General features: G+C 53.9%; 58 protein-coding genes and 1 pseudogene (1 of these 59 cut by a window edge). 28 read left to right on the top strand and 31 right to left on the bottom strand.

All coding sequences use genetic code 11. The features are described 5' to 3' along the window. From LEP6406_RS0212155 to LEP6406_RS0212140, 4 genes are all read right to left on the bottom strand, one after another. Positions 1-805: the 5' portion of an ABC transporter ATP-binding protein gene (locus tag LEP6406_RS0212155; RefSeq protein WP_008309907.1), read on the bottom strand. Its footprint begins 32 nt before the window's first position; 805 of the gene's 837 nt are visible here — the first part of the coding sequence; the start codon lies at positions 803-805; its stop codon lies off the left edge, out of view. A 3-nt stretch (positions 806-808) separates the two neighbouring features. Then, positions 809-1,534, bottom strand: a complete 726-nt coding sequence (locus tag LEP6406_RS0212150; RefSeq protein WP_162160870.1) for an ABC transporter permease — start codon at positions 1,532-1,534, stop codon at positions 809-811. Between the two features lie 88 nt (positions 1,535-1,622). Next, the gene (locus LEP6406_RS0212145; protein WP_008309910.1) at positions 1,623-2,669 is read right to left on the bottom strand and encodes an ABC transporter substrate-binding protein; all 1,047 of its coding nucleotides are present in this window, start codon (positions 2,667-2,669) and stop codon (positions 1,623-1,625) included. Between the two features lie 301 nt (positions 2,670-2,970). Next, the gene (locus LEP6406_RS0212140; protein ID WP_008309912.1) at positions 2,971-3,645 is read right to left on the bottom strand and encodes a cysteine hydrolase family protein; all 675 of its coding nucleotides are present in this window, start codon (positions 3,643-3,645) and stop codon (positions 2,971-2,973) included. Positions 3,646-3,923: 278 nt separating this feature from the next. Between LEP6406_RS0212140 and nthA the strand changes: the two genes are divergently transcribed. The 6 genes from nthA to LEP6406_RS0212115 all read left to right on the top strand — a co-directional run bounded on the left by nthA (position 3,924) and on the right by LEP6406_RS0212115 (position 8,440). Further along, positions 3,924-4,541 (top strand): nitrile hydratase subunit alpha, encoded by a 618-nt coding sequence (gene nthA / locus LEP6406_RS0212135; protein WP_008309915.1) that lies wholly within the window; start codon positions 3,924-3,926, stop codon positions 4,539-4,541. An 11-nt stretch (positions 4,542-4,552) separates the two neighbouring features. Beyond that, entirely contained in the window at positions 4,553-4,858 is a 306-nt protein-coding gene (locus LEP6406_RS34785; RefSeq protein WP_008309917.1) for an SH3-like domain-containing protein, read from the top strand. 5 nt (positions 4,859-4,863) lie between these two features. Then, positions 4,864-5,232: an SH3-like domain-containing protein gene (locus LEP6406_RS34780; RefSeq protein ID WP_008309920.1), complete on the top strand. Its 369-nt coding sequence runs from the start codon at positions 4,864-4,866 to the stop codon at positions 5,230-5,232. Positions 5,233-5,267: 35 nt separating this feature from the next. Next, entirely contained in the window at positions 5,268-5,576 is a 309-nt protein-coding gene (locus LEP6406_RS27780) for a nitrile hydratase accessory protein (RefSeq protein ID WP_225886514.1), read from the top strand. Between the two features lie 103 nt (positions 5,577-5,679). Further along, entirely contained in the window at positions 5,680-7,290 is a 1,611-nt protein-coding gene (locus LEP6406_RS0212120) for an IS1634 family transposase (RefSeq protein WP_027269082.1), read from the top strand. Positions 7,291-7,534: 244 nt separating this feature from the next. Beyond that, positions 7,535-8,440 carry a transposase family protein gene (locus LEP6406_RS0212115; protein WP_027268700.1) on the top strand — a complete coding sequence of 302 codons (906 nt, stop codon included), beginning with the start codon at positions 7,535-7,537 and terminating at the stop codon, positions 8,438-8,440. Between the two features lie 130 nt (positions 8,441-8,570). Here the strand turns inward: LEP6406_RS0212115 and LEP6406_RS0212110 are convergent, their stop codons facing one another. Both LEP6406_RS0212110 and LEP6406_RS0212105 read right to left on the bottom strand, forming a co-directional pair. Next, entirely contained in the window at positions 8,571-9,074 is a 504-nt protein-coding gene (locus tag LEP6406_RS0212110) for a DM13 domain-containing protein (protein WP_008310514.1), read from the bottom strand. Positions 9,075-9,185: 111 nt separating this feature from the next. Then, positions 9,186-9,962, bottom strand: coding sequence for a proteasome-type protease (locus tag LEP6406_RS0212105; protein ID WP_008310515.1), 777 nt, complete (start codon positions 9,960-9,962; stop codon positions 9,186-9,188). Positions 9,963-10,642: 680 nt separating this feature from the next. On the opposite strand from LEP6406_RS0212105, the gene LEP6406_RS30270 reads away from it, so the two are divergent. Both LEP6406_RS30270 and LEP6406_RS0212090 read left to right on the top strand, forming a co-directional pair. Continuing rightward, positions 10,643-12,550: an alpha/beta hydrolase gene (locus tag LEP6406_RS30270; RefSeq protein WP_008310519.1), complete on the top strand. Its 1,908-nt coding sequence runs from the start codon at positions 10,643-10,645 to the stop codon at positions 12,548-12,550. Between the two features lie 16 nt (positions 12,551-12,566). Continuing rightward, positions 12,567-14,051, top strand: coding sequence for a cobyrinic acid a,c-diamide synthase CobB (locus tag LEP6406_RS0212090; protein WP_008310521.1), 1,485 nt, complete (start codon positions 12,567-12,569; stop codon positions 14,049-14,051). Between the two features lie 257 nt (positions 14,052-14,308). Here LEP6406_RS0212090 and LEP6406_RS0212085 read toward each other — a convergent pair whose 3' ends face one another. Beyond that, on the bottom strand, positions 14,309-14,944 hold the full coding sequence (locus LEP6406_RS0212085) for a peroxiredoxin (protein WP_008310523.1): 636 nt from the start codon (positions 14,942-14,944) through the stop codon (positions 14,309-14,311). Positions 14,945-15,210: 266 nt separating this feature from the next. On the opposite strand from LEP6406_RS0212085, the gene LEP6406_RS0212080 reads away from it, so the two are divergent. From LEP6406_RS0212080 to LEP6406_RS0212070, 3 genes are all read left to right on the top strand, one after another. Further along, positions 15,211-17,487 (top strand): heavy metal translocating P-type ATPase, encoded by a 2,277-nt coding sequence (locus LEP6406_RS0212080; RefSeq protein WP_008310524.1) that lies wholly within the window; start codon positions 15,211-15,213, stop codon positions 17,485-17,487. A 140-nt stretch (positions 17,488-17,627) separates the two neighbouring features. Beyond that, on the top strand, positions 17,628-19,283 hold the full coding sequence (locus tag LEP6406_RS0212075; protein ID WP_008310525.1) for a GmrSD restriction endonuclease domain-containing protein: 1,656 nt from the start codon (positions 17,628-17,630) through the stop codon (positions 19,281-19,283). A gap of 129 nt (positions 19,284-19,412) precedes the next feature. Then, positions 19,413-20,657 (top strand): type II toxin-antitoxin system HipA family toxin, encoded by a 1,245-nt coding sequence (locus LEP6406_RS0212070; RefSeq protein ID WP_008310526.1) that lies wholly within the window; start codon positions 19,413-19,415, stop codon positions 20,655-20,657. 155 nt (positions 20,658-20,812) lie between these two features. On the opposite strand, the gene LEP6406_RS35625 is transcribed toward LEP6406_RS0212070, so the two are convergent. Together LEP6406_RS35625 and LEP6406_RS27770 are read right to left on the bottom strand one after the other, a co-directional pair. Next, a complete protein-coding gene (locus tag LEP6406_RS35625) occupies positions 20,813-20,932 on the bottom strand; it encodes a hypothetical protein (protein WP_409978142.1) in 120 nt (39 codons plus the stop codon). 272 nt (positions 20,933-21,204) lie between these two features. Continuing rightward, complete coding sequence (locus LEP6406_RS27770) at positions 21,205-22,836, bottom strand: NAD(P)H-quinone oxidoreductase subunit 4 (protein WP_008310528.1); 1,632 nt, start codon at positions 22,834-22,836, stop codon at positions 21,205-21,207. Positions 22,837-23,414: 578 nt separating this feature from the next. Between LEP6406_RS27770 and LEP6406_RS0212050 the strand changes: the two genes are divergently transcribed. The 6 genes from LEP6406_RS0212050 (at position 23,415) to LEP6406_RS0212020 (ending at position 28,188) form a co-directional block, all read left to right on the top strand. Continuing rightward, complete coding sequence (locus LEP6406_RS0212050) at positions 23,415-24,272, top strand: hypothetical protein (protein ID WP_008310530.1); 858 nt, start codon at positions 23,415-23,417, stop codon at positions 24,270-24,272. Between the two features lie 3 nt (positions 24,273-24,275). Continuing rightward, complete coding sequence (locus LEP6406_RS0212045) at positions 24,276-24,821, top strand: carboxypeptidase-like regulatory domain-containing protein (protein WP_008310532.1); 546 nt, start codon at positions 24,276-24,278, stop codon at positions 24,819-24,821. Beyond that, complete coding sequence (gene cbiM, locus LEP6406_RS0212040) at positions 24,821-25,471, top strand: cobalt transporter CbiM (RefSeq protein ID WP_008310534.1); 651 nt, start codon at positions 24,821-24,823, stop codon at positions 25,469-25,471. Before LEP6406_RS0212045 ends, cbiM begins: the two co-directional genes overlap by 1 nt. A gap of 3 nt (positions 25,472-25,474) precedes the next feature. Continuing rightward, the gene (gene cbiQ, locus LEP6406_RS0212035; protein ID WP_008310536.1) at positions 25,475-26,269 is read left to right on the top strand and encodes a cobalt ECF transporter T component CbiQ; all 795 of its coding nucleotides are present in this window, start codon (positions 25,475-25,477) and stop codon (positions 26,267-26,269) included. Positions 26,270-26,608: 339 nt separating this feature from the next. Beyond that, a complete protein-coding gene (locus LEP6406_RS0212025) occupies positions 26,609-27,421 on the top strand; it encodes an energy-coupling factor ABC transporter ATP-binding protein (protein ID WP_193364924.1) in 813 nt (270 codons plus the stop codon). An 8-nt stretch (positions 27,422-27,429) separates the two neighbouring features. After that, positions 27,430-28,188: a class I SAM-dependent methyltransferase gene (locus tag LEP6406_RS0212020; RefSeq protein ID WP_008313123.1), complete on the top strand. Its 759-nt coding sequence runs from the start codon at positions 27,430-27,432 to the stop codon at positions 28,186-28,188. Between the two features lie 64 nt (positions 28,189-28,252). Here LEP6406_RS0212020 and LEP6406_RS0212015 read toward each other — a convergent pair whose 3' ends face one another. From LEP6406_RS0212015 to ndhC, 17 genes are all read right to left on the bottom strand, one after another. Further along, the gene (locus LEP6406_RS0212015) at positions 28,253-31,255 is read right to left on the bottom strand and encodes a type I restriction endonuclease subunit R (RefSeq protein WP_008313121.1); all 3,003 of its coding nucleotides are present in this window, start codon (positions 31,253-31,255) and stop codon (positions 28,253-28,255) included. Between the two features lie 14 nt (positions 31,256-31,269). Continuing rightward, positions 31,270-31,821, bottom strand: coding sequence for a Uma2 family endonuclease (locus LEP6406_RS0212010; protein ID WP_008313119.1), 552 nt, complete (start codon positions 31,819-31,821; stop codon positions 31,270-31,272). A 35-nt stretch (positions 31,822-31,856) separates the two neighbouring features. After that, positions 31,857-32,462, bottom strand: coding sequence for a Uma2 family endonuclease (locus LEP6406_RS0212005; protein WP_008313118.1), 606 nt, complete (start codon positions 32,460-32,462; stop codon positions 31,857-31,859). 100 nt (positions 32,463-32,562) lie between these two features. Continuing rightward, on the bottom strand, positions 32,563-32,880 hold the full coding sequence (locus LEP6406_RS0212000) for a nucleotidyltransferase family protein (protein WP_008313116.1): 318 nt from the start codon (positions 32,878-32,880) through the stop codon (positions 32,563-32,565). A gap of 7 nt (positions 32,881-32,887) precedes the next feature. After that, positions 32,888-33,223, bottom strand: coding sequence for a type II toxin-antitoxin system RelE family toxin (locus LEP6406_RS0211995; RefSeq protein WP_008313114.1), 336 nt, complete (start codon positions 33,221-33,223; stop codon positions 32,888-32,890). Beyond that, on the bottom strand, positions 33,220-33,480 hold the full coding sequence (locus tag LEP6406_RS0211990; RefSeq protein WP_008313112.1) for a hypothetical protein: 261 nt from the start codon (positions 33,478-33,480) through the stop codon (positions 33,220-33,222). The genes LEP6406_RS0211995 and LEP6406_RS0211990 overlap by 4 nt, the downstream gene beginning before the upstream one ends. Positions 33,481-33,556: 76 nt before the next feature. Continuing rightward, entirely contained in the window at positions 33,557-34,864 is a 1,308-nt protein-coding gene (locus tag LEP6406_RS0211985; protein ID WP_008313111.1) for a restriction endonuclease subunit S, read from the bottom strand. After that, entirely contained in the window at positions 34,864-35,136 is a 273-nt protein-coding gene (locus LEP6406_RS0211980) for a DUF2442 domain-containing protein (protein WP_008313109.1), read from the bottom strand. The genes LEP6406_RS0211985 and LEP6406_RS0211980 overlap by 1 nt, the downstream gene beginning before the upstream one ends. Further along, entirely contained in the window at positions 35,108-35,353 is a 246-nt protein-coding gene (locus tag LEP6406_RS31195) for a DUF4160 domain-containing protein (RefSeq protein WP_008313107.1), read from the bottom strand. The genes LEP6406_RS0211980 and LEP6406_RS31195 overlap by 29 nt, the downstream gene beginning before the upstream one ends. Positions 35,354-35,356: 3 nt before the next feature. Beyond that, a complete protein-coding gene (locus LEP6406_RS27765) occupies positions 35,357-35,680 on the bottom strand; it encodes a DUF2283 domain-containing protein (protein ID WP_008313105.1) in 324 nt (107 codons plus the stop codon). A gap of 51 nt (positions 35,681-35,731) precedes the next feature. Beyond that, positions 35,732-35,872 carry a hypothetical protein gene (locus tag LEP6406_RS32855; protein ID WP_155834683.1) on the bottom strand — a complete coding sequence of 47 codons (141 nt, stop codon included), beginning with the start codon at positions 35,870-35,872 and terminating at the stop codon, positions 35,732-35,734. Between the two features lie 85 nt (positions 35,873-35,957). Then, entirely contained in the window at positions 35,958-36,293 is a 336-nt protein-coding gene (locus tag LEP6406_RS0211965; RefSeq protein ID WP_008313103.1) for a XisI protein, read from the bottom strand. 80 nt (positions 36,294-36,373) lie between these two features. After that, positions 36,374-36,694 (bottom strand): XisH family protein, encoded by a 321-nt coding sequence (locus tag LEP6406_RS27760; RefSeq protein ID WP_008313101.1) that lies wholly within the window; start codon positions 36,692-36,694, stop codon positions 36,374-36,376. Further along, complete coding sequence (locus LEP6406_RS0211955) at positions 36,687-39,140, bottom strand: type I restriction-modification system subunit M (protein WP_008313099.1); 2,454 nt, start codon at positions 39,138-39,140, stop codon at positions 36,687-36,689. Before LEP6406_RS0211955 ends, LEP6406_RS27760 begins: the two co-directional genes overlap by 8 nt. Before the next feature lie 192 nt (positions 39,141-39,332). After that, entirely contained in the window at positions 39,333-39,875 is a 543-nt protein-coding gene (locus tag LEP6406_RS0211950) for an NAD(P)H-quinone oxidoreductase subunit J (RefSeq protein ID WP_008313096.1), read from the bottom strand. Further along, entirely contained in the window at positions 39,868-40,554 is a 687-nt protein-coding gene (locus LEP6406_RS0211945; RefSeq protein WP_225886688.1) for an NADH dehydrogenase subunit K, read from the bottom strand. The genes LEP6406_RS0211950 and LEP6406_RS0211945 overlap by 8 nt, the downstream gene beginning before the upstream one ends. A gap of 41 nt (positions 40,555-40,595) precedes the next feature. Then, a complete protein-coding gene (gene ndhC / locus LEP6406_RS0211940) occupies positions 40,596-40,958 on the bottom strand; it encodes a photosynthetic/respiratory NAD(P)H-quinone oxidoreductase subunit C (RefSeq protein WP_008313092.1) in 363 nt (120 codons plus the stop codon). A 605-nt stretch (positions 40,959-41,563) separates the two neighbouring features. Here ndhC and LEP6406_RS0211935 point away from each other — a divergent pair. The 6 genes from LEP6406_RS0211935 (at position 41,564) to LEP6406_RS31180 (ending at position 44,230) form a co-directional block, all read left to right on the top strand. Further along, entirely contained in the window at positions 41,564-41,947 is a 384-nt protein-coding gene (locus LEP6406_RS0211935) for a rubredoxin (protein ID WP_008313089.1), read from the top strand. Between the two features lie 281 nt (positions 41,948-42,228). Then, positions 42,229-43,263, top strand: coding sequence for a photosynthesis system II assembly factor Ycf48 (locus LEP6406_RS0211930; protein ID WP_008313087.1), 1,035 nt, complete (start codon positions 42,229-42,231; stop codon positions 43,261-43,263). Between the two features lie 202 nt (positions 43,264-43,465). Next, a complete protein-coding gene (gene psbE / locus LEP6406_RS0211925) occupies positions 43,466-43,714 on the top strand; it encodes a cytochrome b559 subunit alpha (RefSeq protein WP_008313085.1) in 249 nt (82 codons plus the stop codon). Positions 43,715-43,766: 52 nt separating this feature from the next. Next, positions 43,767-43,901 (top strand): cytochrome b559 subunit beta, encoded by a 135-nt coding sequence (gene psbF, locus LEP6406_RS31190; RefSeq protein WP_071992228.1) that lies wholly within the window; start codon positions 43,767-43,769, stop codon positions 43,899-43,901. 9 nt (positions 43,902-43,910) lie between these two features. After that, positions 43,911-44,030 carry a photosystem II reaction center protein PsbL gene (locus LEP6406_RS31185; protein ID WP_263971170.1) on the top strand — a complete coding sequence of 40 codons (120 nt, stop codon included), beginning with the start codon at positions 43,911-43,913 and terminating at the stop codon, positions 44,028-44,030. Positions 44,031-44,110: 80 nt separating this feature from the next. Next, entirely contained in the window at positions 44,111-44,230 is a 120-nt protein-coding gene (locus LEP6406_RS31180; protein WP_008313083.1) for a photosystem II reaction center protein J, read from the top strand. Positions 44,231-44,657: 427 nt separating this feature from the next. Here LEP6406_RS31180 and LEP6406_RS0211915 read toward each other — a convergent pair whose 3' ends face one another. From LEP6406_RS0211915 to tsaA, 3 genes are all read right to left on the bottom strand, one after another. Next, complete coding sequence (locus LEP6406_RS0211915; protein ID WP_008313081.1) at positions 44,658-46,190, bottom strand: AAA family ATPase; 1,533 nt, start codon at positions 46,188-46,190, stop codon at positions 44,658-44,660. A 213-nt stretch (positions 46,191-46,403) separates the two neighbouring features. Then, positions 46,404-46,688: a hypothetical protein gene (locus LEP6406_RS0211910; RefSeq protein ID WP_008313079.1), complete on the bottom strand. Its 285-nt coding sequence runs from the start codon at positions 46,686-46,688 to the stop codon at positions 46,404-46,406. A gap of 170 nt (positions 46,689-46,858) precedes the next feature. Further along, positions 46,859-47,485 carry a tRNA (N6-threonylcarbamoyladenosine(37)-N6)-methyltransferase TrmO gene (gene tsaA, locus LEP6406_RS27755; RefSeq protein ID WP_008313077.1) on the bottom strand — a complete coding sequence of 209 codons (627 nt, stop codon included), beginning with the start codon at positions 47,483-47,485 and terminating at the stop codon, positions 46,859-46,861. 234 nt (positions 47,486-47,719) lie between these two features. Between tsaA and LEP6406_RS0211900 the strand changes: the two genes are divergently transcribed. After that, positions 47,720-48,991, top strand: coding sequence for an efflux RND transporter periplasmic adaptor subunit (locus LEP6406_RS0211900; RefSeq protein ID WP_008313075.1), 1,272 nt, complete (start codon positions 47,720-47,722; stop codon positions 48,989-48,991). Between the two features lie 353 nt (positions 48,992-49,344). Next, a complete protein-coding gene (locus tag LEP6406_RS0211895) occupies positions 49,345-52,620 on the top strand; it encodes an efflux RND transporter permease subunit (protein ID WP_008313073.1) in 3,276 nt (1,091 codons plus the stop codon). Here LEP6406_RS0211895 and LEP6406_RS0211890 read toward each other — a convergent pair. After that, positions 52,569-53,945 (bottom strand): permuted SH3 domain-containing protein, encoded by a 1,377-nt coding sequence (locus LEP6406_RS0211890; RefSeq protein WP_008313071.1) that lies wholly within the window; start codon positions 53,943-53,945, stop codon positions 52,569-52,571. The genes LEP6406_RS0211895 and LEP6406_RS0211890 overlap by 52 nt on opposite strands. Positions 53,946-53,962: 17 nt before the next feature. Here LEP6406_RS0211890 and LEP6406_RS27750 point away from each other — a divergent pair, with 17 nt between their 5' ends. The 3 genes from LEP6406_RS27750 (at position 53,963) to LEP6406_RS27745 (ending at position 55,917) form a co-directional block, all read left to right on the top strand. Next, on the top strand, positions 53,963-54,298 hold the full coding sequence (locus LEP6406_RS27750) for a Uma2 family endonuclease (RefSeq protein ID WP_008313069.1): 336 nt from the start codon (positions 53,963-53,965) through the stop codon (positions 54,296-54,298). A 114-nt stretch (positions 54,299-54,412) separates the two neighbouring features. Further along, a complete protein-coding gene (locus LEP6406_RS0211880) occupies positions 54,413-55,618 on the top strand; it encodes an AAA family ATPase (protein WP_008313066.1) in 1,206 nt (401 codons plus the stop codon). A gap of 23 nt (positions 55,619-55,641) precedes the next feature. Beyond that, positions 55,642-55,917 (top strand): hypothetical protein, encoded by a 276-nt coding sequence (locus tag LEP6406_RS27745; protein ID WP_008313064.1) that lies wholly within the window; start codon positions 55,642-55,644, stop codon positions 55,915-55,917. A gap of 8 nt (positions 55,918-55,925) precedes the next feature. On the opposite strand, the pseudogene LEP6406_RS32850 reads toward LEP6406_RS27745, so the two are convergent. After that, positions 55,926-56,064: pseudogene (locus LEP6406_RS32850) on the bottom strand (IS4 family transposase); the annotation flags it as partial.

The following is a 56,064-nucleotide window of genomic DNA, read 5'->3' as shown; positions in this document are numbered from 1 at the left end:
ACTTTTCCATCATGTCAGGTTCTTCGCCAATCACCCCCTCTAGATGTTGCTGAAGTTCTAAAAATTGCCGGTCGTACCGATCTCTAAAGGCCGAGGCAGAGATATCCACCTCTGCAATGATGTGTCCCGGTTGGCCACCAACTACGATGAGTTTTTGCCCTAGCAATATCGCCTCTTCTACATCATGGGTTACCAGCACCATAGTGGCTTCAGTCTCCTGCCAGATATTCAGCAGAAATTTTTGCAGTCGTCTTCGCAATTGAATATCCAGAGCCGAAAAGGGTTCATCCAGCAGTAGCACATCGGGCTGGATGGCCAGGGATCGGGCAATGGAAACCCGCTGTTTCATTCCCCCTGAAAGTTGATGAGGATAAAGGTTTCCGGACTGGGTCAGGCCAACATGTTCCATCACCTCTTGAACGCGCAAGCCATAGTGGCGCTTTTGTTTTCCCCGCACTTTGAAACCAAAACCAATGTTTTGCTCGACAGTTAACCAGGGATATAGGGTGTTTTCCTGAAACACCATACCGATTTTGGGCGTTATTCCCTGTAATGGCACCCCATGAAATAAAATCTGTCCAGACGTGGGAGGTATAAAACCGCCCAACAACTTGAGCAGGGTTGACTTTCCTCCACCTGAACGACCCAAAATGGTAACAAAATCTCCCTTTGCGACTTTTAGATCAATTTTTTGTAGAGCGATAAATGGAGATTTTCGAGTAACTTGGAAGGTTTTTGCCACATTCTGACAAGCTAGAATGGGCTGTTGGTGGAATTCATTCAGAGCTGATAAATGACTGCTCATTGCTTAGATTCTCCACCAGAAAAACCTTCTTTGAATTACCAGTAGTAGTCGGTCAATTGCAAATCCAGTAATGCCGATAATACAAATACCCAGCAAAATCAGGTTGCTGTTGAACAGGTTTCGTCCGGTCATGACAACGGTGCCAAGGCCATCTCTTAACCCAGTCATCTCAGCCGCTAGTACAGCCATCCAGGCGGCGATAAAGTTTAGTCTGAGCAGGGTAAATACCCCAGGTAAGATAGCAGGAATAACAACAAACTTCCATCGGGCAAAATTTCCTCCCCCTAGGTTTTCTGCCGTGATTAGTAAGTTGTCGGGAATTCTTTTGATTTCGGCTACGGTGGCAATGGTCAGGGTAAAAAAGACTCCCATAAAGACAATGAACACCGCAGTCAAATTACTGACTCCAAAGATGACTAATGCCAGCGGCACCCAAGCAATTGGAGCGATGGGAGCGATCAGACCTAAAATCGGCAGAATAAACAACTCTGACCACTTTGACAGGCTAATCAGCAGACCAAAAACAATTGAGCCCACAAAGGCAATCGTCATCCCCAAAAGGACTCGAACCAGGGTGACGGTTACAGACTGGTAAATGGATGCGGATTGAGATCCCAGACCAATCTTAAAGTCATTCTCAAACAGAACTGGTAGAAACTTTGATGGGGGCGGTAGCACCTGAGAAATAGGATTTTCAGGATTCGCACCAATAACTTCCCAAGCTCCCACAAAAATAGCGCAAGAGATTAACCCACAAGTAAGGGGCAACAGCGATCGCGAAATAGAACTTTCCCAGCCAGCGGTGCCCTTTACCATGCTACTGCTCTAGCTCTTTCACAATAGAGACATCAAAGATATCCTTTGCTGGCACATCGGCCTGAATGTATTGCAACTGCACCATCTTATCGACCACAGTTTGGACAGCATCTAAGTCAGGGGTAAACGTGATGGGAGAGGGTTGGGTTTTGAAGGCAGTCAGCAACACATCATCCTCAACCCGGTAGTAGTTGCCACTGACCAATAGTTCAATGGCCTGATCGGGGTCGGTATTAATGATTTCTGCCGCACATTGCAATCCCTGGATGTAGGCTTTCACCACTTCAGGTCGCTCATTGAGGGTTTTCTCTAAGACGCTAACCACAGTATTCGGCGTGGTCGGCGACCAGACCTCAGCATTATCGGTGATCACGTTGGCATCACCAGTGACTACAAACTGTGTGGTGTAGGGCTTAATGTGGCTGAGGATGTTGACTTCTCCTAGACGAAAGGCATCGACCATTGCTAGTAGATCGTCAAAGTAAACCATTTCAAACGCATCTGGGTCGATGCCTGCCTGCTCAAGCCCGTCCACCAAAATTAACTCCAGTGTGTCTCCCCGTAGGGTGGCAATTTTTAATTTCTGGTCAGGGTTGTCGGCCACAAAGGTCGCTAAATCAGCGATGGATTCGACCCCGTATTCGCTGTCAATAATCACCTGCATCACCCCCCATCCCCCGGCTGCGGCCACCGTCTTAATGGGTACACCGCTATTGGCGGCAAAAAACGGCAGCGTAAAGGGATTGGTGCTGAAGTCGATCTGCCCCCCAGCCAGGGCTGCATTGTTATCGCCAGGATTGCTGAAGAATACCGTTTCCACGGCCAACCCATTCTGCTCAAAACAGCCCGATTCCACACCCACGAACAATGGAGCCATATCCAGCGCCACTAAGTGACCCGCTTTAATCGCTACCAATTCATCTGAAGGTGCTGTTTCTGCACTGCTTGACAAGGGGGGGGCGGTCGTCTCGGCGGGGGGTGATACTCCACAGCCCCCCACAAACAAAGTGCTCAGTACGAAAAAAATGAAAGTCTGCTTCGGCAACATGGGAACACACCTCGACATCTCAAAGCTCGACGAGACCAATAAACCTGACTATGAGTCGCTGTTTCAACGTTTCAACTGAACGCCCTGATACCAGAAGAAGTGGTGGGGCAAACGACCTGCTTGGTTTTGACAGTAAAGGCATCGGCGCGTATTTTTTGTAGCCAGAGGCACAACTTTCGCAAAAAATGCTGCCATTATTTGCTTATAGAACAACCAAGTCCTTTTTTGTCTGCGCATTTCGCAATATTCATGGTTTTCCATCATGATTTGGCTTGGGGAGGGTACGGTCTAGAGTCGGGATTTAATGGGCAAGCGAGTCATGGTAAAGCATTGAGGAATGCGCAACCCACCCCAAAACGCCCCCTTCAGATTGCAGGATGCGGATGGTGGCATCGTGATCTGCACGGTCGAAGGTGGCGCAGCAGTCATCCAGCAGCAGGCAGTAATAGCCCAGATCGCTGGCATGGCGGTAGGTTGCCAGAACACAGCATTGAGTTGTTACACCCACAATGATTAAGTGAGTGATATTTTGGTTCTGGAGTTTATGGTCGAGTTGGGTGTTGACAAAGCAAGAATGGGCCGGTTTATCTAGCTGTATTTCATGGGGCAAAGGGCGCAATTCATCAATGATTTCAACACCCTTTTCTCCTTGAACTAGAAATCGGCCCATCTTTCCGAGTTCGCCAATGGGGGAACCGGCGTTGGTATATCGTTGTTGTTTGCTAGAGGTCAAATCAGACAAATTAGGAGGATGGCTTTCACGGGTAAAAATAACCATCAGCCCCAATTTTCGAGACCAGTCCAGAAGAGTCTGAATTGATGGAATAATAGCTCTGATTGAGGTTAAATCCAGGTTGAGTTCACTTCCATTGAAGCCATCAGGATGACAGAAATCGTTTTGCATGTCGATAATCAGCAGCGCCGTATCCTCCAAAGGAAGTTCGAACAGATGAGTGTAGGTTTCAACTTTTGCCATAGAAACTCTCCAGGAATTTGATTCTTTCAGTCTGAAATTGCACTCTAATCCTTATAATCTTTCGTATACCATTTGTCTATATAGCGGTTTTTCCTCGGGTTAAGGACAGACAAGGGGCTTAAGCCCCTTGTTCGCTGAAGTGTCATTAAGTTGAGGTGTCTCTCATACGTTAGGGAACCGCTATAGATTGTCCATGTATACCTTGTCTTCTACTGCAATCTCCTGAATATGATTGCTGAATAACTTCTCAGTTGATGTCCGTTACTTGTTCTTGGATCATGGCCCATTCTTCTCATTCAGAAGCCGATATTGCCCTTCGTGTCAAGGCAATTGAGTCCCTTCTCATCGAAAAAGGTATTGTTGATCCAGCTACCCTGGACACCATCATCGATGCCTATGAAAGCCGAATTGGACCTCACAATGGGGCGCGCATTGTGGCTAAAGCCTGGGTGGACACCGAATACAAGCAGCGATTGCTGGTGGATGGGACGAGTGCGATCGCAGAACTGGGTCTCACTGGATTTTCTAGCGAACACATGGTAGTGGTCGAAAACACCCCCCAGGTCCACAACCTAATTGTTTGCACCCTCTGTTCTTGCTATCCCTGGGGGATTTTGGGCCTGCCGCCTACCTGGTACAAATCCTTTGCCTATCGGTCTCGGGCTGTGATCGAACCGCGTCAAGTGCTGAAAGAGTTTGGGCTAGAAATTGCCGATGACGTTGAAATTCGAGTCTGGGACAGCAATGCTGATTTGCGGTATCTGGTACTGCCAGAACGGCCAGAAGGTACCGAGGGCATGTCTGAAGAGTCCCTGGCGGGTTTAGTGACCCGCAACGCCATGGTTGGCACCGCGAAAGTTCAGCCCCCTGAATCACCTTCACCCCTTGCAGCTTAGGAGGATTGATCATGAATGGCCCCCACGACATGGGCGGCATGCACGGCATGGGGTCGATTCCCATGGAACCGGATGAGCCCGTCTTCCATTCTGCCTGGGAAGCTAAGGTCTTTGCCATGAGCTTTGCCACCTTCTGCAACTTTTTCCCAGTTGATGAAACTCGCCATGCCTGTGAACGGATGCCACCGGGTGCCTATCTCAGTTCTTCTTACTACGAACGGTGGCTCTATGCCCTGGAGCTCTTGATTACTGAGCACAACCTGGTCACGCCCGAAGAAATTGAGCAACGTATGGCCGAGTTGGCACAAGGAGAGTAACCACAATGGCCATCGAAACCAGCAATGAGTGCATGGGTGTAGACCAGGCTAAAGCCCTGCTCCAGTCTGGCGTTGACTGCCGTGGCGTGAGCAATCATCCGCCCCGGTTTCAGGTGGAGGATATCATTCGAGCGAAGGTTATGCACCCGGCCACCTACACTCGCCTGCCCCGTTATGTGCGGGGGAAAATAGGCACCATTACCAAGGTGCACGGAGTTTATGTCTTTCCAGACACCCTAGGCCAGCGCTTGGAGACCAAACCCCAATATGTCTACAGTGTGCGCTTTGCCGCCCAAGAACTCTGGGGGCCAGATGCCTCTGCCAAAGATTTTCTCTACATTGATCTGTTTGACGACCATTTAGACGCACCCTGAAGCTGATGCAATCACCCCAAGAGTCTGCTGCCCTAATGCCCAATTCTGGAATGCGCGATCAAGATCAGGAACCCGTGTTCAACGCGCCCTGGGAGGCCAAGGCATTTGCCATTGTGAATCACCTGGCAATCCTTGAACACTATACCTGGCCTGAATGGACTCAATATTTGTCATCGGCAATTGCGGCGACAGAAAAGGCCGCCCCTGGCGCAGTGACTTATTACGAACATTGGGTCATGGCCTGTGAAAAGCTGCTCGCAGATAAAGGACTGCTGGATGCTCAAGCCATCGATGAGAGAATTAATCAGATGATGGCAGAACAAGAAAGAGATCATCACCATTAATGTCTAAGAGGATGTTTTAAACCTACATTCCGCAGGTTGACAGAGAATAGAAGTTATGTTGTGTGCAAGCTAGGCAAGCGGCCCTTAGGACAGGATAGAAAGCGTGCGTATCGAGAATATTGACCATCTAGGTTTGGTGGCTGGCATCATCGACGAACTGGGCTTAGAGGATTTAACCGATAAAGAGATCGCCCCCCACAGCTTGGAGCACGTCAGCACCGGGCAAGTAGTGAAGGCGATGATTTTGAACGCCATGGGCTTCCTGAGTGCCCCGCTGTACCTCTTCAGCGAGTTTTTTGAAAGCAAAGCGGTGAGCCACTTACTGGGAGCAGGTGTAGAGGCGAAACACCTCAACGATGACCGTCTCGGACGGGGTTTAGATGCTCTCTACGCAGTGGGCATCACNCCATTTTTTCTCAAGGTAGCGCTGCAAGCGGTAGAGCGCTTTGGGATTGATATCCAGCAACGGCACCTGGACAGCACCTCGATCTCAGTGCCAGGAGAGTATCCCTCTGAAGCCTCCTCAGAGGCTTCAGAGCCGATTTCCATTACTCTCACCCGAGGCTATTCCCGAGACCACCGCCCTGACTTAAAGCAATTTCTGATGACTTTGGCCTGTAGTGCTGATGGGGGAGTCCCCCTGTGGCTGCAAGTCGCTAGCGGCAACGCCAGTGATAGTCAGCAGTTTGCCACAGTCATGACGTCATTTCAGCAGAACTGGACAAGCGAGGGCGTCTTTGTCATGGATGCTGCCTTCTACAGCGCGCCGAATCTCAAGGCCGTTGGGAACCTGGGCTGGATTAGCCGTGTTCCTCAAACCTTAAGTGCGGCTAAGGCGCTGATTCAAGGGGAGACAGCTCACTTAAATGAACTGGAGTGTGAGCAAGCCGACTATCGCCTGTGGGAGATGCCCCAAGACTATGGTGGGGTGGCCCAACGCTGGATTTTGGTGGAATGCCAATCCCGCCAAGGAGATGGGCAACGAGCCGAAGCGACCCTGGCGAAACAGGAAAAGATACTCCATCGGCAGCTCAAAGCCCTCAGCCAGCAAACCTTTGCTTCTAAGGCTGAGGCTATTGAAGCGGTGATGGCCTTTCAAGACACCTTAACCTTGCACCACTTGGCTCAGGTTCGAGTCGCCCCACCCGTTCCCAAACGGGGTCGTAAACGAACCAGCCCAACCCATGCCTCCTCCTCGGGAGCAGGGTATTGCATCGAGGCCCAACTGGAGAGGAGTGAGAATGCCCTTGAGCAAGTCAAACGTCAACAAAGCCGCTTTATCCTGGCGACCAATCAACTCGATACAGCCCTTTGGCCCGCCGACAAGGTCTTGAGTGAATATAAGAATCAGCAAAAGGTGGAACGCGGCTTCCGCTTTCTCAAAGACCCGTTATTCTTTGCCAGCAGTGTCTTTGTCAAAAAGCCACAACGAGTCGAGGCGTTGGCGCTAGTGATGGCTTTGACGCTGCTGGTGTACACCCTGGCCGAACGCAAACTGAGGCAGGCTCTCGCCGTCCAGCAGCAGACAGTCCTCAACCAACGCAAGCGGCCTACGGCTAAGCCCACTTTTCGCTGGATTATGCAAGCTTTTCAGGGCATTCACTGGGTGTGGATACAGGGCCAGTGGCAAATCAGCAACCTGAATGACCAGCGACGACTCATTATTCAACTTCTCGGACCACCAATTGAGCGCTACTACTATGCATTATCTTAATTGTTTGTCAACCTGCGGAATGTAGGTTTAAAAGTCGCATTTGTCATTCCGAGAATAGCGAAAAAAGTTGAAGTGTTACTGGAACAGGTCTGGACTCTTCGAGGCATGCTCAATGAATTCCCATTCATTGACTCTGGCGCTAAAGAGTGCAGGGGGAAACGCACAGCACCCGAAAACCGATGTTATTAGACCTGTTGTGAAATAGGGGATAATAGCCTCTAGAGCTAGTTAACCTGGTTGTGCCGTGCTGAACCTCCAACGTGCCCTCAAGAGTGACCGCCTGCTGCGGGCTTTGACCGGTTTGAACCGGAAAGCCTTTGAGGAACTGGAATCCACCTTCGCTCAGGTGTTGGCCCATGCAGAGGTTCCCCGTCGGAGTCCCTTACCCCGTCAACGGGCCACCGGAGCCGGACGAAAACCCAATTTAGCAACGGTCGAGACCAAACTGTTCTTCATCTTGTTCTACTTCAAGGTGTATCCGACCTTTGATTTGGCCGGTGTCCTGTTTGACCTGGATCGCGCTCAGGCGAATCGTTGGATGCATCGCCTCCAACCACTGCTGGAGGAAGCCCTGGGTGAAAAAATGGCGTTGCCGAAACGCAAATTGACCAGTCTTGAAGAATTTATCGAAGCCTTTCCCGAGGTGGAACGGGTGATTCTTGACGGGACTGAACGCCCCATTCAGCGGGCCAAAGACCGGGACCAACAGAAGGAAGATTACTCAGGCAAAAAGAAGCGCCATACCCGCACCCACCTGGCTGGTGTCGCCCCAGACCGCCAGATTCTCGTATTCAGCACCGCCTATCCCGGTAAGGCGCACGACAAAGGCATTCTCAATAGCGAGGGATGGGCCGAGTGGATTCCTGATGACGTCAAAATCCAGGGTGATTCAGGCTTTCAGGGGCTGCAAAACGAGTATGTCAACGTAGAGATTCCACACAAGAAACCTAAGGGCGGACAACTCACCGATGAGCAGAAAGCTGAGAATCAAGCCCTCGCCCGAGAACGGGTCGTCGGGGAGCATGCCTTTGCTGGCCTAAAACGCTATGGGATTGCCGCCCAGGTCTATCGCAATCGCAAAGCGAACTTTGATGACCGCTCCATCTTCACAGCGGCAGGACTCTGGAACTTTTATCTGATGGCCGCTTAACCGAGGGAGAGAGGAAGGAAGTCGCCCTTGAAGGTTCTGACTGAGCACTATTTCACAACAACTCTATTGCGGCTAGGCAGGTTGATCCTGCATTTACAGAGGATGTTGGTGCCGCGAATGCACCGCACGTTCAATGGAGGGGGGCGTAGCTAAAGGTGACGTTGAAGGCACGGCACCAAATGCTGACGGATTGGTAATCGGCTAGATCGATGTCAGCGGGGATGCGGTAGCGCTGGGAGCCGCTAGGGCTAGCTAGGGGCGCAAGGGTAATGTAGTCGTCCTCCGCGATCGCAAGGGGAACGGTAGCCTCTTTGTAGAGGATGACCACCAAGTCGGGGCCGTCATCGGTGGTAAAGGCATCGTCAAAGACGAGGTAGGTCTCACCCTCTACGGTTTCCAGCAGGGCAGATCCACTGACGGCATGGTCAACGGGGACAAAACGGCCCGCAGCCTGGGCGATCTGGGTGGGCTCGTCAACGGTCGAGATCGCAGTAGCAGCAGCAGTAGGCGCGGTCGCGATCGCGGTCGCCGAGACAAAGCTGGTCGGGTCAAAGGGCGTCAGGGCACTGGCCAAGGTGGCGACGCCAGCGCTGATGGCGACCAGGGTCAGGGTGGCAAAGGTTTTGGGTTTCATCGTGTAAAGACTCCAGGCAGCTATGGACTTGAGGCCATAGTGCGGTGCTGCCTTGAGAGGAAGGTTACCCCTGGCTGAGTCAGTCCTGAGAATCTTCAGGACTGAAAATCTTTAGGGTTCAGAAATATCTGTCAGGCTGGGGGTGATAGGCAGCGAGACTTGATTCCAGCTAATATCGGGCATCCGGTCAGAGGCATCCCGCAGGGATTCTTCCCAGTGGCGACGCATCTTGATCAGATAGGGATCCCCCGCCTGGAACTGAGCCCGATGGCGAATCTCAAAGCTGTCGGTTTCATACATGACCATGTTGATGGGTGGCCCCACCGACAGATTTGATCGCATGGTGGAGTCGATGGAGAGAAGGGCACATTTTGCGATCGCATCCAGCTTCGACTCAAAGGTCAGGGTGCGGTCCAGAATGGGCTTACCGTACTTAGTCTCCCCAATTTGGAGAAAGGGAGTTTCCGGAGTGGTGCGAATGCAGTTGCCCTGGCTGTAGATCATGAAAAGCTGCGGCCCCTCCCCCTGAATCTGCCCCCCCAAAAGAAAGGTGGAGTGGAAGTCAATGCGATCCTTCTCTAACCAAGGCCGATCCAGCTCTTGCACGGCACGGATGCACTTGCCAATGTAACGGGCCACATCGTAGAGAGTAGGCAGGGTATGGAGGCTGTTCTCATCGTTAGCGATGATGTCCTGTTCTAGGGTATGCATCACCGCCTGGGTAATGGACAAATTACCAGAGGAACAGAGCACGAGGGCACGCTCACCGGGGACAGAAAAATCGAAGAGCTTGCGATAGGAGGAAATATAGTCAACCCCAGCATTGGTGCGAGAGTCAGCCGCTAACACGAGGCCCTGGCGAACGTGAATTCCCAAACAGTAGGTCATTGGTTTTGCGATGAGCACCAGTGCTTGCCATCAAAGTACGATACGGAGCGGTTCATATTTATCCAGTGCTCGGAAGAGGAGGCCGGGGGCGGTTGTCGGAGGCTATACCCTCCTTTAGGTTAGGAGGCAAATACTGCCGTTGTCGCGCCCTAAGGGCTAATGTTAAGACATTTAACGTAACCCCCATTTCCGTGGATTGTGCCCTGAGTCCCCAGTCTTCTCTGCTAAAGACGGGCAAAGGCGATGGCAGTGAGGACAATTATGCCCAGCAAAGCCAAGGGTACCCAAAGGTCCAGAAGGTGCATGGGCTCTGGCAAGGAGGACAGTGCTAGGGGCATGGCACGTTAGCCTCAGGACTCCCAATCAAGAGTAGTGCCCCCTATTTTAAGGGGATTACGGAGCGATTATGGGTCACAATCGCTCGGTATCGGTAAGAAGCAACGACAAGGGTATCAAATCAAAGCAGGACAAATCTCGTGGGGAGGAGTTAGGAGTTAGGAGCCAGAATCTAGGAGGTTACTGACTCCTGGCTCCTGGCTCCTAAATTCCTCGGAAGCAATATTGTCTCGGCTTACGTTGATACCCAAAAATTCAGCTGTAAAAATTCCAGTAATTGTGCCCAAGGGTGCACCCAAGGGGACTAGACTGCTGCCAGGGATTCAAGGCATCAGGGCAGCGTTATGGATAACATTTCGTTCTTCATTCGGCGATTTGTACTGGAGGGCAGCCAGTCGGTCAAGGCGGTGAAGCTACATGAAACCGGCGGCTCCCCAGGGGTAATACCGGGCTACTTTGTCATGAGTTCTGCGCCTCCCAACATTGAGGATGCCGTCAAGGTGAGCCCGGAAGAAACCGCCAATACCCAGGCAGGGGTAGCTGCGATCGCAGATGACCTCTGGCGCATCCTGAAACAGTCAGACCAACAAACTGCACCGGAATTGGTGATTTTGGTCCACGGCTACAACACCCGCATGACCAACGTGAAGGCGTGGTACGGCAAAATATTTCGCTATACCAATACCTACGACAACGCGATCGCAGCGCGGCCCCACCAAGTCTTCATCGGTTTCCGCTGGCCTTCGGAAACCGTCAAATTTGGCCAACTGGGGGCGATGGTGACCCAACTACCGCCCTTACCGAAGGGCCTGATGGCTCTGGGTGCAGCTCTAGCGGCGGGACTAGCCTTGACCCGATTGCTGCTACAGCCCGCCACCATCTGGGGCACCCTCCTCTCTGTGGGAGCAGGGGCCGGAATTTTCCTGGTGGGACTACTAGCTGCCCTAGTACTGCTGCGGACCCTGGGCTATTTTCGCGACCAATATCGCGCCACCAACTTCGGCGTCCTAGATTTGGTGGAACTGTTGCGCCAGATCGATCAAGCCATGGTGCAACGGCAGGCCGATGCCATTCTGAAAGAGGATCCCACCACCACCAAAGCCACTTGGCAAGCCCGTCAACGCTGGCGAGACCACCTACCCAAGGTCAGACTTAGCTTTGTCGGCCATAGCATGGGGGGCTTAGTGGTTACCAATGCCATGCGGATTTTGTCAGACGTGTTTGACACCCGCTCTATTGATAAGGTGCCGACCCCCGACATTGGCATGACTTTTCGCCTAGAGCGGTTAGTGCTGGCCTCCCCCGATATCCCCGTCCTGACTCTGATTTCCAGTCGCGCCAACTTCCTGGCCTCCTCCCTACGGCGGTTTTCCGAAACCTATCTCTTCAGCAGCGAAGGGGATATTGCCCTCCGCATTGCCTCCACCGCCGCCAACTACATTTCCTTCCCCAGTTGCACCCAGACCCGAGGCTATCGCCTGGGCAATGTGGCCCTACGCACCCTAGAGAGGAAGTCGGCTCAGGATCAGTTTGGGCTGGTTAATTTAGACCACCTGAAGACCTACTACACCACCAATATTCCCCTGGCCCAGGCTATTGCCCTAGACCCCGACAAGATTATGGAGAACCTCTTCGTCACCTATAGCCGTCGCCACCAGAACGGCTATGTCACCCTGGCGGATCTATTTGAGGAACAATTTGAGGAACAATTTGAGCAAAAGTCAGCACGACCTCGCACCTGCACCACCCTGGCAGACCTCTTCACCTTTTTTGACTGCACCGACTACCACGACAGGGTCTTTGACGTAGAAACCCAGAAACGTGGCCCCAAGGCTATGGGTATCATGACCCGTGCCCAGGGCAAACGGGCGCTGAACCTCCTGGACTATTTCCGCCTGACTGTGGACTATGCTCTGGGCAAACGGGATGTCCATGGCGGCTATTTCCAGGGGGAGTTTACCCAGATGTTGCTCTACCGACTAGCCTTTTTGGGGTTGGAGGGGCTCCTGGACTCCCTCGGTAACAGCACGGATGAAGCCCTTGAGGTTCTCGATCAGCAGTGCAGCGACTTTGGCATCCAGGGCTTTTTATCCCCCCTGCGCTATCGGGTTATTTGCCAGGGAGTTCCCGCATCGGCAGCACAGACAGAATTGCTAGATGCGATGAGTCACGACCAAGATGAGACAGAGACCCTGTTGGCCCAAGCAGAAGCTGCTATGGGGGGGGCTGTCACCCAATGGCCCCACGATTGATGGGCAGGATTAGCCCATGGGCCTGATCATCGCTGGGGAGCGCAGTGGCGTGGGCAAAACCACCGTGACGTTGGCGTTGCTGGCGGCCCTACGGCAATGGGGAGAGGGGGTGCAAGCCTTTAAGGTTGGCCCCGACTACATTGACCCCATGTTTCATCGGGTCTTGACGGGACGGGATGCCTACAATCTGGATCCGGTCCTGACCAGTGAGGACTACGTGCGGCGCTGCTATGACCAGCATCGTCGAGATACCCCCTACGCCCTGGTGGAAGGCGTAATGGGCCTTTTTGATGGAGCGGGGGGAGGCGACTGGGGCAGCACCGCCCACATCGCCCGGTTGCTCAACCTGCCGGTGGTGCTGGTGGTGGATTGTGGTCGCCTATCGCGATCGCTGGCGGCGATTGTCCAGGGCTATCGCCACCTAGACCCCCAAGTGCAGGTGGCGGGGGTGGTGCTGAATCGGGTGGGCAGCGATCGCCATCGGGCTATGCTGCTCAGCGCCCTAGCCCCGCTCCACATTCCCGTGGTGGGCATACTGCCTCGGGATGGCGCGGTGACCCTGCCCGATCGCCATTTGGGGCTAGTCCCCACCGACGAATTGCCCGATCTACCCCAACGCTTTGATTACCTAGCAACCCTGGGGCAGCGCTGTTTTGATTGGGACTGGTTGCGGCCCAGGCTGGCGGCGGGAGCGAATTCAGTTGCCGCCACAAATCCCGCCACAGATCCTGAAACAAATCCCGCCACAGATCCTGAAACAAATCCCGCCACAGATCCTGAAACAGCGGCGATCAACCCGGAACACTTGGACGAAACAATCTCTGTGCCCCTAAAAGGACAGGGGCGGATACGGCTGGGGATTGCCCGCGATCGCGCTTTTAATTTCTACTATCCCGATAATTTGGATCTGCTGGCTCGACTCGGGGCGGAGCTGGTGCCCTGGAGTCCCCTCGGGGATGCCACCCTGCCGCAGAATTTGGATGGGCTGTACCTGGGCGGCGGCTTTCCAGAACTGTTTGCGGCGGCGCTGGCGCAAAATCAGCCCCTACGAGAGGATCTTTGCCAGCGTCTCGCTACGGGCCTGCCAGCCCTGGCGGAATGCGGTGGGTTAATGTACCTAGCGCGATCGCTGACGGATCTCGACGGCCATTCCTGGCCCATGGTGGGGGCACTCCCCACCGCCACCACCATGACGGAACGCCTCACCCTGGGCTATCGCCGGGTCACGGCCTGCCAAGACAGCATCCTGATGCCCCAGGGCAGCGAGATCTGGGGCCACGAGTTCCACCGTTCCGTCTCCACCATTGCCCCCCTTTCGCCCCTGTATCAGACCCAGCCCTACCCAATTTCAGGGGAAAAAACGCCTCCGGCCCTAACCCTAGAGGGCTGGCACTGGAAATCTATCCATGCCTCCTATGTTCATCTGCACTGGGGCGATCACCCCCAACTCCCCACCCGCTTCTTGACCCATTGCCGTCAATACCATCAAAATTCGCCATAAAATTTGCCATAAAAAAAGGACACACCGTAGTGTGTCCCACCCAGACGATTAACTCGCGATCGCGCCCACCCAGTAAACGGACCTAGTACCGCAAGGTGTAAATCAGCCTACTATCGTCGCGTCAGCCCAACATTTTCCGGTCCCCTCTCCCCGTGGGAGAGGGCTAGGGCTTCGGCGTGAGCTCAGCCGAACGGTGAGGGGCCGAGGTGTGCCACGATAGAACGGTTAGAGTATTTACGCCGCAGAGTACTATCAGCTTACTTGTTGGGCTGAGGGGTCATACGCAAGTAGGGCTTGATCTCGGTCACACCCTTGGGAAACTTCTGCTTCGCTTCTTCCGTAGGAATAGCGGGAGACACCACCACATCTTCCCCATCCTGCCAGTTGACCGGCGTGGCCACACTGTAGTTATCGGTGAGTTGCAGAGAATCCAGCACCCGCAGAATTTCCAGGAAATTACGTCCGGTGCTGGGGGGATAGGTGATCGTCAGGCGCAGCTTACGATTGGGATCAATCAAAAAGACGGTACGCACCGTTAGCTTGGCATTGGCGTTGGGGTGAATCATGCCGTAGAGGTCAGAAACCGTCTTGTCTTCGTCGGCAATGATGGGGTAGTTCACCGTCGTGCCTTGGGTTTCATTAATATCCCCAATCCAGCCCTGGTGAGACTCAGTCCCATCTACGCTGAGGGCAATAACTTTAGCATTGCGCTTTTCAAATTCACCCTTGAGCTTAGAAACCTCCCCAAGCTCAGTGGTGCAAACGGGGGTGTAGTCAGCGGGGTGGGAAAAGAACACAACCCAGTCATCCCCAGCCCAATCGTAGAAGTTGATTTCACCCTCGGAAGACTGCTGGGTGAAGTTAGGTACGGTGTCGCCCAGTTGAAGCGTCATAGCAAACTCTCTCTGTGAATCTGATTCGGTCAATGGTGAACAGACAAAGCGGACTACCGTTTGCAGTCACTCACGTTTGCTATCTTGCCATAAACCCCGGTATTCCGGTCGGACTTTAGAGGATTATCTTTAACTTTATTTGTATCCCTATTGGTATCCCTTGACTTCCCCCTTGACTCTCCAGTGGACTAGAGATTCTAGGCTCAGGATATCGAGGCTGGTAGATCTGCAAACTGCCAGCCACACTCTAGGGAAAGGGGCTGGTTATGACCCGCGATCGCGTTCAACTGAGCGGCATGAGCTGCGCCGCCTGTGCCCGGTCCATCGAGAAGGCCATTCTGGGCGTTCCCGGCGTCACTGACTGCAACGTCAACTTTGGCACCGCCCAGGCCACCGTTGAGTACAGTCCCAAAAAGACCGGGCTAGATGCCATTCAAAAGGCTGTGGTCGCAGCGGGGTATGGCGCAGCCCCAGTAGTGGACTTTTGGGATGCGCCCCTGGAAGACAAAGAGCAAACCACCCGCCGGGCGGAACAACGACACCTGCAACGACGGCTGATCCTAGGGGGGGCAGTGAGTCTGGTGCTGGTGGTGGGATCTATGCCCGCCATGACCGGGTTGGATATGCCCTGGATGCCCCACTGGCCCCACAACCCCTGGGTGCAGTGGGTGCTAACAACCCCGGTGATGGCGTGGTGCGGCCAATCCTTTTTCGTCGGTGCTTGGCATTCCGTGCAACGCCGATCCGCCGACATGAATACCCTAGTGGCCCTGGGGACGGGCACCGCCTATCTATACTCTGTCTTTGCCACCCTATTTCCAGGGGTACTTCTCGCCCAGGGACTCCAGCCAGAGGTCTATTTCGAAGCCGCCGTCGTGATCATCACCCTGATTTTACTGGGGCGACTCTTGGAAAATCGGGCACGGGGTCAGACCTCCGCTGCCATTCGTCAGCTCATGGGGCTCCAGGCCAAAACCGCTCGGGTAGTGCGGGGGGGCGAAGAGCAGGACATTCCCATTCAGGACGTCCAGGTGGGGGATACCGTCGTGGTGCGCCCTGGGGAAAAGATTCCCGTGGATGGCGCGGTGCTGACGGGGCAATCCAGTGTGGATGAATCCATGGTGACGGGGGAGTCACTGCCAGTACTGAAAACCCCTGGGGATGAGGTGATTGGGGCGACGCTGAACAAAACGGGTAGCTTCCAGTTCCGGGCAGCGCGGGTCGGCAAGGATACGACGCTGGCCCAGATCGTGCGATTAGTGCAGGAAGCCCAGGGGTCGAAGGCTCCGATTCAGAAGTTGGCGGATCAGGTGACGGCGTGGTTTGTGCCGGTGGTAATTGCGATCGCACTACTCACCTTCATCATCTGGTTCTACACCACCGGCAATCCCCTACTGGCGCTGATTGCCACGGTGGGGGTGCTGATCATCGCCTGCCCCTGTGCCCTGGGGCTGGCTACTCCCACCTCGATCATGGTGGGCACAGGCAAAGGGGCGGAGAACGGCATTTTGATCAAGGGGGCTGGCAGTTTAGAACTGGCCCACCGCATCCAGACCATTGTGCTGGACAAAACGGGCACCCTCACCCAGGGCCAGCCCACCGTGACCCATTACGTCACCCGCCTGGGCACCGCCAACCACCAGGAGATCAAGCTGTTGACCCTGGTGGCGGCTTTAGAACGGGTATCCGAACATCCCCTAGCAGCAGCAATTGTTCAGTATGCCCAGCGCCAGGAAATTGCCCTAGCCGATCTGCCCCCGGTGGAAGACTTTGAGGCGGTGGCGGGGATGGGAGTGCGCGGGCGGATCCGCGATCGCTGGGTCCACGTTGGCACCCAGCACTGGTTTGATCACCTCGGCTTCGACATCACAGCCTGGACTGCCCGCCAGACAGCCTGGGAAAGGGAGGCCAAAACCACAGCCTTAATCGCGGTGGATGGCGAGGTGGAAGGCATCCTGGCCATTGCCGATGCCCTCAAACCCACCTCGACAGCGGTGGTGCGATCGCTGCACCGCATGGGTCTAGAGGTGGTGATGCTAACGGGGGATAACCGTCCCACGGCCATGGCCATTGCCGAATCCGTAGGCATTCAGCGGGTCTTTGCCGAGGTGCGTCCAGACCAAAAGGCGGCCCAGATCCAAGCGCTGCAACGGGAGGGCAAAGTCGTCGCCATGGTAGGGGATGGCATCAATGACGCCCCCGCTCTGGCCCAAGCCGATGTGGGTATGGCCATTGGCACCGGTACCGATGTTGCGATCGCGGCCAGCGACATCACCCTAATTTCTGGAGACTTGCAGGGCATCGTCACCGCCATTCAACTCAGCCGCGCCACCCTGCAAAATATCCGTCAAAACCTCTTCTTCGCTTTTATTTACAATGTAGCGGGCATCCCCATCGCGGCGGGGGTGTTATATCCCTTCACCGGCTGGCTCCTGAATCCCATCGTCGCCGGAGCCGCCATGGCCTTCAGCTCTGTCTCCGTCGTCACCAACGCCCTCCGCCTGCGGCGGTTCCGCCCCACCCGTTTGACCGCAATCAACTAGGGCCACACAGCCTCTCTGCGGTGCATTGCTTCGCGAAGAACTACATAGGCACTCTAAAATCAAGGTATGCCTTCTCAAAAAACAATTATTAGCAAGGCAAGCTTAACTTGCCGTCTTAATTTAAGGCGCAAAAACGAACCATGGCAGATTCACGAATTAGGAAGCCAAACGCTAAAACCTTTGCCCTTGAAGATCTGGTCGATGAAGTTCTTACAGGGGGTGTACGAATTCCCGAGTTCCAACGACCATTTCGATGGCAGTGGGAGGATGTCAAGCGCCTTATGGATAGTATTACTCGAGGTTACCCAATTGGTAGTGTGCTACTTTGGGCTCGCCCTGCCCAGCAAGAGACGTTGAAAATAGGAGCATTAGAGATTTCTGCTTCTAGAAGAGATGAAGCTTTATGGGTTGTTGATGGACAACAACGATTGACTAGCCTTGCAAATGCACTTCAGGATTCTGGATTTATTGATCCACGCTTTGCAATTGCCTATGATCTTTCCCTCCAAACACTTGTGAAGCCAGTTGGCGAAAAACCTCATGTAATTGGGCTCTCTACCATCTTTGATTTGCAGAAGCTTCTTAAATGGTTCAGTGAACATCCTGAGTCCACGCAATATTTCGAAGAAGCCACAAGAATTGCCAAAGCAATTCGAGAATATTCAATACCTGCCTACATTGTCAAACAAGAAGATGAAGAGGTTCTGAGAGACATCTTTGATCGCATGAATAACTATGGGAAACGCCTCACTCGGGCAGAGGTTTTTTCTGCCTTACATGGGGGGGCAAGCGATAATGGCAAATCACAGACACTAGCGGATATCGTCTTAAATATTGATGCAACTTTTCTATTTGGTGAGATTGATGATGTCACGGTTCTAAGCGCTATCTTGGCCCGCAGAGGTTCCGATGTTACACGAGATATTCGTGTAGAGTTTAGTCGAGAGTCAGTCTCCAGAGAGTTTCCTGAAGAAACACCTGAACAGGCATACCGAGCAGGTGAGAAAGCTTTATCTCATGCAGTTCATTTTTTGCAGAATGAAGCTGGCGTTCCCCATTTCAGCTTCCTTGCTTATCGTTACCTTCTTGTTGTTCTGACGCGCTTCTTTGCTTATCATCCTCAGCCATCTCCACGTAATATCGAGTTGTTAAGGCGTTGGTTTTGGCGTGCAGTAATTGTGGGTCCAGAAGCATTTAGTACTTGGACAAAAGCTAGCCGAGTATTATGCTCCAAAATCAGTCCAAATAACGAAGTCAAGTCTGTTCAAGCCTTACTAGAGGCAGTTTCGCATAGCACGCTCAAAGCACTTAATCTTCATAGTTTTATAAGTACCTCAGCAAGTACTCGCACTCTCCTTTGCGCAATGTGGTCTCACAATCCTAGATCCTTTCTAACTGGAGACCTTTACCTTCAGGAAGAACTGGGAAGAACTCTTGCAGGAAGACAAACAGCAAAAGATATAGTTGCCACCATAGAACCCAGTGGCGGAAAAACGTCAACAGCAAATCGATTCATTTTTCCGGTGGAAGATTCCGTTGAATATGCAAGAGATGTATTTAAGAATAAACCAATAACAATGACAAATTCGTCTTGGACTGATCTATTGGAATCTCACATTATTGATGCTGAAATACAAGACTGTTTAACTAACGGAAATGTCACTCATTTTCTAGAGCTTCGAGAAGTTCGCTTACGCAAGTTGGCAGAAGATTTCCTTAGTTCTATGACTGAGACATCATTTGAAGATACACCTCCACTTTCTTCGTTAATTATTGACGAAGACGATGAAGAGTAGTACCGGGCAGCAGAAATCTTCTGCCCACTGTCGCGCAAGGCAGAGGCTTGTGGCAAGCCTCTGCCTTGCGCGACGACGATAGCCAAACTTATGCCGTGAAGTAGTCGTTTGATGAAGAGGATCTAGTTGATGACCGTAATTGAACGCCATTATGGGGTATGGCTGTATGAACAACGTGTTGGCAGTATTACCCTAAATGAAGGTATTATTCGATTTCAGTTAAATGACAGCTATATTAATGATCCCCAACGGGCTGTGTTGGGACTTTTGTTTGAAGATGATTTAGTTGCTATCTATCGCTCAAAGGTGCGCTTACCTCCATGGTTCTCTAATCTTTTGCCAGAAGGTCGTCTTCGTGAATGGATAGCTCAAGACAAAGGTGTAAGTGAAAATCAAGAATTGGATCTATTGCTCAAAGTCGGTCATGATCTTCCTGGAGCAGTTCGGATCGCTGAAGCAGAAATTGATCAAACAGTATTTGATTCCAATAGGCGTGAAGTAGCCACAGATACAGAGGGTGATAGTGATTCACAAGACCTATGGCACTTTTCCCTTGCAGGAGTCGCACTCAAGTTCTCAATGCTTCGCAAGGGTGAGAGATTTACGGCACCGGGTATTGGTGAAGGCGGAGATTGGATTGTCAAGCTTCCAGATCAGAGATATCAAAATGTACCGCTAAATGAGTTCTCAATGATTGAGCTTGCACGTAAGGTAGGTATAAATGTTCCTGAAGTCCGTCTCGTTCATCGAGATCAACTATCAGGTGTACCTGCCAACCTGTGGCCTGCTTCAGAAGATATGGCATACGCAATTCGTCGGTTTGATCGAACAGCCTCAAGAGATTTAGTACATATTGAAGATTTTGCCCAGGTACGAGGGTTTTATCCTTCCAAAAAATACACAGGAACCTTTGAGACGCTTGCGGCTCTGATTTACCGTCAATATGATAGTGAATCACTGATTGAGTTTGCTCGGAGACTAGCATTTAACTATGTAATTGGCAATGGTGACGCTCACTTAAAGAACTGGTCATTGTTATATACAGATCCACGTCGGCCAGTTCTTTCTCCAGCCTATGACTTAGTAGCAACAGCTATTTACAGGCCACTAGGTAGACCTGAAGATCTCGGCTTAAAATTCGCCAAGTCGAGGGATTTCAAGTCAGTTACACTTGGCAATTTTGAAAGATTAGAAAGAAAGGTGAATGCCATCGGAGTTGGATTGCGTGATGTAGCATACGAGGCAATCCAAAAAACGCTATCTTTCTGGCCAGAGATTGCGGATATGCTAGAGAGCTCTCCCTGGCTACAGAGTGCAATTGGAGAAGGAATCACAGAACGTGCTTCAGCAATACTAGCTACGAAAAACGAGTAGAAAGGGCTATAGAAATGGAAAAGGTCTTTTTCACCCAACCCACCAGACGTTTGAGGGTCCAACGCGGTAAGGGTTCCTCGCTGCGCTGTTGGGGTGGGGTGGCTGCGGCCTCTAATGCCTGACGAATCGTCTGGTCTATCCCCTCTCTGACCTCATCAGACAAAGGGGGGGTGGCCTCCACTACGCTGGTAGGCCAAAGCCTTAGGGCCGCTGTTGTTATAGCGGTGAACCCACTCCATCACTGTTTGCGGATTTCGCTTACTGTCACGCGCCACTTGGCTTGCACTCTAGCCTTGGGTGATCTCATAGAGGGCCAACAAGCGTTCTCGCGTTCGCGGATGGTCGGCTTTCAAGGCTTCCTCTCTCAGGCTTTCAGGGGTCTGATGCCACTTCTTCTCAAAGTCTACTTGCAACATTGAGGGCTGGAACTGGAATTGGACTATTCTCAAGCCTATTACTGGTTCGACCCAAACTCCAGGTTTCAAGTTGGACAAGGTTTAGTTCATTCTTAGATCTGACCAACCTATTGCTGAGCTTAGACCTAGTGCTAGTTGTAAGCAATTGTGACCATATCGACGCGCACCCAGTCAGGTTCGCCATTCGACGCCGTAAGTTGGGGGGCGGTCAAGGCGCTGAACATCGGCTGACTGGGGTTTTCTGCCACCAGCATCACCGTGTCCTGCACCCGATTAGACAGAGCGACCGTCTTCGCGTCGAAGGTTTCGGTCGCCAGTTTCGGATAGAGACCGATGCCGATGACAGGCACAATCAGACAGGCCGCTACAAAAGCTTCCCGAGGACGAATATCCAACATCGTGGGCACTTGGCTCACCACCTCACCGCTATCACCGTAGAAGATGCGACGCAGCATAGACAGGAGATAGATGGGAGACAGTACAACGCCAATCGCCGCCGCCACAATCACAAACACCTTGAAGGGGGTGGAATAGACATCACTGGTGGCCATGCCTAGGAACACCGCAATCTCGCTGACGAAACCACTCATGCCGGGGAGGGCCAAAGAGGCCATTGCCGCCGCCGTAAAGAAGGCGAAGGCCGTGGGCATCTTGCGGGCCATACCCCCCAGTTTCGTCATATCCAGCGTGTGGGTGCGCTCGTAGGTCACCCCAGCCAGGAAGAACATCACTGCTGCGATTAGACCATGGGAGATCATCTGGAGCAGCGCTCCACTCATGCCAATGGTGGTAAAGGCGGAGAAGCCAATCAGCACAAACCCCATGTGGGCAACGGAGGAGTAGGCCATGCGGCGCTTCAGATTGTCTTGGCCAAAGGCGGTCAGGGAGGCGTAAACGATATTCACCACCCCGAGAATGGCGAGGAATGGGGCAAAGTACACGTGGGCATCGGGCAACATCTCAATGTTCATGCGGATGATGCCATAGCCTGCCATCTTCAGGAGCACCCCAGCCAAAATCATTGACACCGGAGCCGGAGCCTCACTGTGGGCATCGGGTAGCCAGGTGTGGAGGGGAAAAATCGGTAGCTTGACGCCAAAGGCAATGATGAAGGCGGCGTAGGCTAGGAGTTGGAAAGGCAGGGAGTAATCCTTTAGGGCCAGTTCAGTGAAGTTGAAGCTGACGGCGTCACCGTAGAAGGCCATGGCCAGAGCGGCCACCAAGATAAAGATGGAGCCGATGGCGGTGTAGAGAATAAATTTAGTTGCCGCATACATGCGCTTCTGACCGCCCCAGATGGAGATCAGCAGATAGACGGGCACCAGTTCCACCTCCCACATGAGGAAGAAGAGGAGCATGTCCTGACAGAGGAAAACCCCTGCCTGGGCGCTGTACATCAGCAATAGCAAGAAATAATAAAGACGGGGCTTAAGGCTCACGTTCCAAGATGCCACGATGGCAAGGGTGGTAACGAGGCCGCTGAGAATCACTAGGGGCATGGAGAGACCGTCTGCCCCAAGAGACCAGTTGAGGCCAATCTGAGACACCCAGGTATAGGACTCTACCAGTTGTAGTCCCGACTCTTGGGGAGCAAAGTACCGAGCAAAGGTAAACAGAATTAGGGCCAGTTCGGTTAAACCCACACCTAGGGCGTAGACCCGTACCGTTTTGTTGCTGCTGCCCGGTAGGAGCGGAATGGGCAGGCTGGCCAGAAGCGGGAAGAGGACAATCGTCGTTAACCAGGGGAATTGTTCGCTAATCATCACACTTCACGTGAGTTTCATGGACAGTGGCTTGGAAGCATCGATTTAGGGGGCTGTGTCGCTTGAGAGTATTCCATCTAAAAATCATTCCCTGGCTTAGGCACAAGGTCTGGCCCTGACTGATTAACACTTAGGCTGCTATCCAGATCCGGGATAGGGGCTGAGCTGGAACACTCTGAGGCGGATGGGCATTTCTACCTATCGCTTCATCCGCTCCCCAGTATAATCAACTCTGTTAACTTTTGATAAGGCAGTTTTCGATGAGTTTCTAAAAACATGCGGAGGATTTACCTGGATTAAGCATTTGTGAAGCATTGTCCAGAACGGCAGCTCCAGAATAGTTCTTTTGTACTAAAAATATGGTTTTCTAGGCAGGCTGTCCCTGGGCTATGGAGGGGGGACGAGCTTCGTCAGCCAGGGTTGCCCAGCCCTGATAACGGAAAAATTCTTGAGTTTGTCTGCAACTTTCCCGTTTTGGGGGGGGCAAAATCCCCCCCCTGGGTATTGAACTGAAACAAGTAGGGACGCTTAACTTAAAGCCACTGCCCTTGTAGAGAACGCTTGTCTTGAGGATGCCTATGACCCGTCGATTGTTAGCCAAAGCAACTTGCCTGACTGCACTGCCTCTGCTGCTGTGGAGTTGTGGCTCTGCTCCCTCTACTCCCGAAGTCGGTGATGTGCCTGCTGAGGCGGGCACGGTTGACGATGAGGTGGGCCAGTTGGAGATCCGCGCCAACGGTGAAGACTTTGTGCGGGAAGGGTTTATCACTAAGGATGGCTGGGAAATCAGCTTCGCCCATGTCTATGTGACGGTGGCGGAGGTGACGGCCTATCAGAGTGAACCCGCCTTTGATGCCGAAGCAGGGGGAGTGCCCCAGGCGGAGAAAACTATCGCGATCGCAGATCCCATCACCCTCGATCTGGCGGAAGGGGACGAAACTGCGGAGACCATCCTAGTAGGCACCCTAGAGGCTCCGGCAGGTCGCTACAATGCCCTGTCTTGGAAAATGGTGCCTGCGACAGAGGGACCAGCGATGGGACAAGTGTTGCTGCTCCAGGGCACCGCCACCAAGGATGGTGAAACCCTGGACTTTGTACTAGAGCTAAACCAGCCCCTGGGGTTCGTCTGCGGTGATTTTGTTGGGGATGAGCGCAAGGGCATCCTGACAGCCAACGATACTGCCGATTTAGAGATGACCTTCCATTTCGATCACCTCTTTGGAGATGGCGGTGCACCCCCCGAGGATGGCATTAATACTGGTGCACTGGGCTTTGCCCCCTTCGCCGCTCTAGCAGTGGATGGGAAAGTGGCAGTTGATGCCGCTGCCCTAGAGGCGGGCTTGGCCCCGGCGGAGTATGACCAGTTGCTGGGCATTCTGCCGAGCCTGGGCCATGTGGGTGAAGGTCACTGCGCCGAAACAGAACTGTCAAATTGATTCATGAAGAAAAGCGTCTTAATTGTGGGATTGGCCTCCGGTCAGGCTCTACCTACACAACCCTTTGTGACCTGGTTTGGGTACAGAAAACACCTACAACGGGGATTGTCTCTAGGGCTTTTGGGCTGGGGCATAGTGGTGGGAGTGCTGAGCTTCCCCGCCACCACCTTGGCCCATGGTGCCCACATTCAATCGCGATCGCGGGAAGCCATTGAAATCCAGGCCACCTACGACAACGGTGATCCCCTCGCCAATGCTCAAGTGCAAATCTACGCCCCTAGCGATCTGCAAACCCCTTGGCACACCAGCCAAACCGACGCGGAGGGACGCTACCTGTTTGTCCCCGATGCCCCCGGTGATTGGGAGGTTTCGGTGCGACAGGCAGGCCATGGTGACATTCTGGTCATTCCCGTATCCCCCGGCGGCACGGTGGCGACCGCCTATCGTAATGAGGGCAACATCAGCCCGCTCCAACGCGGCATTATGGCCGGGGCCGTGACCTGGGGCTGTATCGGTACCGCCCTTTACTTCCGTCGAGGCAAGCGCTAGTGCACATTCCCGATGGGGTGATATCGGCCCAAGTCTGTGCGGCGGGATATGCCATGGCTGGGGGCTGTACTTGGTATGTGCTACGGCGGATCCGCCAAGGACCGGATCCCACTGCGCAGGTGCCTAAAGCATCCCTTTTAGCGGCGGCTTTTTTTGTGGGGTCATCGATCAATATTCCCGTACCCCCGGTCAGTGTCCACCTGGTTCTAAACGGACTCGTAGGATCAGTACTGGGCTGGTACGCATGGCCCGCCATTTTAGTTGGCCTGTTTTTGCAGGCAATTTTAATCGGCCATGGGGGCCTTACCACCCTGGGGGTGAATGCCGTCATGATGGGCATCCCCGCCCTCCTTTCCTATCAGGTATTTCAACTGCGCCATAGCTTGGGTAAGCCCCTGTCCCCTAATTGGTCGGTGGGGCTGTTTGGCTTCCTGGCGGGGGCAATTGGGCTAGGGCTGGCAGCCCTAATCTTCTTTGGGTTGGTGATTTTCACAATTCCGGCGGAGTTTGACCTAACGACGGAGCGGCGGGCGATTCTGGGGCTAATGCTGGCCCATATTCCCCTGATGCTGGTGGAGGGTACTTTCACCACTTTACTGACGCTGTTTTTACTGCGGGTGAAGCCAGAACTCTTGGAGGCAGAGGGATAAACCATGGCGATCGCCCTCCACCAAGATCTTTATATTCCCAGTCAGTCCCCCCTGCACCGCTGGGCTGTATGCCCCAAGCTCCTGAGCCTGTTTGCCCTCATGTTTGCCGTGGCACTCCTCCGCCAGTTGGTGCTGGTGCCCGTGGCCTTGGCGGTAGTGCTGGGACTTTATGGCTTGTCGGGGTTGCCCCTGGGGTATCTACTGCGACGGTTGCCCTATCCTGGTCTGTTTATTGTGGCTACGGTGGCGGTGCTGCCCCTCACCGCTGGCAGCACAATTCTTTGGCAATGGGGCTGGCTGGCCCTACGACTAGAGGGGCTGCAAACAGCGGGGCTAGTGGCGGGAAGATTTCTGGCAATTTTAATGACGGGCTTTATTTTGCTGGGAACCACGCCATTTCTAGACATTTTGAAGGCATTACGGCGTTTGGGGATACCGTCTCTGCTTACGGATATGGCCCTACTCACCTATCGCTACCTGTACGATATCTCAGCCCAATTGGCTACGATGCAACAGGCGATGGGGTTACGGGGCTACGGTCACCGCCCCCAAACCACTCGCCGTCAGTGGTCCTGGCTGGCGTCTCTGTTGGGGAGTCTACTTCTACGAAGCTATGAGCGATCGCAGCGGATTTACAAAGCCATGGGCCTACGGGGCTATGGTCAACGTCCTCTCCAGCGCCCTACCGATGGCCCGCCCCCAGACGCCGTTACCCCCTGGCTAACGACAATGACCAGTGCGATCGCGATCGCACTGGTCATTGCCGAAGTATTCCTCACTACCCAGCAGTTATTCTGACGGTCAGCGGGTTTTCACGGCATCAACCTCAATCCTGAATTTCCCAGCACTGGGTAGGGCAGGTTTTGCGGTTCCCACCCTGAATTTCCCGGCACTGGGTAGGGCAGGTTTTGAGCCTCCCATTTGGGATTTCCCAGTAGACACGAGCTAAACCCGCCCCTACGGCGACATCCTGCATTGGGCGCGGTTTCCGCGCCCCTACCCCAATATCGGTCATCCGGCAACAACGGGATATTTAATTCAAAACTCAAAACTCAAAATTCCTATCCCCACCCCAATACCCCAATACCCCATCACTCCCCCACTCCCCAACACCCCCACTCCCCCACTCCCCCACCCATGCCCCCCACCCTGAAACCCACCATCCTCCAAGACCCAGAGGCTACCGCGATGGACCCTTTGGGCCGGTCCCTGACCGTCGCACTTTCCCTCCAGGGGGTGACCTTTGCCTACCCCGACAGTGCGGTGGTGCTGCGGGACGTTAGCTTCACCGTGCAGCCAGGGGAGCGAGTGGGCCTGATTGGTCACAACGGTTGTGGAAAGACCACACTCTTTCTATTGCTGTGTGGGCTCTTGAAACCCTTGGCGGGGCAAATTGAACTTCTGGGTCAGGCGGTACACCCTGGCCAGTTCTACCCCGAGGTAGGGCTTTTGTTTCAGGATCCGACAGACCAGCTCTTTTCTCCCTCCGTGGGGGATGACGTGGCCTTTGGACCGCAAAATCTGGGACTTTCGGCGGCGGAGGTAGAGCTACGGGTCAAGACCGCGCTCCAGATGACGGGCCTCACCGCCCTGGCAGATCGCCCCCCCCATCACCTCTCTGGGGGAGAGAAGCAAATGGTTGCGATCGCAGGATTATTGGCCATGGAGCCCCATATCCTCCTCTGCGATGAACCCACCGCCAGTTTAGATATGCGGACCCGCCGCCGCCTGATTCAGTTTTTGCAACAGTCGGCAGAAACCCTGCTGATTGCCTCCCACGATCTAGAATTTTTGCTGGAAATCTGCGATCGCGTCATTCTCATTGACGAAGGCGGCATCATCGCAGATGGCAGTCCCCAAGGGATCATGGGCAATCAGACCTTAATGGAAACCCACGGACTGGAGAAACCCCACTCCCTAATTCCCCACCTTGAGCCCCACCACGAATAAGTTTCACCATGAACCAAACCTGGGATACGGACCTATATCAAGATGCCCACGCCTTTGTCTGGCAATTGGGACAAGATCTCATTGATTTGCTCAACCCCCAACCGGGCGAACATATTTTGGATCTGGGCTGCGGTACGGGACAACTGACAGCTGCGATCGCGGCCCGAGGTGCCAGAGTACAAGGTATTGATGCCGATCCCGCCATGGTGGCCCAGGCCCAGATCAATACCCCCCATCTGACCTTCAGCACCGCCGATGCCTGCACCTTCACCCTGGCTGAACCCGTAGATGCCATCTTCTCCAACGCGGTACTCCATTGGATTCCCACAGCAGATCAGGTCGTGGCTCAGGTCTGGGCCGCCCTCAAGCCCAGTGGCCGCTTTATCGCAGAGTTTGGCGGCAAGGGCAATATGGGCCAAGTGCTGACGGCCCTAGCAGCGGGGCGGATGGCACTGGGATATGGTCCCAGCTCTGCAACACCCTGGTATTTTCCCTCCATAGGAGAATATGCCCAAGTCCTAGAGGCCCAAGGCTTTGAGCTCCAATTCGCCACCCTCCGCGATCGCCCCACTCCCCTAGAGGGAGACCTGGGTCTGGTGAACTGGCTCACAATGTTTGCCAAGCGATTTCTCTGCGATCTCTCACCAGACCAGCAGGAAACCCTGTTCCGCCAGATGGAAACCCAGCTTCGCCCCCAACTGTACCAACAAGGACAATGGTTCGCCGACTATCGCCGCATTCGGATTCTAGCGGTGAAGCCAGAATAATTTGTCCCCAAGAAGATGTTTTAAAAGGGTCAGTCTGGACTGTAGATGACACCGATATAGCTGCCTACGCACCTAGCAGATCATCCAGTTGCTGTGGATCGGTTTGAAATAGCAGGTTCATGATGCTGGCGTTTAAGGCCCGTTGGAAGTCGGGGTCAGTGGCGTAGCTGCGGTAGAGATCAAGCTCGCGGCGGCGTTCTTGGTTGATGGCTTGCTTAATCAGTTGCTCCAGCGCCAGACGGCGGTTTTGCTCATCGGGGTTATTGACCACCTGGGCTTGGTAGCTGTCGCTCTGCACGACATGGCGGGCGATATTGATCAGCTTCACCCGCTGCTCTTCTGGGGTAGCGTCCCAACCGTCGAAGAAGCGCTGGTTAAAGTTGGCAACAATCTCGTCTAGGGGATCGCGCTGGGGTTCCTGATCGCGGTAGCCCCGTGGGTTGGAGTTCTGGGGATCGACTTCGGAGGCAGCATCATCCAGGCCAATAGTGTGGTTGACGCGGGTGCGTTCCAGTCCATAGGTGGAAAGGTCAACGCTGTCGAGCAGGTCGTTGAGTTGGTCTTGATCGGGGCTGTGGACAGTCAGCTTGGGGATGAGGAACTTGAGGAACCAGAACAGCTTCTCCCAACGAATGATGTTGAAGGGCACCAGGCAGGACACTTGGCTGTAGATTTTGACGAACTGCTTGGCCTTGATTTTGAAGTCGATCTTGTCTTCTTCTTCTAGTCCCAGGTTTTCCTCAAAGCGGACAGCAGCGGTGTCGAGCAGGGGACTGAGCTGGTCGGCATCGGCTTTGGCAAAGAACAGTTCGTTAAATGCCTCGACTTCATGCCATTCGTAGACCCCGACATCATCTAGAGCCTCTTTGAGTTCGTGAAGGACGTTGACATCGGTGGGCTGGGTCAGGGAGGTAGAGGTGTAGAAGGGGTCGAAGGCGGCTTTGATGTCTTCAACGGTGTTGAAGAAGTCGAGAACGACAGGTGCTCGCTTATCCAGCGTGTTGAGGGCGCGGTTGAGCCGGGAGAGGGCCTGAACCGCCAGCACCCCCTGGAGTTTCTTGTCGATGTACTGGGCGTAGAGCAAGGGTTCATCGAAGCCGGTGAGGTACTTGTTGGCCACTACTAGCAGGCGGTAGTCTTCGGTTTTGAGTTTCGCTTCGATGTCTTTGCTGGGGAATCCGTTGAGGCTGTCTTCGGTGTATTCGATGCCGTCGATGGTCTTTTTGCCGGAAAACGCGACGATCGCGCCAAAGGGAGCGTTGGCGGCTTTGAGCCCGTCGCGGATGGCGAAAAAATAGCGAATGGCGGCTTCAATGTTGCGGGTGACGACCATGCCTCGGGCTTTGCCTTTGAGCTGCTTGGGGGCAACCACGCTCTCCAGGAAGTGGTTAACGATGATGTTGGCTTTGGTGTTGATGGTCAGGTAGTGGTTTTCGACTTTTTCCCGGAGTTTTTTCTGGGCGCGGACGGTTTCAAATTCGGGATTTTCCTCGATGGATTTCTGAATCTCGTAGTAGCTGCGGTAGGTGGTGTAGTTGGCCAGCACATCTAGAATGAAGCCTTCTTCGATCGCCTGCTTCATGGAATACAGGTGAAAGGGCTCGAAGCCGCCGTCTGGGGTGGGCTGGCCAAATTTCTCTAGGGTGGTGTTTTTGGGGGTGGCGGTGAAGGCGAAGAAGGAGGCGTTGGGGCTCATCTTGCGGCCTGCCATCACTTTGAGAATGCGATCCTGGTTGTCTTCGGGCTCGTCGTCATCGTTGTCATCGTTGTCATCGTTGCCCAGGGCCATGTTCATTTTGTCGGCAGCAAGGCCGCTCTGGGAGGAGTGGGCTTCGTCAATGATCACGGCAAAGTTCTTACCGCCCATGTCTTCGATGCCATCGACGATGAAGGGAAATTTCTGGATGGTGGTGATGATGATTTTCTTGCCCTGCTCCAGCGCGGCTTTCAGGTCAGAGGATTTGAAGGCAGGGGCGACAATGTTTTTGACTTCGGAAAAGTCTTTGATGTTGTTCCGCAGTTGTTTGTCGAGGATGCGGCGATCGGTGACCACCACGACGGAATCAAACAGGGGTCGGTCGGCCCCATCGGGGTAGAGTTCGATCAGTTGGTAGGCGGTCCAGGTGATGGAGTTGGACTTGCCGGAACCTGCGGAGTGCTGAATCAGGTACTTCTGGCCAGGGCCGTGGGTTTTGGCATGGCTGAGCAACTGTCGCACCACATCGCGCTGGTGGTAGCGGGGGAAGATCAGGGTCTTTTTGGGGAGGGGATCTTTTTTGTCCCCCTCTAGCAGGACGAAGTGCTCAATGATGGTGGCGAGGCTGGCGCGGGTGAGCACGTCTTCCCACAGGTAGGCGGTTTTGTGGCCGCCCGATGTGCCGTCGGCCCCCACATTCGGCGGGTTGCCTTTGCCGTAGTTGCAGCCTTGGTTGAAGGGGAGGAAGTAGGTTTTGTCCTGGGCCAGTTTGGTGGTCATCCAGACTTCGTCGGGGTCTACGGCGAAGTGGACGAGGCAGCGGCCAAAGTTGAGCAGGGTTTCTTTGGGGTCGCGGTCTTGGCAGTATTGCTTTTTGGCGTGGTAGACGGTCTGGCCAGACCAGGGGTTTTTGAGTTCCATCGTGGCGATCGCCATGCCGTTGATAAACAGCACCAGGTCGATGGACAGGCCAGGGTTGCTTTCGGAGTAGTGAACCTGGCGGGTGACGGAGAAGATATTGCGATCGAAGTTTTCGCGGATGGTAGGGTTGGCGTCGTTGTAGGGCAGGCTGTAGAGCAGGGTAAAGTCGGCATCGTTGATGGCGATGCCCTTTTTCAGCACTGAGAGGATGCCGTCTTTTTTGACTTTGCGGTGAAAGCGCTCCAGAATTAGCCGCTGCCAGTTGGGCTGATCCTGCACCTTGGCCAGTTGTTCGGGCTGGGTGGTTTCCAGGAAGCGCCAGAATTTCTCGCGATCGCAGGCAAACTCCTGGTCAAAGTCAGCCGGGTCGCCCTTTTCATAGCGGGCACCCTCCACCAATGCAGCTTCGATGCAATCTTCCAGCGCTCGTTCATTGGTTTTGCTGACCATAGGGCTGATCTCGACTAGGGATTCATCAGGCGTTGCACAGAAATTTCAATGTTGGTAAACGCACAGGGAGAAACATGGCCTGTGGTGTAGGTCTCTTCAATGGTGTAGTGACCGTTGTCTAGGTCTCGGAAGACGTTCAGTTCTTTGTGGTTCAGATTCACTACCCAATATTCAGGAATCCCCGCTTCGGCATAAATCGCACGCTTGACGGTGAGATCTGGGCTAAGGGTGGCTTTGGAAAATTCGATCAGCCAGAAAATATCGCCAGGGTAGGGGTGATGCTCTAGGTATACCGCCCCTAGGGGCTTCACAATTGCTAGGTCAGGAATGGGCTCGGAGTCGTTTGGGAGGGTAATGGGATGAGCTTCACGGATTTTACCTCGACTGCCCAGCAGTGCCCGCAAATAGTCCCCTACTTCACTGTTGTAGTAGGCATGGAGTTTTCCCTCTGGCGGCGTAACGATGAGGTCTCCCCGGAGTAGCTCTATGGGTTGGTCGTCAAACAAACCTGCATCAATCGCTTGATGGTAGCGATCCAATGTCCATTTGTAGGGGGTGACGGTCATGGCAAACCAGCCTCAAAACTTAATAGAGCAGGGGATCATTTAGACTTCAGTGCATTGCGGAAGATATTAGCGGCATCAAGGCGGGAAGTTTCGGCAATCAACACGCAGCGGGTGAGCAGTTCAATATCCAGTGTTTCCAGTTCTGGAATTTCGCTTTGGCTGATTGCCTCATATTCGGAACTTCGCAGCCGATAGAGGCTGAACACGCCATCTTCCCAAAACCAAACTTCGGGGATGTTCAACACTTGATAGAGGTTCAGTTTCTTGATGCTACCGCTGGTAACAATCACTTCAAGGACTAAATCGGGGGTGGGCTTAGATGCGCCAAAACAGTAGGACTCATCCGGTTCGGCGGAGGCTTCGCCTTCTCGCTCTTGGGTGGTGGAGCCCAGGGGTTCAAATTCGGTGCCTGTTTCTAGACAAAAGAGCTCTAGTAGAAAGCCAATAATGGATTTGAAAAATTCGTGATCGCGCCCCGGCATGATGATTTCGACGGTGGTGTTGTAGTAAAACAGGCGCACGTTGCGGGTATCGCCAAAGCCCGACTGAATCAGCTTGAATTGCTGCCAGGTAATGCCGGAGTGGACAATGCGCTGGTCTGGGGAGGGGGGCTTGAGTCGTTCGGGCTGGAGTTGAACCATCGGCTGGCCTTTCCTACGGTGTTTCTATCTTAGTCGGACTGCTCGATATGTCTTGCCAAGGCTTGTTCATTTGAGGATGTTATTGAGGTAAAGCGTCAGTTTAGGCGACATTGATCGCCTCCGCTAGCACGATGTCGGCAATCTGCGGCTTGAGAGAACCCTTGGTGACTAAATCGACGTTTTTCTCAAACAGGTCTTCCAGGAAAAATTTCAGATCCATATAGAGGTCGAAGGTGGTAGATCCTTCAAATTCCACCAAAAAATCGAGGTCGCTGGTGTCGGTGGCTTCGTTGCGGGCGGTGGAGCCGAAGAGGGCGAGGGTTTTGATTTTGAATTGGGTGAACAGGTTGGGCTGCGATCGCAAGGTTTGGAGAACCATTACAGCAGTAAGGGCTTGTTCGTTGGTTTGGCTGATCATAGGTTCTTCACTCTTCTAGAGCTTTGGCAATAGCAGTTTCGATCTCTCCCATACTGACATCGGCCTGGTCGGATTTAGCATAAACGAGCAGCAGCAGAATGTTTTCGGGAGAAAGCACCTGGTAGATAATCCGATACCCGCCACTTTTGCCTGTGGGAATATCGCTATTCTTGGCACGTACTTTGAAAACTGTAGAAGTGGCTCCAGAAACTTGATCACCAATGAGGTGGCCTTGTTCGAGTTCTCGAATAATCGGCTGTAGATCGGCTTGAACTTGACGATAGCGTTTTTTAAGCCCTTTGAGACGACGCTTAAAACTCGACGTAAATCGAACGTTCGTCATGGCTCGTCATCCAAATCATCCCAAAGCTGAGCAACCGGAAAGGTCTGCCCTGCGGCAGCTTGTTGAAGCGAGGTTTGCAAATCTGCCAGAATTTTCGCGTTGGGTTCGTGCTCATCGATCCAGGCCAGACCACTATCAGGATCTTGCAGGGCGTGAATGAGCTGTTGCCACAATTCCAGGGGCACCAACACATCGGTGGTTTTGCCAGCGGCGTTGGTGACATAGCGAACTTGGGTATCCAGAGATGAATTGACCATCAGGGTTTCCTCCTATTTTCTTCTAACAGCGGTGAGGGGAATGTCTTGATTGGTTTGATTGACCATAATTTCGCCCTCAGACTTTTATTTTTCCAGTTACGGCTTTGGAGATAAGGATTGAGCGAAGGTCTCCTAGAGTGGTTATTTCAGACTCAATAGAGTTAATGGCTTCGTCAATTTGCCGCGTTCTTTCAAGAGTTACTGATGTAATCCGATCCTGCTCTTTCTTAGGTGGCAAGAGGATTTCCATACCTAAGAACATATGGGCATAGAGCCGAAGTCTAGATGAATGCAAGCCTGTTGAGATTCTGTTGTATTGAGCAACATACTCCGTGCTGCGTAATAGATGCTCTAGATACCAAGAATTAAAGGTGTCTGGCTCCATCTGCCTGAAGACTCCGTAGGAGGGACTGACAATTCCAATTCGGTCTGAAACGCCTAATGCACCCATCCAGGCCCACATAATATTGATAACTAAGTCGTCTTTTCGGCAGAGTTTGGAACCTGTGTAGTCTTCTGCCATGAACATGTAAACGTTCTTCTCTGATCGCGGTGTTACTCCCGTCATATGAGAAACAGAGAGCAGTTCTTCAGTTCCAGTCTGAGAACGCTCATCTACTTCTCTAAAGAGAAACTTGGCTCGCCGGACATCCCAATGCGGAGGAATCGACCCCAGCCAATTGAGGCCACTATCACGCATTGATGCTTTTGGGTTTAGCCCTTGGGTAACGGCTTGATTGATGACGATCGCTTTTTGTTCTTGCAGGAGTTCGATGAGGCGTTGTTTTTGGGAAATGGCACGGTCTATCTCGGTGGTAGTGCGATCTAAAAACTCAACAATCCGCTTCTGTTCTTCAACGGGAGGAAGTGGGAAAATTGCATCATTAATTGCACTTTTGCCGATTCCAAACCTTGTTATTCCATTGGCAGACACTCTAAACTGTGACGAAATTCCTTCGGCTTGAAAAGCTCTAAATAGATAGCTACCCTCCATATAAGTCGGTTTTATATGTGCCAGATGATAGCCGCATATAGTGTTTGCCAGTGTTTCAGGAACATATGCAGGAACTGCAATATCGTCGAATGATTCTGAGTCTTTTGTGATCAGAACATCACCTTTTTCTAGAGCAAAACTACGAACCTGCTCTTCCGTAGCAGTAGCCTCCATGAAAGAAATTTCACTGGTAATAAAGTTCCTATAATAGACATCGGTGTAGTTACAAAGTTTGACTGGAAGCTCATTAGCTCTTGAGTGCTTGTCTACATTGCTTAACCGAACTTTAGCAATATGCTTTAATTTGTGAAAATTCCAATGATTCGGAATCTCTCCCAACCACTCAACCCCGCTATCCTTGTAACTCTCATACCTTGGAAACGTCGGCATCACTCCACCTCCCCCACCGCACCGGGCGCAGGCGCACCCCGCAGCATTCCTTCCGTGCTCAGGTCTTCATCAATCGCTTCCCAGTGCAACCCATAGCCACCACCACAAATTTCCCAGCCTTTCCGCTGCTCTGGTGTAGCGTGCAGCAAGCGCGGATACCACACCAGCGGCACCGTAATGATGCGCCCATCCATTAGCCCTACGCTGATGGCATCCTCCGTGAAACTCACCGCCTTCACCCGCTCATCCGTTTGAATTGCCAAAGTAGCCATGCCACGCCTCCAATAATTCTGCTTGATGCTCTTGAACCAACCCTCCTAGCTTGCGCAACTCTTTTGCGCTAAATCCTAGGTTTTTCGCTAAACTCACTGGCTCTAACCAAAACTTGACGGATGACGCATCACGATCAACATGCACATGGGGTGGTTCGTTGGGTTCATGACTGTAAAAATAAAAACGATAGGCACCAATTCTTAAAACTGTGGGCATTATTCAAAACGGGCGATCGTGGTTTGTGAATAGATCAGGATTGGCAGCAACTTCCCCTCGGCGTAACTGCGATATCAGGCAGGGCTTTGAAACTTGACTCGCCAACTTGAAATCAGCTAAGATTGGCAACTCAAATAACGGCTTATCAGCAAAGCGTTGCGAGAAAAACAAAATCTCTAAATTTTCTATCGCATTTGACTCTGGGTTGAACCGGGCAATAATTTCATCCCCGATTTCCTCAGACTCCTGCTCCGCATAGGGAGGGCACAGATCGATATAGAGGATGTCTCCCACGCGGTCGTAGCGAAAGGTTAAGTTTTTGTCCATATCACTGTTCCTCTCCTAAATACGAGCAGAAAAATCGTTTTCCCTCCATCCCTAAACACCCGAATTTTCAAAGCTCACCAACTGCTTCAACAACCCTTCCGTCTTCTCCTCCAACACCAAAATCTCCTCAATCACCGTTTTCAGATCCCTTAACGGCTTGTGCTGCTTGTTGTAGAACCCAAGGCAAACCACTTAGTCTTTCTCCCACAACATCCCAAAATTACAAGGGGTAAAAAGCTCATTGACACCTATAGAGAAGTTGGTGACTTATCCCCGTTCACGCCACCCCATAGTCAGTGTAGGGTCGCTTATACGGTGGTTGTAAGCCCAACACAATGTCCGCCTTTGGCACACCCATATCCACCAGATCCGCAGCCGGATTCAAATCCGTCATATTTTCCTGTAGCCAGATTTTTTCATCCTTAATATCAAAATGCATGACCGGATGATAAATCCGCTTGGATCCATCCCAGCCCACATCTAACCATAAATAATGGTCATGTGTCTCATCAAATAGAAGTTGTGATTCATACGGCTTCTTGGATTTACCCCAACCTGCATACTGGGATAGCAAAGCTTTGATATGCTGACGATAAATCGTTAACTTATCCATTCTACAATGTCTCCTTTTTCGGAATCATAGACAACCAACTTCAGTTGATATTCATGTAAGGCTAACTGAGCAAATTTAGATTAAAAAAACCGATCATAACTATCGACAGGAACAGCCAGATAAAGAATTCGTTGTGGCTCTACCTCTTGCAAAACCAAGCGATAACTTAAAAATTGACCCAATGCGGCATAAAAGTCTGTGACAACTGATGGACTCAGAAAACTCTTGATTTCAACCGCAATTTTAGTACTATCCCTTTCTGCTGCAATGATTTGTTCTGCGGCCAAATCAATTTGAAACTTGCTGCGATCGAGCCTAACTTCATAGGGATCGTCGGTGATCGTCCAGCCCTCAGCTTCCAGCGCAGATCTAACTAAATCATGAAACAAATCCCTAGCCATCGGCTACCATCCCAAAGCTCACCAACCGCTTCAACAACCCTTCCGTCTTCTCCTCCAACGCCAAAATCTCCTCAACCACCGTCTCTAACTTCCTCAACGGCTTGTGCTGGTAGAAATACTTGTTGAAGTTAACCTCATAGCCAATCTGAGTCTTGTCCAGGTCAATCCAGGCATCCCCCACATGGGGCCGCACCTCCTGCAAAAAGTAGTGATGGATTTGTTGCCCCCCTCTCTTAACGTTGGGAGAGGGGTTGGGGGTGTAGCGCTCTGCGCTTCTCGAAGAGTGGGCATAGTTCAGCGGAATGCTTTCCGTATCCCGTAACTCGCTGTCGGTCTCATACTCAATCCACACCCCGGCCTGCTCCGTGGGCCAGTAGCCAAAGTCCGCCAGGTGCGCCGCCGTCGTGTCCAACGCCGCCAGCAGCGCCGCCAACTTCTCGCCCTTCAGCTTGTGGGCCTTCTTTACCACCTTCGCCGCCGACTCATCCCGCCAGGTCACGGCATTGAAGATCTGCTTCTGTTCACTGGCCGACAGCTTCAGCCCCAGCTCCTTCAGCGAGTCCGACACCGCTTCTGAAAAAGCGTTGAAATTGCTCCACTCATCCTGCCCGATCGACTCCATAAGCTGCTCAGCCGCTTGCATCAGTTCCCGCTGGGCCGTCCAGGTCTTAGGGGTAAACAAAGCCTTACGGTTCTTCGGATTCAGGCTGATTTCTTCCTTCTCAAGGTGGTCTTCAATTACCTGCTTGTGTTCAGCCAGAGTGGTGTAGATATCGTCGCCCCACTTGCCATAGGCCCACGCCATCACCTCCGCCAGCGCTGGCGCATACCGCAGCGCCGCCACCCGCTCTGGCGTGAACTGGGCCGAGAGCCGCAATGGGCGCTCAATCGTCACCTTATAAAAGCCAAAGTCTCGATTCCGAAACACCTTCGAGATCGGGCGGGGCGGTTGTTCGCCGTCCCCATTGGGGGGCAGCGTTGGCTGATCCACCAGGTCCAGATACAGGCGGGTAATCTGCTCAATGTGCTCAGGGGCAAACTCACAGTTCTTCGCCCCCAGGTTCTTCCGCAGCTTCTGGTATAGCTCCGAAGCGTCAATGAGCTGCACCTTACCTTTGCGCTCCGGGGCTTTGTGGTTCGACAACACCCAGATATAGGTCGAAATGCCTGTGTTGTAGAACAGGTTCTGGGGCAACTGGATGATCGCCTCCAGCCAGTCGTTCTCGATGATGTAGCGGCGAATGTTGCTCTCCCCACTGCCCGCATCCCCCGTAAACAGCGATGACCCGTTGTGGATCGAGGCCACCCTGGAACCGAGGGGGCTCTGGCTGAGGGGCTTCATTTTGCTGACCATATCCATCAGGAACAGCAGTTGTCCGTCAGAAGACCGGGGGATTGCTGGTTCCAGGGTGGTTTCACCCCAGAAGTTTTTCAGGGGCACGACAAACCGCTGATCCAGCACTTCCTTGCCATCCAGGATGTATTTCTGGTCGGCCTTATAGGACTTGCCATAGGGCGGATTTTCTAGCATGAAGTCGAAGCGCATGTCGCCGAAATCATCCGTTGCCAGGGTGGAGCCGAACTTGATGTTTTCTGGGCTATTGCCCTTGATCATCATGTCCGACTGGCAAATGGCGTAAGTTTCGCTGTTGACTTCCTTGCCGTAGAGGTAAACCTTGGTATCCGACTTGATGCCGCCTTCCGGGTCGTTGATGAAGTTCTGGGACTCGGTGAGCATTCCCCCTGACCCACAGGCTCCGTCGTAAATCAGCATCACTGGGGGAAGCTGGTCTTTCACCGGCATAAACAACAGGTGAGTCATCAGCTTGATCACCTCGCGGGGGGTGAAATGCTCCCCGGCTTCTTCGTTGTTCTCTTCGTTAAATTTACGGATCAGCTCCTCGAACACATAGCCCATGCCCAGGTTGCTCAACCCCGGCAGCTTGCGCCCATCCGGATCGGTGGTGTCGTGGGGGCTGAAGTTGATGTTGGGGCTGGTGAACTTCTCCAGCACGTCGAGCAGCACATCAGCCTGCACCATGCGCCGAATCTGGTCGCGCAGGTAGAAGCTGTCGATAATCTCTTTGACGTTCTGGCTGAAGCCATCTAAGTAGGCTTTGAAGTTGGCCTCTAGGATCTGGCGATTGTTGGAGGCCGTTTCTACCAGCTTCTTCAGAGTCCAGTCTGAGGTGTTGTAGAAAACGTGGCTTGAGGCTTGCTTCAGAGCCTCAGGGTCAAATTCAGTCAGGCCCACTTCTTCCGTCTGGAAGCGCACCTCCTCCATTACGGCATCTTTTGTGACCTCTAGCAGGCAGTCGAGCCGCCGCAGCACAAACATGGGGAGGATAACATCGCGGTATTTGCCTCGTACATAGACATCGCGGAGGCAATCGTCGGCGATCGACCAGATCAGGGAGACCAGCTTGTTGTGTACGGCGCTGTCCATGCTTATCAGTCCAATATTCCCGATCTCAATATTCCCGATCTAAAAGGTGCGGATAGATCAAGAGGCGCGGTATGTATAACCGCGCCTCTTGAAGGCACACAGCACTACTCGTTATCGAGGGTTTCAGGATTTTGCATCGACTAGGTAGCAGGCATAGCGATCAAACACCCTCTAAGGCTCCTCGAAAGTCCCTTAATAGGCGTCTTGGAGTTCGTAGAAATCTGGCGAGATGTAATCCTTTCGCAGGGGCCAGCCCACCCAGTCCTCCGGCATCAGTAGCCGTTTTAGATTTGGATGGCCCTCATAGAAAATGCCATACATGTCATAGCTTTCTCGCTCTTGCCAGTCCGCCGCCTTCCAGATCCAGTACACCGAAGGCACCCTGGGATTATCCCGAGGCAAGAACACCTTGACCCGAACCTCCGCCGGGTGATCAGCATTGTCATCCACCTTCGTCAGGTGATAAAAGCTGACCAGCGCTTCCCCCGGCCCGTCGTCATAGGCTCCCTGGCATTGGAGATAGTTAAATCCGTAAGCATACAGCGCCGTACAGAAGGGAATCAGGAACTGGGGCTCAACCTTCAAGACCTCAACGCCGAGGTGATCTGGCTCTAGAATCTCGTGGCCAAAGCCATTTTCCGTCAACCATTTAGACACGTCCCCAGCTTCGACAATGGAGCCAGTTTCACTGGCTTCCGGCTCTGTCCCCTGGGGGGCTGTTTTCTCCTCAGCCATTGCTCACTTCCTCCTCAGCTTGCTCCAGCGCTGGGTTCACCGGCATTCCCATCGCCGCCATCAACTCCTTCGAAGGGGCTTCCCTTGTGCCGGAGCGCAGATATTCCCCCGTCAGAATAGGGGGAACGGGTTTCAGCTTATGGGTGACCTGATGGTAACGGTGGGTCTGGACTAAGCGATCGCGCTCTGACATAGACTCATTGGCCACCTTTTTCCGCAACTTGATGATGGCGTCAAAGATGGCCTCAGGGCGGGGCGGGCAGCCGGGAATATACACATCCACCGGAATTAGCTTATCCACCCCCCGCACAGCGGTCGGAGAGTCGCTGCTGAACATGCCCCCAGTAATAGTGCAGGCTCCCATAGCAATGACGTACTTCGGTTCCGGCATCTGCTCATAGAGGCGTACCAGTGCTGGAGCCATCTTCATCGTGACGGTGCCAGCGGTGATAATCAGGTCCGACTGGCGGGGACTCGACCGGGGCAACAAGCCAAAGCGGTCGAAATCAAAGCGAGAACCAATCAGGGCCGCGAACTCAATGAAGCAACAGGCAGTCCCATAGAGCATGGGAAACAAGCTAGACAGGCGAGTCCAGTTGTATAAATCATCCACCGTGGTCAGGATGACATTCTCAGACAAATCTTGGGTTACCGTCGGCGGTCCCACGGGATTCATCATTCGCTCGTCTGGAGCCAGAATTGACTTGCTAGCCTCAGGCTTTACGACCATTCCAATGCTCCTTTGCGCCATGCATATACCAAGCCCACTACGAGGATGGCGATAAAAATCAGGGCCTCTACAAAGGCGAGTATCCCCAGTTGGTTAAACGCCACGGCCCAAGGGTAGAGAAACACCGTCTCCACATCGAAAATCACGAACACCAGGGCAAACATGTAGTAGCGAATGTTGAACTGGATCCAAGCGCCACCGATGGGCTCCATACCAGATTCATAGGTGGTGCGTCGAGCGGCTCCTTGCCCCTTGGCGCTGAGAAAGCCAGCTAGGGTTAGGGCTAAGACCGGCACCGATCCACAAATAATAAGGAAAACGACGAAATATTCGTATCCGCTGAGAACAAACACGGCTAATACCTGATTGAACCTGCCGGAGAGCCATCGCCAGCCCCGACACTGGTAAACATCTTAATTTACATTTGGCGATTCATCAGGCTGGCAACAGGGTTGGGGGTTGAGAATTTTTGAGGGGGAGCATTGAGGGAGGGGTAAGGGGGTATTTCTGGTGCCCTGGCTCTGCCTGGGTACCTCTGCCGGAGGCTCTGCCCCCGCTGTGTTCCCTAGGGGCAAGCCCTTGCTGCCGTGAGTTCAAAGTAACATCGCAGGAATTATAGAGTAGGACGTTATATGTCATAATCGTTACAAACGTCTCATTTAAGCCTCTGGAACAGGCCGCAAGCGCTTATGGCAGTTCTCAGTCCGGTTAGGGATCAGCGGGTACATATTTTCCTGCGAGTCCCTTAGGGCAAGACTGTGAGCTAATTTCTGTGAGCTAATTTGATGGAGTCCTGAGCATCACACAGGTGCCCAGTATCCTTAGCAAGTTGGCCAAAGCTATAAAGCGCCAAAGCTATAAAGCGATATAGGCGCTAGTCGTGGTTATGAGCATTGGTCTGTGGCAGTTATGCAGCAGCGTCCCGGCAAGATCCATTGCAGCGTAGGTAGGAGGAAGCATGGTAGAAGACGTGAATGCTGAGCCCGAATTTCAGACTGGAGATGACGGGGCCAAAGCTCCCCTGAGCCCCCGAGAGATGGATCAGTTTGAATGTCGCGCCTGTGGTTACACCTATGAGCCCGTGAAGGGGGATGATAGGGGGAAGATTGCGGCGGGCACTGCCTTTACGGATTTGCCTCCGAGTTGGCGCTGCCCGGTGTGTGGCGCACCCCAGAAGCAGTTCAGCAATATTGGCCCGGTAGGTTCACCCTCTGGTTTCAAGGAGAATCTCCGCTACGGATTCGGGGTGAATGCCTTGACTCCCGGCCAAAAAAACATCCTCATCTTTGGGGCTTTGGGGCTTGGGGTGCTGTTTTTTCTGAGCCTCTATGGGCTGAGATAGGAACGCTGGATCTGGCGCTCTCGGGTTTTCAGTCTCGATTCTCAGGGGCTTCTCGTGGATCGCTAGTGTGTATACACAAGTCCTGGAACCCTTGCGGACAGGGCTTGCCCCACCCTGCGGGAAGAGCAAGCTCTACATCCCCCTTTGTTGAAGGCCGCTAGGGCTTGGGGGTGAGGGCCGGAATATGTGTACACAGTAGCCTGGGACAGAGCGGTAAAGCTGGAATTCTCACTGCTACGACAACAAGCTGTAGATTTTTTAATTTAGGCGATTTATTACCGATGCAAGCTTTGGTGGTTCAGATCAAAAGATGGGCGGCGATGGCCCTGAGGGGCCGGTCTTTGGCCATTGCGGCGGTGGCGATTCTGGCGGTGAGCTGTGGCAATGCTTTCTTGCCGAGTTTGGACTCTAACCCGTGGGAGGTAATTTCTCTGGAGACAGAGGCAACCTTCTCTGATATTGCTTTTACGGCAGACCCCAGCCATGGTTGGCTGGTGGGGAGCCGTACCACCCTGTTGGAAACCACCGATGGCGGCAAGACTTGGGAGCCGCGATCGCTAAATTTAGGAGACCAACGCTATACATTCACCTCCGTCAGCTTTGCTGACCAGGAAGGCTGGGTTGCAGGTCAACCCAGTATTTTGCTCCACACCCGTGACGGCGGTGGCTCTTGGGAAAAGGTGCCCCTGAGTGAAAAACTACCGGGAACCCCCTTCATGGTCACCGCCCTCAAGGCCAATGAAGTGGAGTTAGCCACAGACGTGGGGGCGATTTATCGCACCAAGGACGGCGGCAAAAATTGGAAGGCTCTAGTTTTAGGGGCCGTAGGCGTGGTCCGCAACATGACCCGTAGTGAAGACGGCAGTTACGTGGCGGTGTCTTCCCGAGGCAACTTCTACTCCACCTGGACCCCAGGGGAGTTGGACTGGGAACCCCACAATCGTCAAAATTCCCGCCGCTTGCAGAATATTGGCTTCGACAAGTCCGGTGGTCTATGGCTGATTGCGCGGGGAGGGCAGTTGCAATTTTCCCCAACGGGAAGTGAAGACGGCTGGCAAGATCCCCTCAATCCCGAACTTGCCTCTAGTTGGGGGCTCCTAGACATGGGCTACCGCACCCCTGATGAGATCTGGGTTTCTGGTGGCAGCGGTAATTTGCTCAATAGTCAGGATGGGGGCAAGACCTGGTATAAGGACAAGGAGCTAAGCGCGGTGCCTTCCAATTTTTATCGCATTCTGTTTATGTCCCCTGAGCAGGGCTTTATTCTCGGCCAGCGGGGCTATCTGCTGCGATACGAGGGCAAGGCGGCAGTCTAAGGGAGGAGGATTCCCTAGGTTGATGCCCCTGTGGCCAGTTTCATACTCAAAAGAACACCTATGAGCCTTGTTCCACAAGGATTTCGGCTTTCTTCTTTTATTTCATAGTTATGAAATTCGCTACATGGGCTTGTGACAGGGATTAGCGTTCCGTATCATTGGATAATAGAATTTAAGCATCTGAATCATAGGAGAGGTTAGCATGGCAGGTTCTACAGGCGAGCGCCCGTTTTCAGACATCATTACGAGCATTCGCTATTGGGTCATTCACAGCATCACCATTCCGGCCCTGTTTGTTGCAGGCTGGCTGTTTGTGAGTACGGGGCTAGCCTATGACGCCTTTGGCACTCCCCGCCCGAACGAATACTATCAGAGCAACCAGATGGAGCTGCCCATCGTGTCTGATCGGTATGATGCCAAGCAGCAGATTAAGGATTTCCTTGCCGAATAGGAGTCCCTCGATCGGTTAACAACCCGCGTTTGAATTAAGTGGTGAATCATCAATGACTAGTAATTCCCCGAACGAACCTACGGTTTATCCCATTTTTACGGTTCGATGGCTATCTGTTCACGCCTTAGCCGTTCCGACGGTCTTTTTCTTGGGCGCGATCGCAGCAATGCAGTTTATTCAGCGATAGGAGCCTATTGTGGATCGGACACCAAACCCTAATAAGCAACCAGTTGAGCTCAACAGAACCTCTCTGTTTTTGGGCCTACTGTTAATTTTTGTGCTGGGGCTACTGTTTTCTAGCTACTTCTTTAACTAAATGATGGGTGGGCGGTAGAGCTTGGGCTTTATCCCCATATCGATGCTGTGTTGGAATATCTTGGGTAGGAGCTGTAACGCATGTTTGAAAATGGGCGAATCCCCCTCTGGCTGGTGGCAACGATCGCGGGTACAGGGGTACTTGTGGTAGTGGGTCTTTTCTTCTACGGAGCCTACGCTGGGGTCGGTTCCGCAGTGTAAGTCCTTCGACGGGAATACACTAAGGGTTGCGCCGTGTCGGTTCCTGACTGCCATAGTCTAGAAAGTTCGCTGCCGCGATCGCGCAATTTAGACCCTAGTCTTCGGTTCATTCTGAGGCTAGTACAGTAGGGCGTAAATCAGTCCACTATCGTCACACTAGGCCAATTTTTCCGGTCCCCTCTCCCCTTGGGAGAGGGTTAGGGCTTCGGCGTGAGCTCAGCCGAACGGTGAGGGGCCGAGATGTACCACGATAGAACGATTAGGGTATTGACGCCGCAGAGTACTAGGTTACTCTGGGTTTAAGACATTTTAATCTGTGAAAAGCGGCCAGTCTACTTGGGGAAAACTGGCCGCTTTTCAATTGGGCTCCATTTTCATCCATTAGGATCCTCCCCCCAAGGGCTGCCCCTCATCTCCCCATCCCGCATCAGCGCACAGGCACAAAGCGATCCATCGCCATCGCCCGTAGGCGGTGTAAATCTTCTCGGCGACTAATAGAGAGGGGCACTGTGGCCTGTATCTCCTCCACTAGGAGTTGAGTATCCACAGGGCATTTTTCGTGGATAGCGCGATAGAGGGCGGTAATAATCACCTGCTCGATCTCAGCGCCGCTGTAGCCATCCGTCACCTGCACCAGGGTCGGCAGATCAAAGCGACGGGGATCCTGCTTGCGCCGGATCAGGTGGATTTGGAGAATTCCTACCCTTTCCTGTTCATCGGGCAAATCGACAAAGAAAATCTCATCAAAACGTCCCTTTCGCAGCAGTTCTGGGGGAATACGGGACAGATCATTGGCAGTCGCCACTACAAATACCTCCTCCGACTTCTCTTGAAGCCAAGTGAGAAAAGAGCCAAAGAGACGGCGGCTGAGCCCCCCGTCACTATCGCTATCAGATTGGCCCATACTTTTCTCAATCTCGTCGATCCACAGTATTGCTGGAGCCATAGTTTCCGCCAGGGTTACCGCTCGCCGAAAGTTTTTCTCCGATTCGCCAATGTACTTGTCGTAAAGACGCCCTGCATCTAACTTCAGCAACGGCATCGACCATTCTCGGGCAATGGTTTTTGCGGCTAGAGACTTACCACATCCCTGGATACCCACGATCAAAATGCCCCGAGGGGTGGGCAGATTAAAGGCCCGCGCCTGGGCACTAAATCCCATCCGTGCCCGCGTCAGCCAAGCCTTGAGGCCGTTAAATCCCCCCAGTTGGGCCGGGTTCATCTCTGGGGGAATATAGTCCAGTAACCCCTCCTCATGGAGCACCTGGATCTTCCGCTCTAGCACCCGCTTGACATCGTCGGGACTGAGTTTGCCGTCGTCGAGGGCAGCGTAGGCGATCACCTTGCGGGCCTGTTGTAGCGTCATTCCCCGCATCGCCTTCACCAAGGCATTGATACCCTCGGGGTGAATTTCCACCTTGACTCGGCCCTTAAGAGATTTCAGAACTTCGGTAATGGCCTGGTACAGTTCATCCGGTTCCGGTAACTTCAGGTCAAAGTACACCACCTCTTGGGCAATATCTGCCGGAAGGGAGATGTTGTGCCCCGTCAATACCAGGGTGGAACGGTTGTGGGAAAACTGGTGCAGCAGCTCTCGTAACTGGCGGGCAATGATGGGATTCTCTAGATGGCAGGCAAAATCCTTAAGCCAGTAGATAGCCTGATAGCCCATGGACTGAATGTGGCGCAGTACCTCTAGGGGCTCACAAGTCCCCTCAATCAACTGAGGCTGTTGTATTCCCGGTGGGGTGTATTCGTTGCTCCAACGGTTATGCAGGTTGCCCTGGGACCGGGTCAGACCTGAGGCCACACTCCATTCAAAGACCGCCATCTGCAGATCGTTGACGGCAGCATTAATCAGCGTCTGCACCCGCTCTTCTTCCACGGTTTCAATCACCACCATGCCGTGGAAGGAGAGGACCAAGGTCTGGAAGTGGCGAACGCTGCTGGCAAAAGACATGATGCCCCCGGAGTTGATTACTGGCCCTAGAGTGCCCAATACGGGAGGGGCACCCGTCTCGGGAAGCTTCTCGTGTCTGGCCAGGTTAGCCGTGCTTTATGCTTGGGTAGTTCCAGGTGACTGGCCATTCCTCTTTGGCCATTCCTCTTTGGCCATTCCTCTTTGGCAAGTCTCCCCCTCGGCTGGCCTACTCAGTAGGATTTCGCCCACCCCCTAGGGGTGGCCGGTGAGATCCTCCAGTTCTGGAGCTTGCCACTTAAGGACCGATGCATTTACCCCTTGCTCCTGCTTTCGTTTTGCATCTGCTTCAAACCAGGCAATGATCTGTTCAGGCGTTAGGGCTTCAATCGGCGTACCGAGATCTTGGGCGATCGCCTTGAGTAGTTTGGCGGTGGAGATCGTCAGACGGGTCAGAAATTTCTCGGGGGTGGTCATCAGCGCCCGATCCACAGCGGCGGATTCCTCCGGGGTCAGAAATTGTAGCGATTGGTCCAGCATGGTTCCTCAAGGATCATCAGCAATAGGCGGCACAGGGATAGGGGCTAATGAAAGCTAGACTCCTGATGGCAAAACGGTTACAGCCCCTAGCTCGATTCAATAAAGCGGGCGTGGTCATGCCTGCCCGGTAAAGATTTCGCCGTTGATTGTCCACACGCCCTAGTTTTACTTTAGGCGCTGGCTGGGCCAGTTGGGGCCGGCAAATCCCCAGTTCCAGAGGATCGCGGCGGAGCCAGGGGATGGCCCTGAAGGCCAAATACATCGGGCTCGTGGCCACCCGCCTGTTCCACCGCCCCCACATAGCCGCTGCGGGCTTGGGGAAAGGCGTCGCAGTAGGGTACATAGGGCTTGATATCCAGCACCGGGGTTTGATCCAGGAGGTCAATCCCTGCCACTGTCAGGGTTAATCCCTGTACGTTCAGCAGACGGGTGGCGCTGAGGCCAATGGGGTTAGGACGATGGGGGGCGCGGGTGGCTAGGGTGCCCCGGCGCACGCGGGGACCACGGGGCGGCATCACTGTCGGATTCCAATGCTGGTTCAAATGCAGCCAGGTGATCAGCCACAGGTATTCAAAGCCCTCCAGATCCTTCAGGGCCTCCGGGGGAATCACCTCAGGGAATAGCTCAATATGTGCGATCGCGGGTTCATAATCCGCCGGGGCCGCTTGGAGTTGGGACTGGCGGGGAGTGCCGTGACGCTCGGTGTAGGGCGATCGGACGATGCCAATAGCGCCTAGGGTCACCGATTTGGGGACATCCACCGCCTGGATATAGTCCTTGGGAGGGAGTTTTGCCATGGATTGATCTGCCTATACTTGTGGCGTTTCCAGGATGTTCGATAAATTGCAGTCTAGAGTTTTGATAGATTTACCCGAAAAATTGTGAAGCATTTGTTAAGTTGTTAGGGACCGCGCCCATCGTTTTTCTTTGAATGCAGAAAAACCCGGCCCCAGCCTTGTTCTACTTTTACCTCTGAATAACTGACTGAACTGCCTCGATATCCGAAATATATGGAGTGTTCCAGGAGAACGATGGTGCTTCAAGCCATAAATTCCCCCCGTAAGATGTTGCCCCGCCTACTGGGCACCGCTCTCATGGTTGGAGCCCTGGGCAGCGGCTGTAGCTGGATGCCCCAGAGTGTGGCCCAATCTGGTCCCCGAGAACGGGGCGACGACCAGCCCGTCGCTGTCGAGACTCAGGTGGTGACGACAGGCTCCGTGGAGGATGCCCTGGAATATACCGGAACAACCCGTCCGGCCCAATCTGTCACTCTCCGCGCCCAAGTGGAGGGTCAGGTGATTGACCTATTCGCCGACGCTGGGGATGCGGTGGGGTCCGGGGAGGTCTTGGCCCGTCTGGATCCCAACCTGCTGACAGTGGGGGTCAATCAGTCCCAGGCCGAACTCGCTGCCCGTCAGGCGGAGGTGGCTCAAGCCCAGACGGGGGTCAGCGATGCCCAAACCGCCGTAGACCAAGCCCAACTCCAGGTGGAGCAGGCCCGCATTGAAGCCAATCGCCTGCGGCAACTTGCTGACGCCGGAGCAGTGTCCTTACAGGATGCAGAGCAGGCCCAACTGGTGCTAAATACGGCCCAGAAAGCATTGCAATCAGCCCAGGAACAAGTGCGGACCCGGCAACAGGCGGTGAATGCCACCCGAGGGCGCGTAGATTCCCAGCGGGCGGTGGTCGCCCAGTCCCAGGAGCGGCTAGCCTTCGCCACGGTGCGATCGCCCCTCTCCGGCATTGTCCTGGGGCGATTGGTGGAGCCCGGTGACTTTGCCCAGACTGGGGCAGAACTCCTGCAAATCGGCGACCTCAGCACCATCAAGATCACCGTCGAGGTGTCGGAGTTGAACCTGAGCAGCATCAGCCGGGGACAACCCGTGGAGGTGCGCCTAGACGCCTTTCCCGACCTCACTGCCACGGGCCAAGTCACCCGCATCACCCCCGTAGCCGACACCACCTCCCGTCTGCTGCCAGTGGAGGTAACCATTCCCAATCCCCAGGGCCGCATCGGCAGCGGCCTGTTAGCACGGCTACGATTTCTCGGTCAGCGCTCGGATGCCGTCGTGGTACCCACGGAAGCGCTCCAAGGAGAACCGCCCACCCTCTTCGTGGTTCAAGACCGGGACAGCGATGCCCCCAAGGTGGTAGCCCGTTCGGTAGAACTCGGCGATCGCAGCAATGGTCAAGTAGCCATCCTGTCAGGGCTCAACCCCGGTGAACAGGTGGTGGTCCGCAGCGATCGTCCCCTAGAAGATGGACAAACCGTGCGCCTGAGCATATTGTCAGACCCCCAGTAGGCAATTCCCTGATCCTGTCCGCCCCCAGGACCACCCCTCTAACCCAATATCGGTCACCCGCCCACCGGGCAAGCATCCTAATCATCCAGCAAAAAGGGCAACCACAAGGGATTGCCCCTACGGAACACAGGGGAGGCAGAGCCTCCGGCAGAGGTACCCAGGCAGAGCCAGGGCACCAGAAACAAACTTAATTGAACACAGAACCGGCATCCTGCATTGGGCGCGGAAACCGCGCCCCTACAGGTAATTCAATTCAAAATTCAAAATTCAAAACTCAAAATTCCTAGAACCTGTCACCTATCACCCCACCCCATCACCCCATCACCCCATCACCCTCACACACCCCCACCCCCATGACCACCCCACCATCCTCCATCAGCACTATTTCCATCCGTCGCCACATCGGCACTCTGATGTTGGCCCTGGCGGTGATTATCGTCGGTGTCTTCTTCGTCGTGCGCCTCCCGGTAGACTTGCTGCCCTCCATTACCTATCCCCGGATTGGGGTGCGGGCGGATGCGCCGGGGGTGTCGCCAGAGGTGGCGATCGATGAGGTGACCCGTCCTCTAGAGCAGGCGCTGGCGGCGACGGAGGGGGTGACCCAGGTGGTGTCCACCACGCGGGAGGGGCAGATCAGCTTGGATTTGTATTTCCAGCCGGGGGGCGATATTGATCAAGCTCTGAACGATGCTACCGCCACCCTGAACCGAGCGCGGGCGAGTTTGCCCGATAGCATTGGCCAGCCCCGGCTATTTAAATTTGATCCGTCCCAACTGCCCGTCTATGAGATGGCGCTCACCTCGCCTTCTTTGCCGGGGAGTGCGCTGCGGGTGTTTGCCGATGAACAATTGGCTCGTAGTTTAGGCACGGTGGCGGGAGTGGCCAGTGTGGACGTGTCGGGGGGGGCGCAGGAGGAGGTCCGGGTTGATCTAGACCCCATACGCCTCCAGCGGTTGGGTCTGGGCTTAACCGATGTGGTCTCGGCCCTCAGCGATCGCAATCAAGATACTTCTGGTGGACGCATCCAGGGGGACGATGGCGAACCCTTGACCCGGATTACGGGACGGTTTCAAAGTGCTGATGAACTGCGCAATCTGATTTTTCCTGTCGGTAATGGGACGGGGCAGCAGGTGTACCTGCGGGACTTTGCCGATGTTGTGGATGGCACCGAAGAACAGCGGATTTTTGTGACCCTGAATGGGGAGTCTGCGGTCAAGGTAAGTGTGCAAAAGCAGGCGGATGCTAACAGTATTGAGGTGGTGCAGGGGGTTGAGCAGCGGCTAGAAGAACTGCGGCAATCGGGCATTATCCCAGAGGATCTGCTCCTGAATGTCACTTTGGATGAGTCGGTCTTTATTCAAAATTCCATTCGTAATGTCTCTTCGGCGGGGCTGACCGGGGCGGGGCTGGCCGCGATCGCAGTTATGCTCTTTCTGGGATCTCTGCGCCAAACCCTGATCATTGTGGTGGCGATTCCCCTGGCGGTGCTGGTGGCAATCCTGCTGATTGGGGTTTTTGGCCTGTCATTGAACGTGTTCAGCCTGGGGGGCTTGGCTCTGGGGGTGGGCATCGTGGTAGACAACTCCATCGTCATGCTGGAGAACATTGCTAAGGGGGCGGAATCCCTCAGCCGCTATGGGGTAGCGGGCAGCGATGGCAATGGGAATGGCAACGGCAATGGAAATGGGAACGGCAATGGAAATGGCAATGGCGCAGGTGAGGAACACCCCATTTCCCAGGCCCAGATGATTGATCAGGCCGTTGTCAGCAGCCAGGAGTTGGAGTCGGCCCTCTTGGCTTCTACCATTACCAACTTGGTGGTGGTGTTGCCCTTTTTGCTGATTGGGGGCTTTATTGCCCTGCTCTTTAATGAGTTGATTTTGACCATTAGCTTCGCCGTGGCAGCCTCCCTAGTAGTGGCGCTGACGGTGGTGCCGACCCTGGCTTCCCGCCTACTGGCCATTCCCGGCACCAGTGGGTTGAAACAGTTTTGGCCCATTCGCCAGTTTGATCAGCGGCTTCAGGGGGTCACCCAGCGCTATGGGCAATTGTTGCAGTGGGTGCTGGGGCGGCCCTTGGTTGTGGTTGCGATCGCATTTCTCGTCCTGGGGGGTACTAGCCTCGCTATGGTGCAGGGCATTCCCCAGGAAATTCTGCCCCGGATTAGTACTGGACAGGCCAACCTGCGGGTGCAGTTTCCCCCCGGTACCACCCTGGCGGAAAACCAGACGGTGATGCGGGCGGTGGATGCCCTGATTCTGGAGCAACCGGAGACGGAGTTTGCCTTTAGTACCTCCGGTGGGGCGCTGTTTGGAGCCAACGTCAGCGAAAATGCTCTGCGAGGATCCAGCACCATTACCCTGAAACCGGGGACCAATGTGGCGGCCTTTGCCGATCGCCTCAACGCCAGCCTCAACCAGCTCAATCTGGTTCAAACCCGAATGCGGGTTTCCCCCGGTGGCGTCCGGGGTCTAACCTTGAACAACTCTCCGGTGCGGGCAGATGTGGATATTGTGCTTGAAGGCAGCGATACCGGTCGCCTAGAGGCGGCGGGGGAACAAATTCTGGCGGCATTTCGGGAACAAGCGACCCTCGCCACCTACCTGCCCGATGCTGGCCCTCCCCAGCCTGAAATTCAAATTCGTCCTGATTGGGAACGGGCGGCGGACCTCAACCTCTCTGCTCGGGATCTAGGCACCACAGTCCAGACCTTATTAGGTGGTGCGATCGCAACCCAATTGCAGCGGGGCGATCGCCTAGTGAATGTGCGGGTACGAACCCCCGATACCCTAGTGCGGAACCCAGCGGACCTGGCCACATTGCCCCTCTTTACCCAGAGCGGCCAACCCGTGCGATTGGGGGATGTAGTCCGCATCGAAGATGGGCAAGCACCGGGGGAAATCAAGCGCATCGACCAACGCCAGGTGTTCATCATCGAAGGGAGTCTGGGGGAGGGCGCTAGTTTGGGGGATGCCCTCACGGAGGCGGATACCATTTTGGCGGACCTGACCCTGCCGGAGGGGGTGAGCCGCCTCCCCAGCTACAGCGCCCGCAGTAACCAGGAAATTCAGGGGGCCGTCGTCATTTTGGGTGGTCTTGCGGCGTTCCTAGTCTTTACCGTGATGGCGGTACAGTACAACTCCCTCATCGACCCGCTGGTGATCATGCTGACGGTGCCCCTGGCCTTGGCAGGGGGAATTTTGGGGCTGTTTGTCACCCAGACCGCCATCGGCGCAACGGTGATCGTGGGGGCAGTGCTGCTGGTGGGTATCGTCGTGAACAATGCCATCATTCTGGTGGAACTGGCCAATCAAATCCGCGATCGCATTGGCTGTGACCCGACGCGGGCCATGATTTTGGCGGCTCCCCAACGGCTGCGACCGATTTTGATGACAACGGTGACGACGGTGCTGGGGCTCTTTCCCCTGGCTCTGGGCCTGGGAGAAGGGTCAGAATTTCTCCAGCCCATGGGGATTGTAGTTTTCTCCGGCCTTTCCCTTGCGACCCTGATGACCCTGTTCATCATCCCCTGCTTCTACGCCCTACTCCACGGAGCCCGCCCCCCCAAGGACTGGCTTCACCGTCGCCCCCGCACCCGGACCCCAGAGTCAATCTGGTCGCCGGGGTAGAGGATCACCTGATCCCCTTCCTCTAGTCCTGCCTCCACCACAGCGGCAAAGTCACTGCGGGGGCCGAGTTCTACTTGGCGCTGTTGGGCGCGGCCATTTTCTGCCACGAAGGTACACCAGTCGGTATCGCAGCGGAATAGGGCGCTGACGGGCACTTGCAGGGCATCCGCTGACCGCCAAACAATGATCTGGGCATCTACGCGGTAGCCATCTCCCAGGGCGGGGGGCGTTCCGGTGAAGTCGGCAATCACATTCACCCGTTGTTCATCTACTCCTAGGGCGGAGGTTTCAGTGAAGGCGGCGGGTTCTACCTGGCGCACGGTGGCGCTGAGGGTGCCTTCCCCGCCCCAGCGGTTCACCTGGATCGGGTCGCCGGGGGACACCCGCAGGGCATCGATGGAGAGAATATCGATAACCAATTCCAGTCGGTTGGCGTTGCCCAGTTCCAACAGTGGGGTGCCGGGGGTGACGTGGCGGGCGCTGGATTCTAGAACCTTCAGCACTTGTCCGGCGGAGGGAGCCGCGATCGCGGTGTTCTGGGCATCGGCGCTGAGGGTCGCCAGCTCCGCCTCTAGGCTGGCTATCTGGGCCTGGTACACCTCCAGCAGATAGTCGGGATCCTGCTGTTCCGCCGTCAACACCGTCAGAGTATCCTGGGCCGATTGAATATCGGCCTGGGCCACGGTGACCTGCTCCCGAACAGTGGTCAGTTCTTGGCGGCGCTGGGTGGCGGCAAGCTGGGCAGTTTCCAGCTCCTGTTGGGAAATGGCTCCGGCGGCGTAGAGATCCGCCATGCGATCGCGCTCCCGTTCCGCCTGGGCCAGGACAGATTCCGCCTGATTCACCTGAGCTTGGGCCTGCTGGCGGGCAGCGCGGGCAGCCTGGATCCGGGTCTGGGCCTGATTCAGGGCAGCGGGTTTGGTTCGCTGGGTATCCACCCCGGTCATCTCCGCCTGAAGCGCGCGGATTTGCGCCTGGGTCGCAGCCACCTGGCTATTGAGCGGTAAGGGATCGAGCTGGGCCACGATGATCCCTGCCTCTACCCGATCCCCCTCGGTGAGGGAAATCCGCCGCAGTTCCCCCGCGACAGGCGCAGCGATGACGAAGCGATCTTGCACGCGGGTTTTCCCCTCCGCGTCAATGGTGACCTGGAGTTCTCCCCGCGTCACCGCAGCCAAGTCCACGGCGGTAGGCTGGGGTCGCAGGCTGTAGAGAATCAGTCCGAGGACTCCGGCTCCAGCGAGTCCGTAGAGCCACTTACGGGAGAGGCGCGATCGCCGTTTTTCTGCGATCGGGGTGGAGTGGGAAGGGTTAGTGCTGGTCATGTGGCGGACGCTCTATCGTGCCCGATATCGCCATCTTCCAGTGGGCACGCCTCCCCGTCAATGAAGACGGCAGCATCGCCAACACCTTCAATGCCCAACCCGACTGGACCATCGAAATCCTCAGCCCCGAACAATCCTCCACCCGCGTTGCCAGTAACATCCTCCACTGCCTCAATCACGGCTGCCAGCTCGGCTGGCTCATCGACCCCGGCGAACGTCTCGTGCAAATCTACGACCCCGACAAACGCCTCACCTCCCTGGAATCTCCCGAAGACATCCTGCCCGTCCCCGTTTTCGCCAACGCCCTAAACCTCACCGTCGGCCAACTCTGCGGCTGGCTCCAGGTACACTAAAGTAACCATCAAAGCCAAAGAAAATAGCAACGGTTTTGCTGAACTCCACGGAGAGGCGACCTAAAATATTCCTGAAACCATCAATATCTCTGAAAACATCTTTCCTCAGGATCTATGCCCAGGCCCCAAATTCCTCGTATTGAGCAATTAAAAGTCAAGAACTATCGCGCTTTATGTGATCTTGACCTTAGAAATATCACCCCCCTTACAGTTTTCCTTGGGCCGAATGGCAGTGGAAAATCGACCATTTTTGACGTATTCGCCTTTTTGTCTGAATGCTTTCAATTGGGACTGCGTCGAGCTTGGGATAAAAGAGGCAGGTTTAGAGAATTACGCACTCGAGGAGTAGAAGGGCCAATTTCATTCAAGCTGAAGTATCGAGAACAGCCGAGTGAGCCCGTTATTACTTACTACTTGGCGATCGCTGAAGGCTCCCGTGGACCCTACGTTGCAGAAGAATCTTTGCAGTGGCGGAGGGGACAAACTGGAAAGCCCTTAAAGTTCATAAATTTCAAAGAAGGTATTGGTGAAGTTATTAGCGGTGATGTGCCTGAAATGCAAGATGAACGCATTCCGCAGGAGTTAGACTCCCCCGATATCCTAGCCGTCAATACATTAGGACAGTTTGCCAGTAACCCTCGAGTTAGCGCCTTGCGGCGCTTTATCAGTGGGTGGTACCTATCCTATCTCTCCGCCGATCATGCCCGTGGAACCCCCGAAGCAGGCCCTCAAGAACGCTTATCTGAAACCGGAGATAACTTACCTAATGTTATTCAATATTTGAAAGAGCAGTACCCTGATCGCCTTGATCAGATTTTGAATACTCTGACCCAGAGAATTCCTCGTCTAGAGAGTGTGGGAGCGGAGATGATGCAAGATGGACGGTTACTCTTGCAGGTCAAGGATGCACCTTTTGAGCAACCTATCCTAGCGAAGTTTGCTTCGGACGGTACCCTGAAGATGCTGGCGTATTTAATGGTTCTCTATGACCCAGATCCGCCCCAGTTAATTGGCATTGAGGAACCGGAAAATCATTTGCATCCTCGTTTGTTGCCAAAACTTGCAGAAGAATGCCGAACTGCATCGGGTCAAAGCCAACTGATGGTAACTACCCATTCCCCCTATTTCGTCGATGCCCTACGCCCAGAAGAGTTATGGGTACTGTATCGCAATGAACAAGGCTTTACTCAAGCTAAGCGGGCGGCAGATATGAGGGGAATTCCAGAATTTATCGCTGAGGGAGCAACCCTTGGCAACCTATGGATGGAAAACTACTTCGAGTTTGGCGATCCCCTAAGACATCAAGGCAGCCCTAGATAAATTGTCAGTATTCAAAGCTTGATATGTTTACACATCTCGAAGTCTTGGTTGAAGAATATTCTGCGGAGGTAGCACTCTACAATCTTTTGCCAAAAGTTTTACCTGAGGGCGTTGATTTTAAGATTCGCTCATTTCAAGGTAAGGCTGACCTAATTAAAAAGCTGCCTCAGCGGTTAAAAGGATATCGATCTTGGATCCCCAGTGATTGGCGGATTTTAGTTCTGTGCGATCGCGATCAAGAAGATTGCCGTGAATTAAAGAGAAAATTAGAAGATCATGCTATTTTGCTTACAGGGTGACAACCCCCCTAGAGAGCTTGCTGGATAAGGGATAGAGCGTGAAAACCTCGCTGAAAATAGCGGTGTTTATGGGGTTTAAGGGCCACCAGCTTGAGCGCCCAATCGGCCCATAAGTCCATGGCATAGAGCCATCGTTGGCCATAGAGA

Source organism: Leptolyngbya sp. PCC 6406, from assembly GCF_000332095.2.
Lineage (GTDB): Bacteria > Cyanobacteriota > Cyanobacteriia > Phormidesmidales > Phormidesmidaceae > PCC-6406.
Note: the sequence above shows the minus strand (reverse complement) of the source record. Positions and strands in the feature narration are given on the sequence as shown.

Bases quoted from the DNA above. Each gene is read 5' to 3' on its own strand.
- nthA (WP_008309915.1), top strand. From the start codon at position 3,924: ATGGCCCATTCTTCTCATTCAGAAGCCGATATTGCCCTTCGTGTCAAG.
- LEP6406_RS0212015 (WP_008313121.1), bottom strand. From the start codon at position 31,255: ATGGTCAGCAAAACCAATGAACGAGCGCTGGAAGATTGCATCGAAGCT.
- cbiQ (WP_008310536.1), top strand. From the start codon at position 25,475: ATGGCGATCGCCCTCCACCAAGATCTTTATATTCCCAGTCAGTCCCCC.
- LEP6406_RS0211945 (WP_225886688.1), bottom strand. From the start codon at position 40,554: ATGATGAATCCCGTGGGACCGCCGACGGTAACCCAAGATTTGTCTGAG.
- LEP6406_RS0212005 (WP_008313118.1), bottom strand. From the start codon at position 32,462: ATGGTTCAACTCCAGCCCGAACGACTCAAGCCCCCCTCCCCAGACCAG.
- LEP6406_RS0211935 (WP_008313089.1), top strand. From the start codon at position 41,564: ATGGTAGAAGACGTGAATGCTGAGCCCGAATTTCAGACTGGAGATGAC.
- LEP6406_RS0212085 (WP_008310523.1), bottom strand. From the start codon at position 14,944: ATGACGCTTCAACTGGGCGACACCGTACCTAACTTCACCCAGCAGTCT.
- LEP6406_RS0212075 (WP_008310525.1), top strand. From the start codon at position 17,628: ATGGCAGATTCACGAATTAGGAAGCCAAACGCTAAAACCTTTGCCCTT.
- LEP6406_RS0212010 (WP_008313119.1), bottom strand. From the start codon at position 31,821: ATGACCGTCACCCCCTACAAATGGACATTGGATCGCTACCATCAAGCG.
- LEP6406_RS30270 (WP_008310519.1), top strand. From the start codon at position 10,643: ATGGATAACATTTCGTTCTTCATTCGGCGATTTGTACTGGAGGGCAGC.
- LEP6406_RS0211900 (WP_008313075.1), top strand. From the start codon at position 47,720: ATGGTGCTTCAAGCCATAAATTCCCCCCGTAAGATGTTGCCCCGCCTA.
- LEP6406_RS27780 (WP_225886514.1), top strand. From the start codon at position 5,268: ATGCCCAATTCTGGAATGCGCGATCAAGATCAGGAACCCGTGTTCAAC.
- LEP6406_RS0211895 (WP_008313073.1), top strand. From the start codon at position 49,345: ATGACCACCCCACCATCCTCCATCAGCACTATTTCCATCCGTCGCCAC.
- LEP6406_RS31195 (WP_008313107.1), bottom strand. From the start codon at position 35,353: ATGCCCACAGTTTTAAGAATTGGTGCCTATCGTTTTTATTTTTACAGT.
- LEP6406_RS0212070 (WP_008310526.1), top strand. From the start codon at position 19,413: ATGACCGTAATTGAACGCCATTATGGGGTATGGCTGTATGAACAACGT.
- LEP6406_RS0211990 (WP_008313112.1), bottom strand. From the start codon at position 33,480: ATGGTCAATTCATCTCTGGATACCCAAGTTCGCTATGTCACCAACGCC.
- LEP6406_RS0211880 (WP_008313066.1), top strand. From the start codon at position 54,413: ATGCCCAGGCCCCAAATTCCTCGTATTGAGCAATTAAAAGTCAAGAAC.
- LEP6406_RS0212020 (WP_008313123.1), top strand. From the start codon at position 27,430: ATGAACCAAACCTGGGATACGGACCTATATCAAGATGCCCACGCCTTT.
- LEP6406_RS0211955 (WP_008313099.1), bottom strand. From the start codon at position 39,140: ATGGACAGCGCCGTACACAACAAGCTGGTCTCCCTGATCTGGTCGATC.
- LEP6406_RS31180 (WP_008313083.1), top strand. From the start codon at position 44,111: ATGTTTGAAAATGGGCGAATCCCCCTCTGGCTGGTGGCAACGATCGCG.
- LEP6406_RS0211995 (WP_008313114.1), bottom strand. From the start codon at position 33,223: ATGACGAACGTTCGATTTACGTCGAGTTTTAAGCGTCGTCTCAAAGGG.
- LEP6406_RS0211915 (WP_008313081.1), bottom strand. From the start codon at position 46,190: ATGTCTTTTGCCAGCAGCGTTCGCCACTTCCAGACCTTGGTCCTCTCC.
- LEP6406_RS27760 (WP_008313101.1), bottom strand. From the start codon at position 36,694: ATGGCTAGGGATTTGTTTCATGATTTAGTTAGATCTGCGCTGGAAGCT.
- LEP6406_RS34780 (WP_008309920.1), top strand. From the start codon at position 4,864: ATGGCCATCGAAACCAGCAATGAGTGCATGGGTGTAGACCAGGCTAAA.
- LEP6406_RS0212025 (WP_193364924.1), top strand. From the start codon at position 26,609: ATGCCCCCCACCCTGAAACCCACCATCCTCCAAGACCCAGAGGCTACC.
- LEP6406_RS0212000 (WP_008313116.1), bottom strand. From the start codon at position 32,880: ATGATCAGCCAAACCAACGAACAAGCCCTTACTGCTGTAATGGTTCTC.
- LEP6406_RS27745 (WP_008313064.1), top strand. From the start codon at position 55,642: ATGTTTACACATCTCGAAGTCTTGGTTGAAGAATATTCTGCGGAGGTA.
- LEP6406_RS0212080 (WP_008310524.1), top strand. From the start codon at position 15,211: ATGACCCGCGATCGCGTTCAACTGAGCGGCATGAGCTGCGCCGCCTGT.
- LEP6406_RS0212105 (WP_008310515.1), bottom strand. From the start codon at position 9,962: ATGACCTACTGTTTGGGAATTCACGTTCGCCAGGGCCTCGTGTTAGCG.
- LEP6406_RS0211980 (WP_008313109.1), bottom strand. From the start codon at position 35,136: ATGGCTACTTTGGCAATTCAAACGGATGAGCGGGTGAAGGCGGTGAGT.
- LEP6406_RS0211930 (WP_008313087.1), top strand. From the start codon at position 42,229: ATGCAAGCTTTGGTGGTTCAGATCAAAAGATGGGCGGCGATGGCCCTG.
- LEP6406_RS0211890 (WP_008313071.1), bottom strand. From the start codon at position 53,945: ATGACCAGCACTAACCCTTCCCACTCCACCCCGATCGCAGAAAAACGG.
- LEP6406_RS27770 (WP_008310528.1), bottom strand. From the start codon at position 22,836: ATGATTAGCGAACAATTCCCCTGGTTAACGACGATTGTCCTCTTCCCG.
- LEP6406_RS0211950 (WP_008313096.1), bottom strand. From the start codon at position 39,875: ATGGCTGAGGAGAAAACAGCCCCCCAGGGGACAGAGCCGGAAGCCAGT.
- LEP6406_RS0212050 (WP_008310530.1), top strand. From the start codon at position 23,415: ATGACCCGTCGATTGTTAGCCAAAGCAACTTGCCTGACTGCACTGCCT.
- psbF (WP_071992228.1), top strand. From the start codon at position 43,767: ATGACTAGTAATTCCCCGAACGAACCTACGGTTTATCCCATTTTTACG.
- LEP6406_RS0211965 (WP_008313103.1), bottom strand. From the start codon at position 36,293: ATGGATAAGTTAACGATTTATCGTCAGCATATCAAAGCTTTGCTATCC.
- LEP6406_RS0212045 (WP_008310532.1), top strand. From the start codon at position 24,276: ATGAAGAAAAGCGTCTTAATTGTGGGATTGGCCTCCGGTCAGGCTCTA.
- LEP6406_RS0211910 (WP_008313079.1), bottom strand. From the start codon at position 46,688: ATGCTGGACCAATCGCTACAATTTCTGACCCCGGAGGAATCCGCCGCT.
- LEP6406_RS27765 (WP_008313105.1), bottom strand. From the start codon at position 35,680: ATGGACAAAAACTTAACCTTTCGCTACGACCGCGTGGGAGACATCCTC.
- LEP6406_RS34785 (WP_008309917.1), top strand. From the start codon at position 4,553: ATGAATGGCCCCCACGACATGGGCGGCATGCACGGCATGGGGTCGATT.
- LEP6406_RS0212090 (WP_008310521.1), top strand. From the start codon at position 12,567: ATGGGCCTGATCATCGCTGGGGAGCGCAGTGGCGTGGGCAAAACCACC.
- tsaA (WP_008313077.1), bottom strand. From the start codon at position 47,485: ATGGCAAAACTCCCTCCCAAGGACTATATCCAGGCGGTGGATGTCCCC.
- LEP6406_RS0212140 (WP_008309912.1), bottom strand. From the start codon at position 3,645: ATGGCAAAAGTTGAAACCTACACTCATCTGTTCGAACTTCCTTTGGAG.
- LEP6406_RS0211985 (WP_008313111.1), bottom strand. From the start codon at position 34,864: ATGCCGACGTTTCCAAGGTATGAGAGTTACAAGGATAGCGGGGTTGAG.
- LEP6406_RS0212145 (WP_008309910.1), bottom strand. From the start codon at position 2,669: ATGTTGCCGAAGCAGACTTTCATTTTTTTCGTACTGAGCACTTTGTTT.
- LEP6406_RS0212110 (WP_008310514.1), bottom strand. From the start codon at position 9,074: ATGAAACCCAAAACCTTTGCCACCCTGACCCTGGTCGCCATCAGCGCT.
- psbE (WP_008313085.1), top strand. From the start codon at position 43,466: ATGGCAGGTTCTACAGGCGAGCGCCCGTTTTCAGACATCATTACGAGC.